Source organism: Glutamicibacter sp. BW77, assembly GCF_002332285.1.
GTDB lineage: Bacteria > Actinomycetota > Actinomycetes > Actinomycetales > Micrococcaceae > Glutamicibacter > Glutamicibacter bergerei.
On the sequence record NZ_NRGT01000090.1, the window covers coordinates 1 to 52,234 of the forward strand.

48 protein-coding genes are annotated in these 52,234 nt (G+C 55.1%); 18 read left to right on the forward strand and 30 right to left on the reverse strand.

Annotation, left to right across the window (positions count from 1 at the left end; translation table 11 throughout):
• Positions 1 to 371 precede the first annotated feature (371 nt).
• Entirely contained in the window at positions 372 to 1,772 is a 1,401-nt protein-coding gene (locus CIK74_RS18145; RefSeq protein WP_096257834.1) for an NAD(P)/FAD-dependent oxidoreductase, read from the forward strand.
• Positions 1,773 to 1,914: 142 nt separating this feature from the next.
• On the opposite strand, the gene CIK74_RS18150 is transcribed toward CIK74_RS18145, so the two are convergent.
• Both CIK74_RS18150 and CIK74_RS18155 read right to left on the reverse strand, forming a co-directional pair.
• Positions 1,915 to 2,586, reverse strand: a complete 672-nt coding sequence (locus CIK74_RS18150) for a response regulator (protein ID WP_096257835.1) — start codon at positions 2,584 to 2,586, stop codon at positions 1,915 to 1,917.
• A gap of 10 nt (positions 2,587 to 2,596) precedes the next feature.
• Complete coding sequence (locus CIK74_RS18155; RefSeq protein ID WP_240520587.1) at positions 2,597 to 4,177, reverse strand: ATP-binding protein; 1,581 nt, start codon at positions 4,175 to 4,177, stop codon at positions 2,597 to 2,599.
• A gap of 250 nt (positions 4,178 to 4,427) precedes the next feature.
• Between CIK74_RS18155 and CIK74_RS18160 the strand changes: the two genes are divergently transcribed.
• From CIK74_RS18160 to CIK74_RS18175, 4 genes are read left to right on the forward strand one after another with little or no spacing between them, the layout of a single operon-like run.
• Positions 4,428 to 5,447 (forward strand): tripartite tricarboxylate transporter substrate binding protein, encoded by a 1,020-nt coding sequence (locus CIK74_RS18160; protein WP_096257877.1) that lies wholly within the window; start codon positions 4,428 to 4,430, stop codon positions 5,445 to 5,447.
• Positions 5,444 to 5,947 carry a tripartite tricarboxylate transporter TctB family protein gene (locus CIK74_RS18165; RefSeq protein WP_096257836.1) on the forward strand — a complete coding sequence of 168 codons (504 nt, stop codon included), beginning with the start codon at positions 5,444 to 5,446 and terminating at the stop codon, positions 5,945 to 5,947. Before CIK74_RS18160 ends, CIK74_RS18165 begins: the two co-directional genes overlap by 4 nt.
• Entirely contained in the window at positions 5,948 to 7,570 is a 1,623-nt protein-coding gene (locus CIK74_RS18170; RefSeq protein WP_229677051.1) for a tripartite tricarboxylate transporter permease, read from the forward strand. It abuts the gene before it with no gap.
• Positions 7,567 to 7,968, forward strand: a complete 402-nt coding sequence (locus CIK74_RS18175) for a universal stress protein (RefSeq protein WP_096257837.1) — start codon at positions 7,567 to 7,569, stop codon at positions 7,966 to 7,968. Before CIK74_RS18170 ends, CIK74_RS18175 begins: the two co-directional genes overlap by 4 nt.
• An 82-nt stretch (positions 7,969 to 8,050) precedes the next feature.
• On the opposite strand, the gene CIK74_RS18180 is transcribed toward CIK74_RS18175, so the two are convergent.
• The 3 genes from CIK74_RS18180 to CIK74_RS18190 form a co-directional block, all read right to left on the reverse strand.
• Positions 8,051 to 8,491 carry a DUF4282 domain-containing protein gene (locus CIK74_RS18180; protein ID WP_096257838.1) on the reverse strand — a complete coding sequence of 147 codons (441 nt, stop codon included), beginning with the start codon at positions 8,489 to 8,491 and terminating at the stop codon, positions 8,051 to 8,053.
• A gap of 213 nt (positions 8,492 to 8,704) precedes the next feature.
• Positions 8,705 to 10,090, reverse strand: coding sequence for a plasmid pRiA4b ORF-3 family protein (locus tag CIK74_RS18185; protein WP_096257839.1), 1,386 nt, complete (start codon positions 10,088 to 10,090; stop codon positions 8,705 to 8,707).
• A 187-nt stretch (positions 10,091 to 10,277) separates the two neighbouring features.
• Positions 10,278 to 10,967: a GntR family transcriptional regulator gene (locus tag CIK74_RS18190; RefSeq protein WP_096257840.1), complete on the reverse strand. Its 690-nt coding sequence runs from the start codon at positions 10,965 to 10,967 to the stop codon at positions 10,278 to 10,280.
• A gap of 234 nt (positions 10,968 to 11,201) precedes the next feature.
• On the opposite strand from CIK74_RS18190, the gene CIK74_RS18195 reads away from it, so the two are divergent.
• The 4 genes from CIK74_RS18195 (at position 11,202) to CIK74_RS18210 (ending at position 15,033) form a co-directional block, all read left to right on the forward strand.
• Positions 11,202 to 12,110 (forward strand): ABC transporter substrate-binding protein, encoded by a 909-nt coding sequence (locus CIK74_RS18195; RefSeq protein WP_096257841.1) that lies wholly within the window; start codon positions 11,202 to 11,204, stop codon positions 12,108 to 12,110.
• A gap of 102 nt (positions 12,111 to 12,212) precedes the next feature.
• A complete protein-coding gene (locus CIK74_RS18200; protein WP_240520588.1) occupies positions 12,213 to 13,079 on the forward strand; it encodes an amino acid ABC transporter permease in 867 nt (288 codons plus the stop codon).
• Entirely contained in the window at positions 13,076 to 13,840 is a 765-nt protein-coding gene (locus CIK74_RS18205) for an amino acid ABC transporter ATP-binding protein (protein ID WP_096257843.1), read from the forward strand. Before CIK74_RS18200 ends, CIK74_RS18205 begins: the two co-directional genes overlap by 4 nt.
• Positions 13,841 to 13,869: 29 nt before the next feature.
• Entirely contained in the window at positions 13,870 to 15,033 is a 1,164-nt protein-coding gene (locus tag CIK74_RS18210; RefSeq protein ID WP_096257844.1) for an alpha-hydroxy acid oxidase, read from the forward strand.
• 384 nt (positions 15,034 to 15,417) lie between these two features.
• Here the strand turns inward: CIK74_RS18210 and CIK74_RS18215 are convergent, their stop codons facing one another.
• The 7 genes from CIK74_RS18215 to truB all read right to left on the reverse strand — a co-directional run bounded on the left by CIK74_RS18215 (position 15,418) and on the right by truB (position 20,813).
• The gene (locus CIK74_RS18215) at positions 15,418 to 16,515 is read right to left on the reverse strand and encodes an alanine--glyoxylate aminotransferase family protein (RefSeq protein WP_096257845.1); all 1,098 of its coding nucleotides are present in this window, start codon (positions 16,513 to 16,515) and stop codon (positions 15,418 to 15,420) included.
• A gap of 254 nt (positions 16,516 to 16,769) precedes the next feature.
• The gene (rpsO, locus tag CIK74_RS18220) at positions 16,770 to 17,039 is read right to left on the reverse strand and encodes a 30S ribosomal protein S15 (protein WP_096257846.1); all 270 of its coding nucleotides are present in this window, start codon (positions 17,037 to 17,039) and stop codon (positions 16,770 to 16,772) included.
• Positions 17,040 to 17,146: 107 nt separating this feature from the next.
• A complete protein-coding gene (locus tag CIK74_RS18225; RefSeq protein WP_096257847.1) occupies positions 17,147 to 17,935 on the reverse strand; it encodes a class I SAM-dependent methyltransferase in 789 nt (262 codons plus the stop codon).
• A gap of 3 nt (positions 17,936 to 17,938) precedes the next feature.
• A complete protein-coding gene (locus CIK74_RS18230; protein ID WP_096257848.1) occupies positions 17,939 to 18,892 on the reverse strand; it encodes a bifunctional riboflavin kinase/FAD synthetase in 954 nt (317 codons plus the stop codon).
• Positions 18,893 to 18,954: 62 nt separating this feature from the next.
• Positions 18,955 to 19,425 (reverse strand): hypothetical protein, encoded by a 471-nt coding sequence (locus tag CIK74_RS18235; protein WP_170947951.1) that lies wholly within the window; start codon positions 19,423 to 19,425, stop codon positions 18,955 to 18,957.
• Positions 19,422 to 19,799 (reverse strand): hypothetical protein, encoded by a 378-nt coding sequence (locus tag CIK74_RS18240; RefSeq protein ID WP_096257849.1) that lies wholly within the window; start codon positions 19,797 to 19,799, stop codon positions 19,422 to 19,424. Before CIK74_RS18240 ends, CIK74_RS18235 begins: the two co-directional genes overlap by 4 nt.
• Before the next feature lie 36 nt (positions 19,800 to 19,835).
• The gene (gene truB / locus CIK74_RS18245) at positions 19,836 to 20,813 is read right to left on the reverse strand and encodes a tRNA pseudouridine(55) synthase TruB (protein WP_096257879.1); all 978 of its coding nucleotides are present in this window, start codon (positions 20,811 to 20,813) and stop codon (positions 19,836 to 19,838) included.
• A gap of 269 nt (positions 20,814 to 21,082) precedes the next feature.
• On the opposite strand from truB, the gene CIK74_RS18250 reads away from it, so the two are divergent.
• Complete coding sequence (locus CIK74_RS18250) at positions 21,083 to 21,412, forward strand: hypothetical protein (protein WP_141393001.1); 330 nt, start codon at positions 21,083 to 21,085, stop codon at positions 21,410 to 21,412.
• A 100-nt stretch (positions 21,413 to 21,512) separates the two neighbouring features.
• Here CIK74_RS18250 and pip read toward each other — a convergent pair whose 3' ends face one another.
• The gene (gene pip / locus CIK74_RS18255; RefSeq protein WP_096257851.1) at positions 21,513 to 22,472 is read right to left on the reverse strand and encodes a prolyl aminopeptidase; all 960 of its coding nucleotides are present in this window, start codon (positions 22,470 to 22,472) and stop codon (positions 21,513 to 21,515) included.
• Between the two features lie 126 nt (positions 22,473 to 22,598).
• A complete protein-coding gene (locus CIK74_RS18260) occupies positions 22,599 to 23,213 on the reverse strand; it encodes a class I SAM-dependent methyltransferase (RefSeq protein WP_096257852.1) in 615 nt (204 codons plus the stop codon).
• Between the two features lie 368 nt (positions 23,214 to 23,581).
• Here CIK74_RS18260 and CIK74_RS18265 point away from each other — a divergent pair, with 368 nt between their 5' ends.
• The 3 genes from CIK74_RS18265 (at position 23,582) to CIK74_RS19115 (ending at position 27,278) form a co-directional block, all read left to right on the forward strand.
• A complete protein-coding gene (locus CIK74_RS18265) occupies positions 23,582 to 24,361 on the forward strand; it encodes an electron transfer flavoprotein subunit beta/FixA family protein (protein ID WP_096257853.1) in 780 nt (259 codons plus the stop codon).
• Positions 24,362 to 24,430: 69 nt separating this feature from the next.
• Entirely contained in the window at positions 24,431 to 25,423 is a 993-nt protein-coding gene (locus tag CIK74_RS18270) for an electron transfer flavoprotein subunit alpha/FixB family protein (RefSeq protein WP_096257854.1), read from the forward strand.
• A gap of 79 nt (positions 25,424 to 25,502) precedes the next feature.
• Positions 25,503 to 27,278: a cytochrome b/b6 domain-containing protein gene (locus CIK74_RS19115; RefSeq protein ID WP_240520589.1), complete on the forward strand. Its 1,776-nt coding sequence runs from the start codon at positions 25,503 to 25,505 to the stop codon at positions 27,276 to 27,278.
• A 70-nt stretch (positions 27,279 to 27,348) separates the two neighbouring features.
• On the opposite strand, the gene CIK74_RS18280 is transcribed toward CIK74_RS19115, so the two are convergent.
• From CIK74_RS18280 to CIK74_RS18310, 6 genes are all read right to left on the reverse strand, one after another.
• Positions 27,349 to 27,846, reverse strand: a complete 498-nt coding sequence (locus CIK74_RS18280) for a GNAT family N-acetyltransferase (RefSeq protein ID WP_170947952.1) — start codon at positions 27,844 to 27,846, stop codon at positions 27,349 to 27,351.
• Positions 27,847 to 27,874: 28 nt separating this feature from the next.
• Positions 27,875 to 28,321 carry a YdeI/OmpD-associated family protein gene (locus tag CIK74_RS18285; RefSeq protein WP_096257856.1) on the reverse strand — a complete coding sequence of 149 codons (447 nt, stop codon included), beginning with the start codon at positions 28,319 to 28,321 and terminating at the stop codon, positions 27,875 to 27,877.
• A gap of 200 nt (positions 28,322 to 28,521) precedes the next feature.
• Positions 28,522 to 28,956 carry a 30S ribosome-binding factor RbfA gene (gene rbfA / locus CIK74_RS18290; RefSeq protein WP_096257857.1) on the reverse strand — a complete coding sequence of 145 codons (435 nt, stop codon included), beginning with the start codon at positions 28,954 to 28,956 and terminating at the stop codon, positions 28,522 to 28,524.
• Between the two features lie 96 nt (positions 28,957 to 29,052).
• A complete protein-coding gene (gene infB / locus CIK74_RS18295; RefSeq protein ID WP_096257858.1) occupies positions 29,053 to 32,043 on the reverse strand; it encodes a translation initiation factor IF-2 in 2,991 nt (996 codons plus the stop codon).
• A gap of 660 nt (positions 32,044 to 32,703) precedes the next feature.
• Complete coding sequence (gene nusA / locus CIK74_RS18305) at positions 32,704 to 33,687, reverse strand: transcription termination factor NusA (protein WP_096257860.1); 984 nt, start codon at positions 33,685 to 33,687, stop codon at positions 32,704 to 32,706.
• A 2-nt stretch (positions 33,688 to 33,689) separates the two neighbouring features.
• Entirely contained in the window at positions 33,690 to 34,256 is a 567-nt protein-coding gene (locus CIK74_RS18310) for a hypothetical protein (protein WP_096257861.1), read from the reverse strand.
• Positions 34,257 to 34,420: 164 nt separating this feature from the next.
• On the opposite strand from CIK74_RS18310, the gene CIK74_RS18315 reads away from it, so the two are divergent.
• The 4 genes from CIK74_RS18315 to CIK74_RS18330 all read left to right on the forward strand — a co-directional run bounded on the left by CIK74_RS18315 (position 34,421) and on the right by CIK74_RS18330 (position 37,919).
• Positions 34,421 to 35,482 carry a hypothetical protein gene (locus CIK74_RS18315; RefSeq protein WP_141393002.1) on the forward strand — a complete coding sequence of 354 codons (1,062 nt, stop codon included), beginning with the start codon at positions 34,421 to 34,423 and terminating at the stop codon, positions 35,480 to 35,482.
• 133 nt (positions 35,483 to 35,615) lie between these two features.
• Positions 35,616 to 36,014, forward strand: a complete 399-nt coding sequence (locus CIK74_RS18320) for a hypothetical protein (RefSeq protein ID WP_096257863.1) — start codon at positions 35,616 to 35,618, stop codon at positions 36,012 to 36,014.
• Entirely contained in the window at positions 35,978 to 37,189 is a 1,212-nt protein-coding gene (locus CIK74_RS18325) for a histidine kinase (protein ID WP_096257864.1), read from the forward strand. The genes CIK74_RS18320 and CIK74_RS18325 overlap by 37 nt, the downstream gene beginning before the upstream one ends.
• A 13-nt stretch (positions 37,190 to 37,202) precedes the next feature.
• Positions 37,203 to 37,919, forward strand: coding sequence for a response regulator transcription factor (locus CIK74_RS18330; RefSeq protein WP_096257865.1), 717 nt, complete (start codon positions 37,203 to 37,205; stop codon positions 37,917 to 37,919).
• A 716-nt stretch (positions 37,920 to 38,635) separates the two neighbouring features.
• Here CIK74_RS18330 and CIK74_RS18335 read toward each other — a convergent pair.
• From CIK74_RS18335 to CIK74_RS18355, 5 genes are all read right to left on the reverse strand, one after another.
• A complete protein-coding gene (locus CIK74_RS18335; RefSeq protein ID WP_096257866.1) occupies positions 38,636 to 39,463 on the reverse strand; it encodes a TSUP family transporter in 828 nt (275 codons plus the stop codon).
• A gap of 25 nt (positions 39,464 to 39,488) precedes the next feature.
• Positions 39,489 to 41,276: a proline--tRNA ligase gene (locus CIK74_RS18340; RefSeq protein WP_096257867.1), complete on the reverse strand. Its 1,788-nt coding sequence runs from the start codon at positions 41,274 to 41,276 to the stop codon at positions 39,489 to 39,491.
• A gap of 626 nt (positions 41,277 to 41,902) precedes the next feature.
• Positions 41,903 to 43,693: an NAD(P)/FAD-dependent oxidoreductase gene (locus CIK74_RS18345; protein ID WP_096257868.1), complete on the reverse strand. Its 1,791-nt coding sequence runs from the start codon at positions 43,691 to 43,693 to the stop codon at positions 41,903 to 41,905.
• 118 nt (positions 43,694 to 43,811) lie between these two features.
• On the reverse strand, positions 43,812 to 44,984 hold the full coding sequence (locus CIK74_RS18350; protein ID WP_096257869.1) for a GAF domain-containing protein: 1,173 nt from the start codon (positions 44,982 to 44,984) through the stop codon (positions 43,812 to 43,814).
• Between the two features lie 177 nt (positions 44,985 to 45,161).
• Positions 45,162 to 45,878, reverse strand: a complete 717-nt coding sequence (locus tag CIK74_RS18355) for a hypothetical protein (RefSeq protein WP_141393003.1) — start codon at positions 45,876 to 45,878, stop codon at positions 45,162 to 45,164.
• Positions 45,879 to 45,969: 91 nt separating this feature from the next.
• On the opposite strand from CIK74_RS18355, the gene CIK74_RS18360 reads away from it, so the two are divergent.
• Entirely contained in the window at positions 45,970 to 47,406 is a 1,437-nt protein-coding gene (locus tag CIK74_RS18360) for an IS1380 family transposase (RefSeq protein WP_096257871.1), read from the forward strand.
• 531 nt (positions 47,407 to 47,937) lie between these two features.
• On the opposite strand, the gene CIK74_RS18365 is transcribed toward CIK74_RS18360, so the two are convergent.
• From CIK74_RS18365 to CIK74_RS18385, 5 genes are all read right to left on the reverse strand, one after another.
• Complete coding sequence (locus tag CIK74_RS18365; RefSeq protein WP_096257872.1) at positions 47,938 to 48,672, reverse strand: hypothetical protein; 735 nt, start codon at positions 48,670 to 48,672, stop codon at positions 47,938 to 47,940.
• A gap of 72 nt (positions 48,673 to 48,744) precedes the next feature.
• Positions 48,745 to 49,446: a VCBS domain-containing protein gene (locus CIK74_RS18370; RefSeq protein WP_141393004.1), complete on the reverse strand. Its 702-nt coding sequence runs from the start codon at positions 49,444 to 49,446 to the stop codon at positions 48,745 to 48,747.
• An 88-nt stretch (positions 49,447 to 49,534) separates the two neighbouring features.
• Positions 49,535 to 50,350: a DUF4081 domain-containing GNAT family N-acetyltransferase gene (locus CIK74_RS18375; protein ID WP_229677048.1), complete on the reverse strand. Its 816-nt coding sequence runs from the start codon at positions 50,348 to 50,350 to the stop codon at positions 49,535 to 49,537.
• A gap of 25 nt (positions 50,351 to 50,375) precedes the next feature.
• Positions 50,376 to 51,542 carry a flavodoxin-dependent (E)-4-hydroxy-3-methylbut-2-enyl-diphosphate synthase gene (ispG, locus tag CIK74_RS18380; RefSeq protein ID WP_096257874.1) on the reverse strand — a complete coding sequence of 389 codons (1,167 nt, stop codon included), beginning with the start codon at positions 51,540 to 51,542 and terminating at the stop codon, positions 50,376 to 50,378.
• A 128-nt stretch (positions 51,543 to 51,670) separates the two neighbouring features.
• Positions 51,671 to 52,204, reverse strand: coding sequence for an NAD(P)H-dependent oxidoreductase (locus CIK74_RS18385; protein WP_096257875.1), 534 nt, complete (start codon positions 52,202 to 52,204; stop codon positions 51,671 to 51,673).
• Between the last annotated feature and the right edge of the window lie 30 nt (positions 52,205 to 52,234).

The following is a 52,234-nucleotide window of genomic DNA, read 5'->3' on the forward strand; positions in this document are numbered from 1 at the left end:
ACTCTTATTCCTGAAGAGCCTGTAAAGGTTGGCAGCTCAATAGTCTCCGATTCCTCGGTACTCACTCCTAGGTGTTGGCGTTATTTGCTGTGCCTCAAGGTGAAATACCGAGCACGAATTTCTCTGAAACGACATCAAACCTCCCCCTCAATAGATGCTTTAGAATTCCAAAAAATGAATAACTGATAAACTCAAGGGTGGAGTCCCTTGAACAGGACAAGTTTTCCCTCGGCATGTGAACGTTTTCTATGCGTGACTGGTCGACTGGTTTAGAGCATTTTTGTTGAATTGCGCGACGCTGACGAACTCGATTGTTGGTTCGATTCTCGGCGCGCAACTGATATAAGGCTTAGATAGCCGGAGAGGTACGTTTGACTCAACGCGTCGCCATCATTGGAGCAGGACCCAGCGGCATTGCCCAGCTGCGGGCATTCGATTCTGCCAAGAAATCCGGGCGAGAGATCCCTGAGATCGTCTGCTTTGAAAAGCAAGACGACTGGGGAGGCCAGTGGAATTACAACTGGCGTAGCGGCATCGACAAGTACGGCGAACCAGTACATTCGAGCATGTACCGCAACCTTTGGTCTAACGGCCCCAAAGAAGCCCTAGAATTCGCCGAGTACACATTTGATGAGCATTTTGGCCGCCCAATTTCTTCCTACCCACCACGTGCAGTGCTGTGGGATTACATCAATGGTCGCGCCGAGAAGTCCGATGTTAAAAAGCACGTTCGCTTCGCTACTGTGGTGCGTTGGGTTGATTTTGACGAGAGCACCAACCTATTTACTGTCACCACCGAAGATCTCAAGACCGGGCAAACGGAAACTTCCGAATTCGATCACGTCATTGTGGGCTCCGGACACTTCAGTTTCCCTAACGTCCCAGATTTTAAGGGCATTGAAACGTTCCCTGGCGAGCTTATGCATGCCCACGATTTCCGCGGAGCTGAACGCTTAGCAGATAAAGATGTTCTGCTGATCGGAGCAAGTTATTCGGCTGAAGACATTGGTGTCCAATCATTCAAAATGGGCGCACGCTCAGTCACGTATAGCTACCGCTCAGGTCCTATGGGGTTCGACTGGCCAGAAGGCATTGAGGAACTCCCCCTCATTGACCGCTTCGAAGGTTCAACCGCGTACTTCAGCAACGGCATGTCCCGCTCATTTGATACGGTCATCCTGTGCACCGGATACTTGCACCACTATCCATTCTTGCCCTCTGACCTGGCATTGGATTCACCAAACAACGTTTACCCGGATACTTTGTACCGCGGTGTTGTTTCTGAAAACAACGACAGCCTGTACTACCTTGGTGCTCAAGATCAGTGGTTCACCTTTAATATGTTTGATGCCCAGGCTTGGTACGTTCGCGATCTAATTTTGGGTGAGCTAACCATCCCTTCGCCGAGCGAACAACGCGAAAGCATCGATGCATGGCTTGAACGTTTTAACGCTATCGAAACAGCAGAAGACGAAGTGAAATTCCAGGCCGACTACATACGGGATCTCATTGAACTGACGGACTACCCGATGTTTGATTTGGATGAGGTCACCCGAACCTTTATGGCTTGGAAAACGGATAAGAAGAAAAATATCCTGACCTACCGCGACAAGGTTTATCGTTCAGTGATGACCGGTACGATGGCAGACAAGCACCACACTCCATGGCTCAGCGAACTGGATGACAGCATGGAACGCTACGTTTCCGCTGCCCCGCGAGAAAAACTCGAAGATCTCGCCTCCAACGAGCACTCCAAGTCGAGCAAGGCATAGCTAAATCTTGACCTTGCAGCTTTAGCCTTGACCGCATAGTGGCCTTGCACCGAGTACCTAGTGCAAGGCCACAGCCATGTCTAGAACTTTATTCGCCTCAGATACACCGAGCCTGCTTTAGTCCTGATGACGTGTTTAATGGCTAGTTACTCCACGAGTACCGGCGTTCAGGCCGGCCTACTCCTCCATAACGCAGATTGACCTGTGCAAGATTTTCATCGGCCAGGTACTCCAGATACCGGCGAGCGCTCACCCGTGAGGTGCCGAGTTTTTCTGCAGTTTCTGTGGCGGAAATGGGTTGTACCGCCTCTTTGACGATGTTTTCTACCAGTGTCATAGTCTCGGCGCTGCATCCCTTGGGCAGTGGACGGCGATTTTGTCCGCTGAGTCCAAAGAGCCGATTGACGTCTGCTTGTTGCAGTTCTTGATCGGCTTGATGCAATGGCTGATATGTTTTCAGATAATGTTCGAGTCGTTCATGTAGGTCTTCGCGGGAGAACGGCTTCATCAGGTAGTGCACGATTCCGCCACGCAGCGCCCGTCGCACGGTGTCCATTTCGCGTGCCGCGCTGATGACTAGAACGTCGAGGTCTGGCTGAATGTCGCGCAAGCGTTGCAACAGGTCTAGGCCGTTCATGTCTGGCAGGTGGATATCGAGCAAGACGAGGTCCGGTGACAACGCAGTGGCTGCTATTAGTGCGTCTTTGGCCGAGTGAGCTACTCCCACCACGGAGAATCCTGGCTCGTTGTTGACGAACCCGGAGTGAACCTTGGCGACCATGAAGTCATCATCAATCACCAGTACTTTGATCACGAGTTGTTTCCTACTTCCTGAGTGTGGCGGTGAATTGCGCGCCACCAGCGTTGATGGCTTGCACGTCCCCTGCGCGCCGCCGGCAGACTAGCCTGGTTAGCGCCAGTCCAAAACCTCTTCCGCCGGATACTGTGGTGTCTTTGGTTGAGAATCCTTGAGTAAAGATCTCATTGATTGCCGCGTCATCTATCCCGGATCCATTATCGCTTACCTGAACGATTACGTGGGTTTCGGATTCTTCGATGCGTAGCTCGATGTGCGGTTGAGTCACTGCTGATACCGCATCCATCGCGTTATCTACGAGGTTGCCGATGACCGTGGTGAGGTCTCGTGCTAGTTGCTCATCATTACGTCCAAGATGTGAATTCTCGGCGACGCTTAGCTTGATCCCCCGTTCCGTCGCCACACTGGCCTTGGCGATCAATAGCGCAGCAATGGTCGGCTCGTTGATCCTGGCCGCAACATCTTCAAATAGTTTGCTTCGGCTGAAGCTCACCCCATCAATGAAACCCACTACTTCATCATATTCACCTAGCTGGATCAGCCCCGAGATGGCATGTAGCTGGTTGGCAAATTCGTGGGTCTGTGCCCGCAACATGTCCGAGGTTGCCTTACTGTCGCCTAATTCTTGTTCTAGGAGAGTTAGCTCGGTTCGGTCACGAAAGGTGGTGACCGATCCGAGGTCGCGTCCGGCGACAGCCACCGGCATTCGATTGAAGACAAGGACTTTCTCGGCCACGAGGAATTGACGATCGGGGTGATTCTGCTTGGTGGTTAGTGCACGGGTCACCTGCGGTGCGACCTTTAGCTGTTCCAGTGTTTGGCCTACACAGTCATTGGGTAGCTGCAGTAGTTCAATAGCAATGTCGTTGGCCAGCATCACTCGTTGGTCGGGGGAAACGGAGACGATTCCTTCTTTGACCCCGTGTAGCAGGGCTTCGCGGTGCTCAAAGAGTTCTGAGATTTCCCGAGGTTCCATGCCACGAGTTTGACGTTTAACTCGTCTGGAGAGAAGTACGGAGCCGACCGTTCCCAAAAGCACGGACACCAAGAGCGTAAATAGGGCGCTGGGTGCGATCTCGCGGATCACCGCTTGCGTTGAAGGATATTTTTGTCCGGCACTGACAATGCCCACCATTATCCCCTCATCGTCTAGAACCGGAACTTGTGCGATCAGCACATGATTTCCGTTGCGCCAGATATCTCCGGTCCACCCTCGACCTTCTATTACCTGAGATTGCGGATGAAGAATTGAGGTTCCTACATCGTCAGGGAAACTAGAGGTGATCACTTCGCCTTGCGGGTCAGCAACGGTGACGAATTGCAGTCCAGAGGTGCTTCGTACCGATTCCGCCATGGCTGGCAGCGCTGAGCCCATTTCTGGTTCGGCGCCCGGAAGCATGATGCGCATCAGTGGGTTAGCGGCCAGTGATTCTGCTGCTGCTGCAAGACTGCGTCTACCTTCTTCTTGCTCAAAATTATTTGTTGCTTGAGTTGTGGAAACCACTACGACACCGGTAAGTACCACGGCAATGATCAGCAGCTGTAGGACGAGGTACTGCGCTGCCAGCGAGATTCGATTGGGAAACATTTTGCCGAACCATGCCTTGATCGCCCGCACTGCCCCACCTCTTGCCTACCGTTTTGTTATCACCGAACATTTCATTGTCACGGGTGCACCCATGCAACTGGCAACTTTACCGACAATTTACATGAAGCAGATCACGTTTTTTGGTTACACAATGAACAGTATTTTCTTTGCGTACGCAAGAGTGACCTGCTTCACTCTTGCACTTAGGGTTGAACTATTCGCACCCGATGAAAGCAAAGAGGCTGAATCAATGAAAACCTTCAAATCCATGCGTGTCATGGCAGCAGTTGCCGCTGCAGCAGCGCTGGCCCTAACCGGCTGTGGCGTCACAAGCTCCGGTTCCGACTCCGATTCCAGCACTTCCCCCAGCGCCGAGAGCGGCCCGCTGAAGGATCTGCGCATCATGGTTCCTAATACTCCCGGCGGCGGTTACGACACCACCGCTCGTGTGGCGGCCAAGGTCATGGACGATGCTGACATCGCAGCAAACCTGGAAGTCTTCAACCTTGCCGGTGCTGGCGGCACCGTAGGTCTTGCACGACTGGTCAATGAAAAGGGCAATGGAGATCTGGCCATGTTGATGGGGCTTGGCGTAGTGGGCGCTAGCTACACCAATGAATCAGATGCCAAACTCACCGAGACCACCCCGATTGCCAAGCTCATCGAAGAGCCAGGCGCCATCATGGTCTCCAAGGATTCCCCATACAAGACCATTGATGACCTAGTAGCTGCCTGGAAGAAAGATCCAGGAAAGCTCTCGGTCGGTGGCGGCTCCTCACCAGGCGGTCCGGATCACCTGTTGCCAATGCAGCTAGCAGAAGCAGTGGGCATCGATCCTAAGCAGGTGAACTTCGTTTCCTACGACGGCGGTGGCGATCTTCTTCCAGCCATCTTGGGCAACAAGCTCGCATTCGCAGCCTCCGGCGCTGGCGAATACATGCAGCAGATCGAAGAGGGCTCGGTTCGCGTGCTGGCTACCAGTGGCGGCAAGCGTCTCGAAGGTGTGGATTCTCCAACTCTGAAGGAATCCAACATTGATCTAATCTTCTCCAACTGGCGCGGACTAGTAGCCCCACCGGAGATCTCAGATGCTGATAAGGCGAAGTGGACCGATGCCATCACCAAGATGCACGAGTCCGCGGAGTGGAAGGAAGCATTGAAGACCAACGGTTGGACCGATGCGTTCATGACCGGTGACGATTTCTCAGCATTCCTTACCGGGCAGGATGAGCGCGTAGCAAACGTACTCAAGACCCTGGGTCTGGCGTGAGCGAAGTAACCACAGTGAAGAAGAAGCGCGTCGAACTCCTGTTCGCCGCGTTTCTTTTTCTGGTGGGAATCATTGTGTTCGTTGATGCGTCGCAACTTCATGTGACGTACTCCCAAGCCGATGTGGTGGGCCCTAAGGCTCTGCCCTACGCGGTCTCTGGGATTCTGGTTCTGTCATCTATTGCCCTGGCCATCACCGTTCTCCGCGGAAACCTGGCGGAGGGCGAAGAAGGCGAAGACGTTGATCTGAGCCAGCCCTCAGACTGGAAGGTTCTTCTCCCACTGCTGGCAGCATTTGTGATCAATATTTTATTGATCAACACCGCCGGCTGGGTTATCTCGGGAACGATCTTGTTCTTTGGCTCAGCAGTGGCATTGGGAAGTCGCCGATATGTACTGACGGCCCTGATCTCCATAGCTATGGCTTTTGGTACGTTCTACGGCTTCTATCTAGGTTTGGGAATCAAACTTCCAGCCGGAATTCTCTCGGGGGTGCTGTAAATGGAAACTCTTAGTCTCCTCATGGATGGCTTCGCCTCAGCACTAACACCTATCAACTTGTTGTTCGCGCTCGTTGGCGTGATCCTCGGTACCGCGGTGGGTGTCTTGCCAGGTATTGGCCCGGCTATGGCAGTTGCGCTGTTGCTTCCTGTCACCTACGGCATGGAAACTTCCAGTGCCCTGATCATGTTTGCCGGTATTTACTACGGTGGCATGTACGGTGGCTCGACCACCTCGATCCTGCTCAACACTCCGGGTGAGTCTTCAACGGTGATCACCGCCATAGAGGGCCACAAGATGGCCAAGAACGGTCGCGCAGCCCAAGCGCTAGCTACCGCCGCCATTGGGTCATTCGTTGCAGGCACCATCGGCACCGCGCTGTTGGTCGGTTTCGCACCGATCGTGGTGAAGTTTGCAGTTAGCCTTGGCGCACCAAGTTACTTCGCCATCATGGTCCTCGCATTGATTACCGTGACCGCAGTGCTCGGTTCCTCAAAAATCCGTGGTTTCGCTGCCCTGGGTCTTGGTCTGGCCATTGGTTTGGTTGGCATGGATCCGGTTTCCGGACAGAGCCGTCTGACCTTCGGCTTTGCACCTTTGGTTGATGGTTTAGATATCGTAGTGGTCGCCGTAGCTATTTTTGCCATCGGCGAGGCACTCTGGATTGCCGCTCACCTACGCAGCAATCCATCACGCACCATTCCAGTGGGCCGTCCTTGGATGGGTAAGGAAGACTGGAAGCGTTCGTGGAAGCCTTGGCTGCGCGGCACCGCGTATGGATTCCCGTTCGGCGCACTTCCTGCAGGTGGCGCAGAAGTACCCACCTTCTTGTCCTATGTGACGGAAAAGAAGCTTTCAAAGCACCCTGAAGAATTCGGTCATGGTGCAATCGAAGGGGTTGCAGGTCCTGAAGCTGCCAACAATGCCTCAGCTGCCGGTACGCTCACTCCGATGCTTGCGCTTGGTCTACCAACCAACGCCACTGCTGCAGTAATGCTGGCTTTCCTGACTATGAAGGGCATTCAGCCAGGTCCACTGCTCTTTGAAAATGAGCCGGCCTTGGTTTGGACCTTGATTGCCAGCTTATTTATTGGCAACACCTTGCTGTTGCTGATCAACTTGCCGTTGGCGCCAGTCTGGGCCAAGCTGTTAAAGATCCCGCGTCCGTTCTTGTACGCAGGTATCTTGTTCTTCGCCACCTTGGGCGCGTTCTCTGTCAATATGCAGACCGCAGACCTATGGCTGTTGCTGTTGATCGGTATTCTCGGCTTTGCACTTCGCCGTTTCGGTCTGCCGATTCTTCCACTGATCCTCGGTGTGATTATTGGTCCAATGGCCGAGCAGCAACTGCGTAAATCATTCCAGCTTAGTGCCGGTGAGGTTTCAGGCCTGTGGAGCGAACCAGTAGCAGTAACGGTGTACATCATTATTGCCATTCTGTTGCTCGTCCCATTGATCCTCGCGTTCCTTCGCAAATCACGTGGTGGCTCTTCAGAGCTCACCGCGGGCCTCGCATCAGGTGGAATGATCAGTGAAGACGAACTGGACAAAGTCGAATCTCAGCAGCCATCGAGCGGACGCCATTCGACCGAAGATGATCTGGATGGAAAGGACAAGCCATGACAGTTGTTGTTGGATATCTGCCCACTCCACAAGGAGAAGCAGCGTTAGAGCAGGCAATCGTCGAAGCGCAACGTGCGAAGGTAAAGCTTGTGGTGGTGAACTCCTCCAAAGGTGATGCACTAGTTGATGATCGACTGATCGATGCCCGAGAATTTCACCTCCTCGAAGAACGGCTTACCTCGGCGGGGTTAGATTTCTGGATCGAACGCTCCGCACAAGGTCACGATGCTGCAGACGAGGTATTACGAGTTGCCCAAGCACAACGAGCCCAACTCATCGTGATTGGTTTGCGAAAACGAACCACGGTAGGAAAATTCATCATGGGTAGCACCGCGCAACGCATCCTGATGCAGGCAGGTTGTTCGGTCCTCTCAGTGAAGGCCGACGGCACCTGGTAGAGATAATGAAAACTGAAGCCGGGTGTGCAAGAGATTCTCTTGCACCCGGCTTCAGCATTTTATTGCTAAATACCGCTTACCACTATTGCTTGTAAGGGTTCTCAGGTGGGGTTTGGCCACCTTCTGGATTCTGACGATTCACCGGACGTGTCGGATCCGCCTGAGCCGCGGGGCGAACCTGTGGGTTCGTTGGTCCTGCTGGGTGTGGAGGGACTTCGCCGAATTGCTGTTCACTCGGAGGAGTGCCACCCGCCAAACGCACAAGCTCAGAGGTGTTCTCTGCAGTTCGGATCTGCGCGATAAGCGATTCCAAGCTTGCACGTGCCAACGCGAGGTAAATCAGCGTAAATAGTGGGCCAAGAATGAGTAGCACCAAGATGCCAAACATGACGCTCTCGGTGAAGGCCAAGACCGTGAAACTGATGTAGCCCACTGCCAACATGATCATGATCAGGATGTAGACAATCTTGATGATGGACGGCGTGACAAATTTGCGGAAACCAAAATCGAATAGTGCTTTCAATGTTCAATCCTCTTTCTCTTGGGGATGCGACTGATCTGTTCGAGGCTATCGTTAACCAAGGAGAATATCCTGAAACATGACAAACTATTTTCAGTTGAACCGAAAGAACGGAAATTTAACTACAAGGTTCAATCAACTACTGGAATGATCCTCTACATATCTCAGTACCCAAGTAAACTTGCCGCAACATGAAAGCATTGCATACAAGAGGAATTAGGCTTCCAGAATGAATCGCGAAATTTCCTGACGCTTGTCGTAAATCGCCTGACGATTATCGGCGTTCGAGTACTTGAAGTCCATGATTCGTCCGATCACATGCCACAGTTCCGTTGTAGGGATATAGCTGTCTGTGGAAATAGGGGCTCGAAGGTTTGGGTCCCAGTAGCCAAAGTTTTTAAGAACCTCAGATACATGAACGAACTCTTTCGCCTCCGTTGTAGCTTTCGTATATCTGTCCAAGTTATAGCCACCGGCGCAGAGTACCCACTCCGAAAATGTCGCATCAACTTCTACGTCCTTCGTTACCACAGAGCGCAGTTCATTGAGGATATAGCGAACCATCGCCAGTGGATCTTGGAGCAGCGAAGAGCCAAGCTTTGTAGCGATGAGTTTACCCTTGTACTTTCGGATCAATCGAAGCTTAATAACTACGTCGCGCATGATTGAAATGGTGGGCAGATCAACTTCCCGTTTCACCTTGCCTCGTTCGTAATCGATCCCGTTCAATTCGCAATGAGTCATCAACTCGGCAATCATTGCTGGGGGCATCCAACCGGCTTTGGTCAGGGTGATACCTTGATCCGTGCACATTTCAACCAGGGCAGTAAAAGGCTGGAGAAGCTCAACAAACCATTCCGGAATTTGTTCGCCGGTAGGCTCGAGTCCAATGTGGCAATGCGCGAATACTAAGGACAAATACTGCCGAATTCCCTCGTGAAATCGGGCGGTCCATTGCCCGGCCGCGTTAGCGCCGGTGAAACCGTTAGCAAGAAGTTCCAGGCGCGCGTTAGCAAAATCGATGTCGAAGGTATCTGGATCAAACGCTTTCCAAGGTCCCCCTCTCCACTCCATCCAATCCACGGTGTCTTCGTCTTCGTCGCTACGTTCTGTGGAGCGATATATCTCTAGCTTGTTAGACCAGCCGCCAAGTCCCCCGCTGTCTTCCAAAGGAGCGCGCAACTGACCTTCCAGAACTTTATATTTAGAGTCTTCAGGCTTCGTCTCGCGTCGAGACTCAACAGTGATTCGATGGATCCAGCCATCACCAAAATCGTATTCAAAATAGAGTTCGTCATTTGCGACCCGCAGAGCCTGACCTAGTGTGGTGTCTTCTAAAGACTCTCCGTCGCCGCTCTCAGCGCGCATCTGTTCGTCATACCATTTGATGGCCGACTTCGAACCGAGTTCAGTGTAAGGACTGAGGTTCGTAAAAGCCTGCAGATGAGCATGCTCCCACCCCATAGCAATTTGCACCGCTAACCCGACTTCGTCAAGTGCAACGCTGTCTTCGATCTCAAGTCTGCGCCAAATTACTGGTTCTGAGCCGACCAACTCAATTCGAAGGGTCAATATTTTGTGAAGGGTAAGAACATTACTCATGAAACGAGTCTAGAGGCCGTGGCGGCCTAATACATAGGTGCGAGTCATGGCCTCGAGAAACCGCTGACGTGCTAGGCAAAGCTCTGTAGCTGGCAGCCCTCGAACAATTGAGAATTAGGGACGGCACCGGTAAGTGTCCAGACAGCGCCACCTACCCGAACGCTTAGCGACCAATCAAATTCGTTGCTTACTGCGAATAGTTTTGTGCCGCACGTTGTGCAATGCCCGAAATGTGCTCTTCCATCGCAATACGCGCTGCCGAAGAATCGTTCAGCTTAATCGCTTCAATAATTCGGTCGTGTTCAGTGATAGTTGACTCGCCGCTCATAGATTTCTGAACCACTAGCCGGAATCTTTGGATGTGTCCTTCTATCGCGGAATAGGCTCGGAGAAGAAACTCATTATCTGCTGCTTCGGCGATTTTCCTGTGGAATTGTTCGTCCATCTTCAGATAAGCACGATAGTCCACGAAGCTCTCGCCACCGCGAGCAAGATTCAACGCTGTGTTACATGCCTCAAGTTCACTGACTAACGCGGCACTCTGATTCTCGCAGGCCAGTGCGGCAAGCCCCGGCTCAAGCATTGTGCGAGCTTCATTTATTTTTTCCACGTCAGTTGCTGAGGGTTCCGGCGCCACCCGATATCCACGCAAGGCCTCACGCCGCACCATTCCGGTGCTTTCCAAACGGGCTAATGCTTCCCGCACCGGCGTGGACGATACTTGGAACTTTTTAGCCAGCCCGTCGATATTCAGTTGCGACCCAGTAGAGATTTTATCGTCAAGCAGAAGCGCCAGTATGGCATCAAATACCTGGTCCGCGAGCATATGGCGGGCGGCGATCAGTGGCGTCGTCTCTTCCGACGGCAATGCATTCATGACGAAATCCTATCTAACCTACGTTTTCTCGTTACGCTCTGTTGCCAATGCTCCACAGCGATTTATAAGACACCTCGCTATTGATTCAGAATCGTGCACGATGTACGGTACAGGATATCGGACAATTAGGTGATTAAGGTCACTTACGGTTTTCCTGGATGGATTCTCATGATCATCTCCATCCTCCGCACTTCCTCGCACGCGTCCCCGTTTCATAACAGATAAGGCACGAACATGCGCTCGCAATTCAAGATCACATCTTTGGCACTAACTGGCCTGCTTGCTCTCGCCCTGACAAGCTGCTCAAATCCAGAAGTGCCGTCGGGACAGTCAGCCGAATCACCGGCCGCCGATGAGGCAATTCAAGTCGAGGTAAACCAAGCCGCACACGATGCACTTCCGACCAAGTTCAAGGACAATGGCAAGCTTGTCGTGACGATGAGCGAAAGTTCCCCACCGCTGCATTTCATCGCAGATGATGGAAGCACCGTTGTTGGTGTTGATGCCGATTTAGCTCAATCCCTTGGTGAAGCCATGGGCGTTGATCTAACCATTGAAAGTGGCACGTTCGATGCAATCATCCCCGGGGTTTCGGCAGGAAAATTCGATCTCGTCGTTTCACAAATGTCTCCATCAAAAGATCGCATGAAGGTACTGGACTTCGTGGATTACTACCAGTCCGGTAGCGGTATCGGAGTAAGCCCGGGAAACCCCAAAGATCTGAACGTTGACGAATTGTGCGGTGTCAAGGTCGGCGTGCTCAAGGGGTCTTTCCAAGATCTCAAACGCGTGCCTGAAGCGTCCGAAAAGTGCGTTGCAGATTCCAAGCCAGCTATTGACGTGATGACTTACCCGGACATGCAGGCACCAATACTCGCCTTAACCTCCGGACGCATTGAAGCCGTCTATGTTGACGGCCCCACCCTTGGTTATGCCATCCAGCAGGGAGGCGAAGTTGAGCTCTTGGGCGAGAAGAACGTTTCACCGGTCAGCATAGCTTTCGCCAAGGGCTCCGGCCTTGAAGAATCCGTGCAGCTAGGCCTTAAATCGTTGGAGGAAAGCGGACGTTACCAGCAGATTCTCGATGGATGGGGCGTAGGCAACGGCGCAATCAGTGACTTCGCGTTCAATAAGGCCCAGTAGGTTTTCATGACCAGTATTTCGAGAAAATCCGATTCCACTGGGCCAGCAGCCGATAGCACACACCACGAACTACTGATGACCAGGCCGCGAGAAAGCCACAAAATGATGTGGCTTACCGCAGCGGTGGTGCTTGTCGCGGTAGCGCTGGTGGCCTACTCCCTCATTACCAACCCACGGTATGAATGGGATGTCGTCTTCAGCTGGTTCCTCTCCGAGCGGCTCTTTTCAGGACTAATCAACACACTGATCCTGACTGCCATCTCCATGGTTGTTGGTATTGTGACCGGCGTGCTCCTGGCGTTGGCGCGATTGGCACCGAATTATGTCGTAGCCTCAGTCGCAGCATTCATGATTTGGTTCTTCCGCGGCGTTCCAGTCTTCGTCCAGCTGTTGTTTTGGGGATTCATAGCAGCGATCTATCCTCGGATCGAGATGGGAATTCCCTTCGGTCCGGAGTTCTTCTCCATTGACGCCAACACTCTAATCACTCCGTTCCTCGCAGCAATTCTCGGACTTGGCCTCAACGAAGGCGCCTACATGTCCGAAATCGTTCGCGCTGGGCTGCTCAGCGTACACAAGGGACAGACGGAAGCAGCCAAGGCACTGGGTATGAAGCGCGGACTCATCCTATGGCGCGTTGTATTGCCCCAAGCAATGAAGATCATCATCCCGCCCACGGGAAACCAGACGATTTCCATGCTCAAAACAACTTCATTAGTCAGCGTCTTGGCTTTCCCAGAACTGTTGTATTCAGCGCAGATGGTCTATAGCTCGAATTACAAAACTATCCCATTGCTCATCGCCGCCAGTCTTTGGTACCTAGCAGTGACCAGCATCCTCAGCCTAGGTCAGTTCTATATTGAGCGGCATTTCAATCGAGGCTCGGGCAATAGGGCACCGCAGAAACTGTCTACCCTGTTCAACCCGCTGAAACGATCGCAGCCACCTGTTCAGAAAGCTCAGTTATGAATGACGTTATCGCCGAGGCCTTCGAAGTCCAGAAGCATTTTGGGCAGCTAGAGGTACTCAAAGGAATCAGTCTCACCGTAAAACGTGGCGAGGTCACGTGCATCCTGGGACCTTCCGGCTCGGGAAAATCCACGTTCTTGCGTTGCATCAACCAGTTGGAAACCCTAGATGGTGGCTACATCATGGTTGAAGGCCAGCCCATCGGGGTAAAGATCAAGAACGGTAATTTGCACAAGCAAAACGAAAAAGAAATTGCCAAGTCACGCGAAAACATTGGCATGGTATTCCAGAGTTTTAATCTCTTCCCCCATATGACCGTTCTCGAAAATATCTGTGAAGCGCCGCTCCGAGTCAAAAGAGAGAGCCGCAAGGTGGTTCTGGATAGGGCCAACGAACTTCTGGCACGTGTCGGGTTATCCGAGAAGGCCGACGTTTATCCGGTCGCGCTTTCAGGCGGACAGCAACAGCGTGTAGCCATAGCACGTGCTCTGGCGATGGAACCGAAGCTCATGCTGTTTGACGAGCCAACGTCCGCATTGGACCCAGAACTCGTTGGCGAAGTCCTCGACGTCATGCGTGATCTCGCTAAAGCCGGCATGACCATGATCGTGGTGACCCACGAGATCGGGTTCGCCCGCGAAGTTGGTGACAACCTCGTTTTCATGGACGGCGGTTACGTACTCGAGCAGGGTGCCCCTCGCGAAGTCTTGAGCAATCCTCAGCATGAACGCACGCAGCAATTCCTCGCCAAAGTCCTCTAACTACAGCCCCCTATCGGAGTATTCACACCATGCGCAATAAATGGATCGTCAGCATCGATGACTACCGCAAAGCGTCACGTTGGCACCTCCCAAAAATGATCACCGATTATCTGGACGGCGGCGCCTTGGACGAGATCACCATGCGCGCCAATCGAGACAGCCTGGATGCACTCAAGCTCAGGCAACGCTCGATGGTTGACTTGAGTAATTTAGCCACTGACACCACAGTCCTAGGCCAATCTGTCGCATTGCCCTTGATCGTGGCACCCATGGGTATGTTGACCATCTTCCACCCAGGTTCAGACCCCGCGGTGGCTCGTGCCGCGGTTGCTGCGGGGTCCATCTTCATTCACAGCGCCTGGGCCGGATGCTCCCTGGAAGAAGTTGCTCCATTTGCTGGAGACAAGCTCTGGGCACAAGTTGCTTTCTGGAAAGACCCTGCCGAAACAGAAAGCTACATCCAACGGGCTAGAAAGGTCGGAGTCAAAACACTCGTTGTGGCCGGCGACGTCGGTTCCGCGAGCAAACGTGAACGAGATTTGCACCATGGGCTGTCTATGCCACCTAAGCCACCGGTCATTGATTACTTCACGACAGCGATGCGCCCTCAGTGGATTTATCGGTGGCTGACCGGGCGAAAAATGACCTATGGAAACTACGCCATCGGCGGCAAAGCGCTACGCATGAATCAGATGAATCAATGGATGGCTAACAACAAGAATTCGAGTGCTAGCTGGGACGACTTCGCAAAGCTACGTCAGCAGTGGGATGGCAAGCTGGTCATCAAGGGCATCATGGATGCCGAAGATGCCGCAAGAGCAGTAGCCGAAGGCGCCGATGGTGTGTTTATCTCAAATCATGGTGGCCGTCAGTTCGATGCCCAGCCGGCCACCATTGACGTCTTACCTTCAATCGTCGAGGCTGTTGACGGAAAAGCCGAGGTATATCTTGATGGTGGGATCCGCCGCGGACACGATATCGTCAAGGCCGTCGGATTGGGTGCCACCGCGGTGATGGCTGGGCGCCCCTTTGCCTACGCGCTGGCTACTGGTGGTGAGCCTGCTGTCGCGAAGGCATTCAAGATCCTGCACGACGAGTTCAAGGGGGCGATGGGCTTCGTTGGAAAAACCAACGTAGCTTCAATTGACGAGTCGGTCTTCGCCTTGCCCAGTCGAGTCAACGACTACGTTTAGCCGTCGTTGTAATAACACCTCAGCAGTGGCTCAATGACGAAGTCATGGATTGGCTGTGCGAGTGGGGTCTCGGAGTCGAGCCGTATGCCAGCATTGTGCTCGATGATAATGCGCTGTGCAATCTTTTGAAGCGCAAAGCTATCTCACCTGCGTTGCATTGGCTGCAATAGTAGATATCGAACCGTTGCCAGCTCAGCGGCTGCATGCCTACTAGTTGGAGGTGAAGGATCAACAAAGTTGAGCAGATTCGGATCGCTGTTGATATCGATTCTAGAAGTTGCCACAAGGCGTCCCGTAGGCATACCGAGCCCCGTACTCAGTTACTCGGGCAAACGAACGGTTTCTGTTGTTGCAGCAACCTCTAGAAACTACTTCCTTGCCTGCCTAGGCCTTGTTAATAGCTTCCTTCAGCGAAGCAAGGATCAGCGCCACCGAGGAAGGGTTAGCGTTTGGTCCCATCAGACCGATACGCCATACGGTGTTCGCATACTGTCCAACGCCACCACCGATTTCGATGTTGAAACGCTCCAGCAAGTAAGCGCGGACCTTCGCCGAGTCCACACCTTCGGGAACCTTCACTGTAGTCAGCTGTGGCAGGCGGTAACCCTCGGCTGCAAACAGCTCCAAGCCCATCGCTTCGATACCGTCCTGCAATGATTTGCCCGCTTCTTGGTGCCGCTTGGTAACCGCATCCAATCCTTCGGCGAGAATTCGATCGATACCGGCTTCAAGCGAAGCCACCATGGCCACTGGTGCAGTGTGGTGATAGGTTCGTCCACCACCGGTAGTACCGGTGGTGTAACCGCCGAGTAGTCCAAGATCTAAGTACCAGGATTGTGGTTTCTGCACACGACGTTCGAAGGCACGGTCCGAAATGGTGAATGGTGCAAGCCCCGGGGCCACACCAATGCATTTCTGTGTTCCGGCATAACCAATGTCGATGCCCCACTCGTCGGCCAACACTGGCATACCACCAATGGAAGTCACAGCGTCAGTGATCAGCAGCGCGTCACCCTTGATGGCTCCCAGCGCCGCAATGTCTGAAACTACGCCCGTGCTGGTTTCGGCGTGCACGCCGGCAATAACGGTTGGGTTCGGGTGCGCCGCGGCAACGCGCTCGGCGTCGATTGGAGTTCCGTATTCGTGATCCACCCGAACGATTTCTGCACCGACTCGCGAGGCAACCTCGCACATGCGCTCGCCGAACAGTCCGTTGATCGCAATAACCGCGACGTCGCCTGGGTTGATGGTGTTAACGAAGGCGGCTTCCATGCCTGCCGAACCGGTAGCACTGAGCGGCAGGGTGCGGGAGTTCTTGGTTCCCCACAAGGTGCGTAGTCCATCGCCCACACGATCCATGCGTGCGATGAATTCAGGGTCCAAGTGTCCCAGCAATGGCAAACCCAGTGCGGCAGTTGCTTCTGGGTAAGGGTTACATGGACCAGGGCCGAACAAATGACGTTGCAGAACAGTCGCGCTCATGACTACTCGCTCTCCTTGTAGGTACTGAAATCTCCTTCAGCCTAACCTCAATTCAGATAAAAACGAAAGTAGAATTTCACACAGCAGAATTATTTGTCATTCGAGGAAGGCAGATAATATTTGCGCCCGCTTCCAGAATCTGCGTAATGCGCAGTTCCTATGCCCATAGCGTTGCACCAGTTTTGTCCATTAGACCCAAAAAATCCCCGTCTCCCAATGAAGGGAAACGGGGATTTTCACACCGAAGCGTGAGACTACTTGCGTAGGCCCAAACGCTCGATCAGCGCACGGTAGCGCTCGATGTCGGTGTTCTTGAGGTAGCCGAGCATACGACGACGACGACCAACCAGAGCCATCAGGCCACGGCGGGTGTGGTGGTCATGCTTGTGCTCTTTCAGGTGCTCGGTCAGGTCCTTGATACGACGGGACATGACTGCAACCTGAACCTCAGGCGAACCGGTGTCACCCTCGTGGGTGGCGTAAGCCTTGATGATTTCATTCTTTACTGCGGCATCTAATGCCATAACAAACTCCTGGAGTTGGACCGCGTTAATAAGTCAGTGTGTACGCCGGAGCGTTCACGGTGGTTCTTCGCAACCGCGGACTGCAGCGTGAACCATCGCCAATCATATCACCGACGTACCCGTCGGCGCGCCCTCCAAGCATGGGTGAGATAGGGCACTTCAACAATTTGTTCGGCCGCGTAGCCCAAGTGTTCACACCAATACCAGCGAAGATTGTTTTCCACCTTGGTCCGGGTTTCTTCTTTAGAACGCCGATAGTAGCTTCGCGAACGAGTCAGCTCCAAGATTCCGTGAAGGTCTAATTTCATGAACCAATGCCAAACCCCGGATTCTGGGGTGCTGAAGTCTTTGCCTAGCGGCGGAGCCAGCTCCGGGCGGTGCACATCGCCGGCATGCATGATGCGTGCTAGCCGGTGAACCCAAGGGACCTGAACGTCTAATTGATTCCAGAGCAACACCAACGAGCCCTCATCATGAAGCAAACGTGCGGCCTCGGCGCTAGCAAGCGGCGGATCCACCCAGTGCCAAGCTTGAGCGTAGGTAAGTAGATCTGCACTATCTTCGGGTAACCCGGTCGACTCCCCCGAAGCGCATACGGTGTGCACTTGGGGAGTGCGTTCTTTGAGTACGCTCAACATATCGGCTGATGGGTCCACTGCCCAAACCACAAGCCCTGCTTCGATTAGTTGGGCGGTGAAAATCCCCGAGCCGCAGCCTATATCGATGGCCAGTTTGGCCGTACGTCCGGCCAAAGAGAACTCGAGTGCTTCGCGCGGGTAAGCGGGACGAATGCTGTCGTAGTCTTTGGCTCCTGCTTCATACGCGGAAGCTAGATCAGTGCGACGCTCGGCCTTCATGGTGAATGCACGCTTAGGTAGTGCAGGAATTTCTGGCATAACCTAGTGTGACTCGGTGGCCAATACGCTTCGCGCCTGCACCACGTCATCATTCATCTGCTCAATCAGTGCTTCGATACCGCGGTAGGCAACCATCGGGCGCAGGTGCGCGGTGAACTCCACGACGATCTGCTGACCGTAAAGGTCAAAGTCTTCAAAACCTTCTTCGGGGCGGTCAATGACGTGGGATTCAACCACGCGAGATACACCCTCGAATGTTGGGTTGGAGCCGACGGAGATTGCAGCTGGCCAGCGCACGCCGGCCTCGTCAATAACCCATCCGGCGTAGACCCCATCGGCAGGGATAATCCCGGCTGCGTCCGGAGCAAGGTTAGCGGTAGGGAAACCGAGCTCGCGTCCCCGTGCAGCGCCGTGCACGACTTCGCCACGCATCCGATGCGGACGACCAAGAATTGCCGCGGCGGCTTCTACGTTGCCGGCAGCGAGTTCTTCACGAACCCAGGTGGAAGACAAGCGTCGTTTGTCACCCACATCTTGTACACCGATCACTTCAAAACCGTATCTGGTTCCAAGCTCACACATGTAGTCAAAATCGCCGGAGTTGTCTTTGCCGAAACGTACGTCGTGGCCAACCACCACGGCTACGGCATTGAGCTTCTCCACGATGATTGAACGCACGAATTCTTCGGCGCTCTGGTCCGCAAATTCAAGTGTGTAGTGAATCATCAGTGTGGCGTCTAAGCCAACACTGGCCAGTGTGTCGACGCGGTCTTCGATCCCCATGATGAGTTCAGGTGCAGAACCCGGGCGGTGCACCTGCGCCGGGTGTGGATCGAAGGAGATGGCAACCGATTTAGCCGAACGTTTTTTAGCCTGCGTGACTGCCGAGTCTAGGACTTCGCAGTGCCCCAGATGGACGCCGTCGAAGTTGCCGATGGTGACAACAGTGGGAGCCATGTCCGCGGGGACTGAGTCGAGGCCCTTCCAATAGTGCACTTTGCTCCTTTTGACTCTGCAACGAAAGTTAAATTGTTTACCGAGGTAATTCTTGCACGTCTTTAGGCGTGACGCTCATTACGATTACGGAAGAGCCACCACAGGCCGACTATCGGTAGCAACAACGGAATGTAACCGTAGCCCTTGCCAAAGTAGCTCCATACGGAGTCGTGACCAAAATGAGCTGGCATGGTGAAAGACAGCAAGCCGACTACGAGTACACCAAGAAGTTCAAAGCTGACGGCAAATACCGAAACCTTCCATGCCCCCGGCTTCTTCGAAGCCAGGGTGAACGTGGCCAAGATATAAACCAGCCCAGATAACAATGACAGTGTGTACGCTAGCGGTGCTTCAGAGAAGTCACGAAAGAACATTTGATACAGCGCTCGGACGGTCGCCGATAGCGCCAGCACCCCGTAAACCGCAATAATAATGCGACCTAACCCGGAGGTACGCCCGGGGCGGGGAGCCTTATTTACGCCGCGAGCCTGTGCGGCTTGAACGATACGTGAATTGCGTGGTTTTTCGCTCATGCGATGACTCCTACATGCCAGATTTGTTCCATACGGAACAGCATCACAAAGGTGATGGCTCCCGAAACAGCTAAGACGGTATTGGCCCAACGGCTCTTGTCGCTAACCGCCCAGAAGAAAGCAATGGGTGGCATGATCAATGCGGTCAGTAGATAACCCCAGAATTCCCAAGGCTCACCGAGGACCATTTCTCCCCCGGCCTGACGTATGCCGGCGGCTACCGCATAGACAATCAGGAATAACTCGGTACCAGCGGTGGCTACTAACGCCCAATCATCCGGGTATCGCCGAATGACGGTAGCGATAAGGCCAAGCAGTACGGCGAGCGCACAAATAATTGTGCCGGCAATGAAAAAGCCGTTAAGGACGAACAAGGCTGAGCCTTTCTGAAAGTCTCAAATAAAAGTGAGTTACTGCTTTCCGGTGAAGACTATTTGCCCTCGGGCTTTTTCGCCCTTATCGGCGATGAGGGCAACCAATGCACCATCTGGCGCGAAAGCCGCGACGAGGTCATCTGCCGGTTCATCCATAACGTTCTTAGATGCGGTGATGGTTCGCCCGAAGGACAGCTCTGATGCTTCTTCTTCGGTCAGCTGGCGGTTAGCAAAAAGTGCTCCGGCTGCTTTTTCCAAGGGAAGTACCTCGAACTCTTCGGCGAGCTCTTCAAGTCGCTTAGATTTTTCGATGGAGTATGGACCCACTTCGGTGCGGCGCAATGCAGTGAGGTGCCCACCGACGTGGAGCGCTTCGCCGAGGTCTCGGGCCAGAGCACGAATGTAGGTTCCTGAGGTGCAAGAAACTGTTACGTCAACATCTAGCACCTTGCCACCAACTTCGCGGCGGATCTTGTGGATGTCAAAGCGTGAAATGGTCACCGGGCGTGCCTTCAGCTCTACCTGCTCACCAGCGCGAACGCGGGCGTAGGAACGCTTACCGTCTACCTTGATGGCGGAAACCTGGCTCGGGATTTGTTCGATATCTCCGCGAAGCTTCGAGATCTCGCGTTCAATATCTTCATCTGTTACCGCAGCGGCGATGCGCTCAGAGATGATGTCGCCTTCGGCGTCGTCGGTGACGGTGTTCTGTCCCAGACGGATGGTGGCGGTGTAAGTCTTGTCGTGTCCCACGATATAGGTGAGTAAGCGTGTGGCTTTGTTAACCCCGATCACCAGCACACCGGTGGCCATCGGATCAAGGGTGCCAGCATGGCCCACCTTGCGGGTTCCCGCGAGACGGCGGATGCGACCCACCACATCATGGGAGGTCATTCCCTGATCTTTGTCGACTAATACGAGGCCTGAGGCCTGCTCTTCAGTATTCTGCCCGGCTTTACTCACGCCTACCAGTATAGGCGTTATATAGACGGTGCCTGCGGTGATGCGTGTCATGCAGTTGTCGCGTTGATTTTGAAAGCATCCCATTACCCGATCCCCCAGAAAGCATCCAGTAATTTCGAAGTAAGCTCTGTTCACTGACTATTTAGGCTCCGCCTTGACCAGAGTTTCTCAAGTAGATAGGTTCGGATAACCCGATTTCCCCGACAACTTCCTAGGACAATTTGCAAGACAACAAACCAAAACCACACGAATTGCTCATCTTCGTTCTTTTCTTGTTGGGATGTGTGTTGTTTGCGGGTCTGCCCGTAGCACTTGGTTTCTTGACTCCACTGGCACTGCCCGTGCTAGGTGAACTCAAAGCTGGGCTGTGGGGTTGGGTTCCGATACTAACTATTGGATTCACACTGGTTGTAATGCTCTCCGGTGAGATTACCGACCGAATTGTTCTTCACTCTTTTAAGGGCGCGGGCAAATGGGGAATCGAGACTCTGCAGTCCCTACTGACTTTTGCAGTGCTGGTATTGCTTTTCAATTTGGTGATGGACACCTACACTTTGGCCCTGACGAGTGCAGTCGTGGCGGTCGTGCTGTATCTACTTTTTGCACCATTGATCAGCAAGATGTACAAGAAAGTGCCACACGGTTCTTGAGAATCTCATCTACTCTTTCTTGACAGTCCGTGCAAGACCTATTTTTGTAGATAGGCACCCACCATTCAGCAAACTGTCGATTCGCCGAGAGGGCAGCAACCTAGCTTTCGGTGCTAAGCCTGGCGTTCGCTGCAGTCCAGTGCTCAACCATGCTTGCGCCTCCATGCCCGTCACCTTCATCAATAATGAGTGTGCTGTTCGGCCATAACCGGTGCAGTTTCCACGCAGTTGCAGCTGGGCTAGAAATATCTCGGCGTCCGTGAATCAAAGTTGCCGGTATGTGCTGAATCCGATTCATGCGTTTAAGGATCTCGGACTCGTCTGTAGCAACTATTGACCAGTAGTGCGTGGTTAGCCGGACAAAGGCAAGTCGAAATGCCTCGTTGTCCCACCGAGCGTCGCGAACGAATCCATCAGTCCCTATGGAGACGTGAGTATCTTCCCACAAGGCCCATTCCTTAGAAGCTTCATTACGGATTTTCATATCTTCAGAGTTCATCAGTTGCCTGTATGCCTCGATTAAGCGCCTCGACCCACGCTTATATCCGGTGACATTATTTTCCGCATATGAGGCAAGTCGTTCCCACGCTTCAGGAAAAATCTTCCCCACGCCCTCGGTAATCCATCGAATTTCGTCCTGGCTGGTTGTAGTCACCGCAAATAAGACGATGCCACGCACCCGCTCGGGGTGAGCCTGGGCGTAGGCAAGAGCTAGCGTGGAACCCCACGAGACACCATTGAGGATCCACGTATCAATCCTCATCGATTCGCGCAGCCGTTCGATGTCGTCAATGAGCCGCTCTAGCGTATTTGAGCTCAGGGAAGTATCAGCTACCGAAGCGTGCGGCTTTGAACGGCCGCAACCACGTTGTTCAAAGCCAATAACTCTTGTTCTGTCCAAGTCGAAACGATGACGATAGCCACTTTTGCCCAGCGTTCCACCAGGACCTCCATGAATAAACAAGGCGGGCAAGCCGTCGGGGTTTCCCCATTGTTCCCAATAGATACTCTGCTCGTCACTCACATCGAGTATCCCGTGCACTGGCTCAAAATCGGTCATTGGTGCGCTTTACCTTTCAGTTACTAGTACTTGCTACGATCACGAGCGCACATGGTGCTGAGAAACCAATAATTGCCAATGTAAGACGTCACAGGTTCCGAACGAACCTCGTCGGCACAACCGCTTTCACCTATTGATATTGGAACATCGAGTCGCCAACAACGCGCCATGAGTACGCGTAGGGCTAATGGCGCGTTGCACTGTATCGCTCACCGCGAAGCCTGCGTCCTCGACCCGGGAAACAAATAGTTCCATAGGCCAGCTATAGGCAGTAGTAACAGCATGATCAAACGAGACTAGCTCGGGGCCAGTAAAAAACCCGAGGGCCAAACCACCGCCTGGCCGAATACACCGCGCAAATTCAGCCAGTGGCGTCTTGAGCTGTTCGGGATCGGTATGAATCAGCGAATACCAAGCCAACACCCCGCCTAAGCTTTGCGCTGGCACCTCCAGCGCTTCGGCTCGACCTGGCCGAAACTTCACGTCCGGGTAAGTTTGCTTGGCGATTGACAGGAATTCCGGCACCGGTTCAATGCCTTCGATATCATTTCCGAATCCCGTAAGAAACTGTGTCCATTGCCCCGGGCCACTTCCCACATCAAGTATTTTTCCCTTGACCTTGCTGGCCCATCCCTCAATCAGACTTAGATCTTCATCCGCGATATGCTCTAGCCCGCCAACCGCGTCAGCGTATTCCAAAGCTCTGGCACCGTAGGCCGATCTGACAGCTTCAAAAGTCATGGCCTCACTCTAATCGCTCAGAGAAATGTGGCGGAGTCTGGACTTTCTCGATGCTTCGCCTGATTTTCAGGCCCCGGGGGTGAAGTTCGTCCACAGATCACAGGATGTGTTGATCTGACTAGATTAAGAAAAGGTACGTCTAAACCTGACAAATGTCGTGTAACCTGCGTGTTTGCTACTGAAATTCATCTTCTATGTGAGCCCCACCCCACGAGAGCCAAATAGACATGTAGAGTTTTTCCTAGTCGGTGACGTTGCTTAATTGCACCCACCATTCGAGAAAATTTCATTTGAAGCGTTGCGCCAGAACAACGGATAATCTCCGAATTGTTTGGCAATCACCAGAACCCCCTCAGAAGGAGACCAGCGTGAAAATCGCCGTCCTGACCAAACAGGTACCCGATACGTGGTCGAGCCGTCGCTTGGACCTGCAAACCGGAATGCTCGATCGCGAAGCAGCGGATCTCGTTGCCGACGAGATCTGTGAGCGTGCCTGCGAGGTGGCTTTGCAAGCCGAAAAAGCACTTGGCGAGGTCGAGGTGATTGCGGTAGCCATGGGCGGGGACAAAGCAGCCCTTGCACTACGTCGGTTACTGTCCATGGGGGCACATTCAGCGGTGCACATCTCTGACCCGGCGCTCGCCGGCTCAGACATGATCTCTACCGCCCGAGTTTTAGCCGCTGCCCTTGAAAAACTCGACGTTGATCTTGTCCTGGCTGGAAATGAATCCACCGACGGCAAGGGTGGCATGGTTCCGGCGATGATCGCCGAACTAATGGACCGCCCGTTCCTGCCCTACGCAGATGAGCTTGAGATCAGCGCAACCGAGGTGACAGGTTCAAGCCAGCTTTCCGAGGCAACCATGAAGCTCAGCGTGGCTTATCCTGCGGTAGTTTCCGTTACCGAGAAATCGGCCGAACCTCGCTTCCCGAACTTTAAGGGCATCCGCGCAGCGAAAACCAAGCCGTTGGAAACCTGGACTCTGGCAGATCTAGGCATCGAAGCGGGACCAGAGTCCGCCTACTACCGTTCGGTGATGGTGTCCGCAGAAGATCGTCCAGAGCGCGTGGCTGGTCCAAAGATTACCGATGACGGAACGGCAGCAAAGCAGCTGGCCGATTTCTTGGCTGAGAAGCACTTTATCTAAGTCCCCCCTCTCAGTTTTCCGTAATCTTTAGTCCCCTACGACTTATCCTTGCTCAGGAGAATTCACCTCATGTCAGTAAATAATCAGCCGGTTGTTGTCCACGTTCAGGTCGCAACCGATGGAACACCTCAAAACACCACCGCAGGCCTGCTTGGCACGGCAGCTCAGTTCGGCAGTCCGGTAGCGGTTGCTGTCTGTGCCACCGGTCAAGAACAGCAACTAGCGACCAAGCTCGGCGAACTGGGTGCAGCCGAAGTACAGGTTCTGCCCATCGATTTAGATGCGCTCGCGCTCGGCTCCGCAGACGTCGCCGCTTTGGCTTCAGTCATCAAGACGACTTCACCGGCCGCCGTTCTCATCTCCAATACCGCCATTGGACGCACCATTGCAGGTCGTTTGGCGATCCGTGTTGAAGGCGCAGTAAGCGTTGATGCAGTATCGGTGCGTTGGGCAGATGATGAGCCGATCGCTTTGCACTCAATCTTTGGCGGCGACGTCACCTCGGAGTCCACCGTTGAAGGCGGGCCGCGAATTATTACCATCCGTCCAGGTGCCTCCGATCTCAAGGCGGAAGCAGTTGCTTCTCCGAAGATCACCGTCATTGAGCCTTCGGCACTACCTAAGGTTTCTAAAGGTGCGCAGATCCGCTCGGTTGAGTCGGTACAAACCGATGCCAGCCGCCCAGACTTGCGTAGCGCCAAGATTGTCGTTTCCGGTGGACGCGGCGTGGGCTCGGCCGAGAAGTTCGAGATTGTCGAACAGCTCGCAGATCACTTCGGCGCGGCGGTTGGCGCCTCGCGTGCGGCCGTCGATTCGGGCTATGTTTCCCCGAAGTTGCAGGTTGGCCAGACCGGCGTCATTGTCTCTCCCGAGCTGTACATTTCCTTGGGTATCTCCGGAGCTATTCAGCACCGTGCAGGCATGCAGACCGCCAAGACTATTGTTGCCATTGATAAGGACGAAAACGCCCCAATCTTTGACCACGCCGACTTTGGCGTAGTGGGCGACTTGTTCACCATAGTTCCGCAGTTGCTCGAAGAAATTCGTACCCGCAAAGGATAATCGTGGGCATTGTCCACTCAGGTAGGTTCCGGCCCCGCAAGATCCGCCGGATACGACGACGCGATGAGGTTCAACGATCATGACCAAGCAACGGATGGCAGGCTACACCCCCCTGCGTTCCAAGGGCGGTGTGCAACCCGAAGCACCTGCCAATGCCAAAGAAATACACACGACGCAACCGGTGACTGCCGAGCCAATTGAGGCTCCCGTACCAATGCAGGCCACGCCAGCTGCGGTGACCCCACCAGAACAGAAAGCTGTGCCAGCTGAAGCACCTGTGCCAGTAGTTCCAGCGGTAACCCCAGCGGAAGCTAGCCCCGCCGCAGCGGCGAGCGAAGTTTCATGCCCGGAGACTACGTCAACACGTCAGCGTATGGCCGGTTACACCCCCTTGCGGTTGCGCGACGGGGTTGCAGCCAGCGTAGCGGCAACGACGCCATTCGGCGCGGCTACCGCCTCTCCAACAGCGGTTCCAACCGATGAGCCACCCACTGATGTGGCTCCGGACGCCGTTCAGGCGCAGGTGGCCCCATCCGTTGAATCGGAAAGCACACCAGTCACCGCTGTGGCTGCAACGCCCGTTGCCGAGGCACCTGCAATCCCAGCTTCCGTACCGTCGACGATTCCAGCAAACCGGATGAAGGGCTACACGCCGTTGCGTCCACGCGATGGCTCAACCGGATCTGAGGCTGTCTCAGCAGACCTTGCAGCCGAGGAATCCTTCAAGGGACATCCTGTCGCAGAACCGGTATCCGAACCGGTAGCCGTTGCGTCGGCAGCCACCGACCAGCCCGAGGCTTCGCAAGAAGCCGTGGCAAGCAAACCGGTGGCAGAAGAAGTTCTTGCGCCCCAGACACCCGCCGCGGCTGCAAAAATCACGCCTCCAGTGACGGACTCCGAGTCCCAGGCCCCAGCGACGGCGGCAAAGCAGGATGCTTCGTCGATCAAGATGAAGCCTTGGGTCAAGCCGGCAGTCATCATCCTTGGCGCAGTAGTACTGGCCCTGCTAGTAGTACTGGCGGCCCGTGGCCTGCGCCTGCTTAGCCCGGTCCAGGATTTCATTGGCACCTATGACGGTCACTCGACCATGCCTGACTCGGCGCCCACGGGTATTCCTGGATGGCTCGGTTGGCAGCACTTCCTGAATATGTTCTTTATAGTGCTGATCATCCGCACAGGCTTGCAGGTGCGTCATGAAAAACGTCCGGCGGCTATGTGGACTCCGAAGCCGAACTCGTGGTTCTCCCCGAAGGGTAATAGTCCAAAGAAATACTCGCTGAGCATCTGGACCCACCAGGTTTTGGATGTGTTGTGGGTAGTGAACGGCGTGATCTTCGTGATTCTTTTGGCCGTCACCGGTCAGTGGATGCGCGTGGTTCCAACCAGTTGGGATATTTTCCCGAATATGCTCTCTGGTGCGCTGCAGTACGCTTCGCTCAATTGGCCTGTGGAGAACGGCTGGATCCACTACAACGCCTTGCAGCTGGTCTCCTACTTCTTGGTGATCTACATTGCCGCACCGCTCGCAATCCTGACCGGCGTGCGCATGTCCAGTTGGTGGCCAACACAGCCGAAGGCACTGAATAAGTTCTACCCGGTTGAAGTGGCACGCAAGATTCACTTCCCGGTCATGCTCTTCTTCTCGGCATTCATCGTGGTTCACGTGTTCTTGGTACTGACCACCGGTGCATTAAAGAATCTGAACCACATGTATAGCTCTCGTGATGCGACCGATGCATGGGGACTAGTGATCTTCTTAGCTTCCGTAGCGGTTATTGCCGCTGCTTGGATCTTCATGAAGCCAATGTTCTTGCTACCGGTAGCCTCAGCGACGGGCAAGATTTCCAAAAACTAGGTTCCACTTCACAAGGCGCCTGCCAAACTTTCCCTTGAAAGTTCGGCAGGCGCCTTGTGTTTTTCGCTAGCTAACCAAGTTCCGCCTCGAACAGCAACAGCTTGGAAGCCCCGTCATCTGCGCGCACTGAATGGATTTCTTCGGCTTCTGCGAGCCGTTCAAACCCGAGGTTCGCGTGTAGCGCTCTGGAGGCCTGATTCTGTTCGTTGGTGAAGTAGTACGCGTACTTGGCGCGTTGGCCTATCCACCGAAGCCGTGCGGCCGTGAGCTCCGCCCCTATCCCCTGCCGTCGCCAGCCCGGATGCACGATGATGCCTCCAAGATAGTGTCCTGCCGGAGCAATCCCGTCGGCTTGTGCATGCCAATGAGTCTTGGCTAATCCAACAATCTGTGAATTGTGCACGGCCACTTGGACGGTCTTGGTTTCACCGGACGCTAATGATGCTGGCGCCCAGGGAAGCAGTCCGCCGGCCCGGCATAGTTCGGCAATCGGCTCAAAATCTGCCTCTTCTGCCTGGCGTAGTTCAAACCATCGCTGGTCATTGCTTGCCGCATTGATTGCACTCACCTCCAGACTTGTACGTGACTAAAGGAAATTATTCGCTGCGTAGCGCCTTGATGACTTTTTCTACCCTACGGGTCCGGGTATCTTCGCCGCGCGCCGTGATGATCGGATCAACGTGGCCGCGTTGCTTGCTGTAGGAGAGCTTGTTCCAGGCATCGGCGAGCTCTGGTTCAGCCGATAGCAGCACGGCCAGCGGTTCGGGTACCTCAACGGTGCGTGGTTCTTCGTCAAGCTCCAACTGCACCGTAATCTCATCTCCCGCACCTTTGCCAGTAGCTTCGCGAGTCTCCGAATTGAAAGAGATGAGAAACTGCCCTGCCATCGAGGCAATGGTATTTCGGTAGGTATAGTCCCCATTGATTTGCACCGTCACCGGGACGCGTTTTCCGCGGCCAAATCCAAACACGATGTCATCGGGCACAACGATTCCCACGTTGTTACCGCTAGCTGCTACGAGGGTCGTGGTGAATTCTGGCATGAGTTTTACCTTTGATCGGAGCCTACGGTGTGAGCCCACGCTATCCCAGGACCTCCGAGCTGACTAGTCTTAAACAACAAATTCAGCTTCGCTGTGAGGGTAATTCGTACGCCGACTGAAACCAACAAACGCCCCGGGTAGCACGCACACTGTGCGCACCGCCCGAGGCGTTGGTGTTCAGACTAAACGTTCACAAGCCTTTAGGCTTCTTCTTCGTCTTCGTCCTTCTTGTATGGATCTGCGTCACCGGCGAAGGACTTGCCTTCACGCAGCGAGGCGACCTCGGCGTCCTTTTCCCGGGCCACGGCCAGCAGTTCATCCAGCTGCGAAGCATTCTCTGGAATCTCATCTGCCACGAAGGTCAGGGTGGGGGTCAACCGGATGGTCAGGTTACGTCCAAGTTCCTTGCGCAGTGCGCCGGTTCGCTTAGCCAAGATCTCGGCAATTTCAGCCTTGATCTCACCCTCGCCGAACACCGTGTAGTACACGGTGGCGTGCTGCAGGTCGTTGGTGACGCGTGCGTCGGTCACGGTCACGTTGTCGATGCGCTCATCTTTGATGACGGTGCGCAGCGACTGGGCTATGAGGACCTGCACGCGCTTGGCCAGGCGGGCCGCGCGGGCTGAATCAGCCATGGTTCTCTCCTAATGAAAAATTGTGGTGAAACTGAGCAACGTGGGCGCCAGCCGGTCAGCTGACCGGCAAGCGCCCACGTGGTACTTAGTTAAGGATTAAGCTCGTGGCTTTTCGCGCATCTCGAAGGTTTCGATGATGTCGCCTTCCTTGACGTCGTTGAACGAGCCCAGGCCGATACCACATTCGAAGCCCTCGCGGACTTCGGTGACGTCGTCCTTTTCGCGGCGCAGCGAATCGATATTCAGGTTGTCTCCCACGACCTTGCCATCGCGAACCAGGCGTGCCTTGGTGTTTCGCTTGATGGTGCCGGAGCGGATGATCGAACCTGCGATGTTGCCGAACTTCGAGGAGCGGAAGACCATACGAATCTCGGCGCTGCCCAGGGCAACTTCCTCGTATTCTGGCTTCAGCATACCGGTGAGGGCTGCCTCGATGTCGTCGATTGCGGAGTAGATGACCGAGTAGAAGCGCATGTCGACGCCTTCCTTGTCGGCCAGGTCTGCCACGCGCTCTGCCGGACGCACGTTGAAGCCAATGATGATGGCGTTATCAACGGTTGCCAGGTTGACGTCGTTCTGGGTGATCGCGCCGACGCCGCGGTGGATCACGCGCAGCTGCACGTCATCGCCCACGTCAATCTTCATCAACGAGTCTTCCAGTGCTTCAACAGCACCGGAGGCATCGCCCTTGAGGATCAGGTTCAGCGTATCGATCTTGCCGTCTGCCACAGCCTGGTCGAAGTCTTCCAGGGTGATGCGCTTACGACGCTTGGCCAGCATTGCGTTACGCTCTGCGGTCTCGCGCTTGTCAGCGATCTGGCGGGCGGTACGCTCGTCATCGGTGATCAAGAAGCCGTCACCGGCGCGAGGCACCGAGGACATGCCCAAGACCTGGACCGGGCGCGAAGGCAAGGCCACGTCGAGGTTCTCGCCGTTTTCGTTGAACATTGCACGCACACGGCCGTGGGCGGTGCCCACCACCATGGTGTCGCCAACTGCCAAGGTACCGGACTGAACCAGCACGGTGACAACCGAACCGCGACCCTTATCAAGGTTCGCTTCAATGGCCACACCGCGGGCTGACTTGTCAGGGTTTGCCTGCAGTTCGAGCACGTCAGAGGTCAACAGCACCGCGTCAAGCAGTTCGTTGATACCTTCACGCTGCAGCGCGGAGACGTGGATGAACATGGTGTCGCCACCGTATTCTTCGGGAACCAGACCGTATTCGGCGAGCTGGCCCTTGACCTTGTCAGGGTTTGCAGCTGGCTTATCGATCTTGTTGACCGCGACGATGATTGGCACGCCAGCGGACTGTGCGTGGTTCAGCGCCTCAACGGTCTGTGGCATGACGCCGTCATCTGCTGCGACAACCAGTACGGCAACGTCGGTGACCTTGGCACCACGAGCACGCATGGCGGTGAACGCCTCGTGACCCGGGGTGTCAATGAAGGTCATCGCGCGCTCGCGGTCCTCGTGCTCGTGGACGATCTGGTATGCACCGATGTGCTGGGTGATACCACCGTGCTCGCCTTCGATAACGTTTGACTGGCGGATCGCGTCAAGCAGACGGGTCTTACCGTGGTCAACGTGACCCATGATGGTGATGACCGGAGCGCGCTCTTCGAGCTCGTCCTCGCCTTCAGCCTCAAGTTCGGCGTCAAGGTCAAGGCCGAAGCCTTCGAGCAGTTCCTTGTCTTCGTCCTCTGGGGAGACCACTGCAACCTTGTAGCCCAGCTCTGCGCCGAGGACCTCAAAGGTTGCCTCGTCCAGGGACTGGGTGGCGGTAGCCATTTCACCAAGGTGGAACAGTACGGTGACAAGCGCTGCCGGGTTGGCACCAATCTTGTCTGCGAAGTCGGTGATCGATGCGCCACGGCGCATACGGATCTCGGTTGCCCCGTTGCCGCGTGGAACGTTTACGCCGCCCAGCGACGGAGCACTCATCTGCTCCAATTCCTGGCGCTTAGCGCGCTTGGACTTGCGCTGCTTGCCGCGTCCTGCGCCGCCCTTACCGAAGGCACCGCCAACGCCGCCACGGCCACGTGGTGCGCCTGGACGGAATCCGCCACCGGCACCTGGTGCGCCACCGGTACCGCCTGGACCGCCGCCGCCTGGGCGACCGCGTCCGCCGGCACCCGGACGACCGCCGGCTGCTGGAGCCGGACGATCGGTGCGGTTAGGCATCATGCGTGGGGTTGCGCCGCCTGCTGCGGCACCCGGACGTGGGCCACCTGCGCCAGCGCCTGCTGGACGAGGTGCTCCTGCGCCTGCTGGGCGTGGACCGCCCGCGCCGGCACCGGCTGGACGCTGTCCGCCGGCACCCTGTGGGCGTGGTCCGCGACCTGGTGCGCCACCTTCACGTGGTGGGCGTGGACCGCCGGTACCCTGACCGCCTGCGCCCTGTGGGCGTGGGCCGCGACCTGGCGCGCCACCATCGCGTGGTGGGCGTGGTCCGCCAGTTCCGCCTTCGCCGCGCATGCCCTGCTGAGCAGAGAATGGCGAGTTGCCCGGACGTGGACCGCCTGGACGTGGGCCACCGGCTCCGGCGCCCTGTGGGCGTGGTGCACGGTTGCCGCCTTCGCGGTTTCCACGGCGTTCGTCGCCGGCTGAGCGCATTCCCTGCTGTGAGGAGAATGGGCTGTTGCCCGGACGTGGGGTGCCTGCTGGCTTAGGTGCTGGCTTTGGACCGGGGCGTGGACCGCCTGGAGCCGGAGCCGAAGGAGCCTTAGCTGCGGGGGCTTCAGGGGCTGCTGCCTCTGGAGCCTTAGCTGCTGGGGTCGCTGGAGCGGCCGGAGCAGCTGGCGCAGCCGGGGCAACTGGTGCCTTAGCAGCAGGTGCTTCGGCGGCCTTCGGAGCTGGCTTCATACCTGGCTTTGGGCCACCGGTACGTGGTGCTGGCGTTGCGCCTGCTGGCTTTGCAGCCGGTGCCGAACCTGGGAAGGCTTCGCGCAGTTTGCGCGCTACCGGAGGCTCGACTGTTGAGGATGCCGAACGAACGAATTCGCCCATATCCTGCAATTTAGTCAATGCTTCTTTTGAAGTAATTCCGAGCTCTTTAGCGAGCTCGTGAACGCGGGGTTTAGCCACATCTCTCCTGTATCGATGTGATCGGCTAGAACCCCGGGTTCAATAAGACTTGGGTGTTCTGGCTGATCAACGTTGTAATTCGTGAAATTCTTCCGTCGCACGGTTAATCACGCAAAACTGATTGTTCATCGTTGTGCGCTCAACTTAGCGGACTCATCGGGTTGCCATCAGATTTCTGACCCGCTTTCATCATGATTGCCAGATAGCCGGCCTTTTGCCGACTGATCTTCGTATGCAGCGAACTGCTGTGCCACGCAAGAATCATTCACCGAGCTTCTAAAAGCTCGAGAAAACGCCTTGCGTCGCACAGCATGCTGCACACACTTTTCTGTTCCATGGGTCCAGGCTCCCCGCCCTGAGGCGGCGGCCGAAAGATCCAGTTGCACACCGCGTAGCGGCGCTTCCTGGTTTAATACCCAACGGAGTAGCTCATCTTGAGATGTGATGGTTCGACAGCCAATGCACGTACGTTGCTGATGCAGTTTCATGCGAGCGCCATCCTCACCTTCCACAACTTGTCAACGAGCCAACTACTAGTCTAGCGCGTTTGAGCCTCGGTGCGTGCGTGAGGTTCAGATCACAGGCACACCGAGGCTGAAAAACGTGCTAGGCAAATCTTTCTTCCAAGCAGCGTTCTTTGCTGTCCGGAAGAGTAGCTATTTAAAGCTGCGGTTCCTTGCCACCGGAGACGGCAATGATGTCAATACGCCAGCCGGTGAGCTTGGCGGCCAGACGCGCGTTCTGACCTTCCTTGCCAATGGCCAGAGACAACTGGCTATCCGGAACCACAACACGAGCCCGACGCTCATCTTCATCGAGGATCTCTACCGAGACAACCTTCGATGGGGACAATGCAGCCGCGATGAATCTCGCTGGATCTTCGTTGTAGTCAACGATGTCGATCTTTTCGTCATTAAGTTCGTTCATCACCGAGCGCACGCGGGTACCCATTTCACCGATGCAAGCGCCCTTGGCGTTCACTCCGGCCTGAGTGGCATGCACCGCGATCTTGGTGCGGTGCCCGGCTTCGCGAGCCAGCGCCTCAACCACGACGGTGCCGTCTGCGATTTCTGGAACTTCCATTTCGAAGAGCAGACGAACCAGATTTGGGTGTGAACGGGACAAGGTGATAGCCGGACCCTTGGTACCGCGCTCGGCGGACACCACGTAGGAACGCAGTCGCGCACCGTGGACGTAACGCTCGCCAGGAGCTTGTTCAACCGGTGGCAACAGTGCTTCGACGTCACCGATTTTGACCTGCACCATGTGCGAGGAATGACCCTGCTGGATCACACCGGAAATCAGGGTACCCACACGTGAGGAGTATTCCCCGACAACTACTGCGTCTTCGGCTTCGCGCAGACGCTGCATGATGACCTGGCGTGCGGTCGAGGCAGCAATGCGGCCAAAACCGTGCGGGGTGTCATCAAATTCGCCCAACAGCACGCCGGCATTGTCGCGGTCCTCTACGAGGATCGCTACGTGTCCGGTGCTTGGCTCGATGTGAGCGCGAGCACCTGGCATAGCGCCTTCGGTCTTGTTGTAAGCCAGCAACAGTGCCGACTCAATGGTAGGGATCAGCACATCCATAGGGATGTCGCGGTCTTTTTCCAGGATGCGCAGCGCATCGAGATCTATATCCACGCTTAGCCCTCCAAATCTTCGTTATTAATATTTTCAAACAGCGCATCGTCGAAATTGATTTCCGGGTCTACGACTGCCTTGCGGATGTCAGACAGGGCAAAGGTCTTAGGATCATCAATCTTGACCTTCATACCCTTCTTAGCAGGCTCGTGGTGTACGGAAATCACGACTTCGGTGTCTGTTACCTCAGTCAGTCGGCCGCGCAGCTTGGTGCCATCGCTCAGGGTGAATTTCACCATCCGGTTCTTCGCGCGAACCCAGTGACGGTTCAGGCTCAGCGGACGGGAAAGACCTGGGGAGCTTACTTCGAGTTCATAAGGATCTGCAGACGCAAATTTGGCGTCCTTGTCCAGTGCATTTGAAATGGTGGTGGTAACTTCGCCCAGTTCGTCCAAGATCACCGATTCGGTGCCTTCGGCTTTGTCGACGAGGACTTGGACAAGTAGCTGCTTGCCCGAGGGGCGCACAGAGACCTCTTCCAGGACCAGCCCGTGGGATTCCACTTCCTTCTGAAGCACAGTCGTCAACCGTAGCGCTTCTTGTTCGGTATCGGCCGGCTTAGCGGTCATGGATATCCTCCCACATTATTCGATGTTGTTCTTTAAGGGTATATGCACCCGCGCAAGATGAGAACTGCTTAATGGCCTCAGGTGAAAGAACTCACGCCCAATTCGCACCGATGGCGAGTTTGAGCCGGGTTCTGCACCGTGTTTCGTGGCATGATCGATACGCCATGACTGAGAATTCCACACCGCCAGCATCTAACCGCAGTACACGAGTCAAACGTGCGCCGGGGTGGATTGCGCCGGTTATTGCCGCAGTGCTCTGCATAGGACTCACCTGGGGCATAGGGATGAGCCTATTTCGCGGAAGTCTAGAAAATCGTGGACTGCCCGAAGAGATCCGTGACAGTTCTGCCGAACAACGGCAGTTATGGCAGTACGGCTCGACGCTGGCGAATCTCGGCTCTCAAGCTAAAGCCCTGGCCGCGGTGGCCGATAAGAAGACCGCCCCGGCACTCAACGATCTAAGTTCCACCCTGAGTTATGGTGCGCAACTGACCGGACAACTGAGCTTTGATGACCAACCCGAGGTTGAATTGGCGCAAGCTTTCACTCCGGCAGCGCTCTCCGAGCTCACAGCGAAGGTCACACAACTCAGTACCGTGCTCCCAACTCTGCCTGCGGACCAAAGTCACTTGGGCGGAGCACTAACCGAATTGGCATACCAATCAAATCTTCAGGCGCGCAGCGCGCTGCGCACGGTGCAGTCGCAAAAGAAGGTTAATCAGCTTCCCACCCCACTGGTTGTCGGCGCCGGTGATACCGAAGGAGAGCCAGTTGGCTGCCTGTCAGATCTGACACTGTTACCCATTACTTCCGAGATTACCGATCCTGCTTTAACCGATGACGTGTTGGTGGCCCGGGCGTTAGATCGTGGTTATGCCTTGGACTACGCCTTGCAGCTGCAGGCGGCACGCGGCTCCAGGGAACAAGCACCCGAAATTGAAGAGCGCCGCACCAAACTCAGCGCGGAACTTCGCGCGGTACGCTCCGTGCTGCCTGCTGACTGCGCGGACCTGAGGCAACCAGCTTACGTCTTGCCTCAAGAAGGTCTTAAGGATTTGGCAGCCGTTGCAGAGGGCGCCGAAGAAGACTTCGCCGGCGCACTGGCGCTGGCCTCCGGTGCAGCCAGCGAGCGGGCACAGGACACCTTGGCGAATACCACCTGGCAGGTCCTGCTGGGTCAGCGTCAACGCGGGCTGGACCCGCAGCTTATTAAACCCGGCGCCTAGGATCCCAAATCCCCTCAGGATTTCCGCTCCTGGTTTTCCTCTGGACGAACACAAGTACCGTCCCAGCATGATGTATCTGGGCAATGACTCGTGAGACGATACAGTCAGTTTTAAAGATCCCGAGGAGCACACCGTGCCAGATTCACCCGACGACGAACGCGGCAGCGATTCATCAAGTCAGCCCGCGGGCCAGCGCAACGCCCCCGAGGCCAAACCATATCCTTTGCTTCTCGAGTCTGGCCTGCTTCTCACCGCATGGGGCATCCGTAGCGATACAGTGCTGGTTTTTGCCGGAGGGCTCAGCCCACGGCAGATCACCGAGTTCAATGGGCAGCCAGTGCAGATCCTGGCGTGCTATGAGAACACCACAGCCATCGATCAGTGGCAACCGCTGACCGCATTGGTGCTCCCCGACGGAACCCTTCCGGTCACAGCTCAGGCCTACCCGCCAGGCTTCCACCAGCTTCTTGGGGACGGAGAAGTCGCACTTCCCCCATGGTGCGTCCTCTTTCCTTTCCTGCCCGGATGTTAAACAAATACTTTTACCGGCGTCTGCTCATCGCCCTGGTGGCTTTGGGCATCGACATGATGATCTGGGCCGGAGAAAACGCTACGGTCTTTGAAGGCTACGTTCCGCATTGGATTATCATCACCATCGGGGTATTAGGTTACTCGTCCTTGGTCATCACGCGTTCCCCCATTCCTGGTTATCTGGTCCTGCTGGTACTCAGTGTGGGATGCCTCTACGTTCCGGCAGCGCCGACCATGGTGGGGTTTTGCGTCGCATTGTTTAATATGGCTCGACTCCTTCCGCGCCGTCAGGCGGCATATGCGCTGCTTGGCGCGGTGGTTCCCATCCTTGCGTGCTCGTCCGCCGCGGCGAAGCTGGAACTGATGAAGAACCAGCACCTCTTCCTCTACGGTGTGTTGTTTTGGACGGTTCTCATGCTGGCCACGTGGGCCGCCGGTGTGGCAATGTACCGCTACGAGCACCGCATCCGCACCGAACGGGTATGGGCTAAAAGTGCGCGCGAGGAAGCCACCGCCATGGAGCGCCTGCGCATCAGCCGCGACCTGCACGACAGCGTCGCCCATTCGCTGACAGCCATCGTGCTGCAAACCGCCGGGGTACGCGCCGTGCAACGCACCGGGTCACGCGACATCGATATCGATGCCGTCCTTGGAGACATCCAATCCACGGCCGAGCAGAGCGTGCGCGAACTGCATCGCCTCTTAGGGATTCTTCGCAGCGAAAACGACGAAGCCAAAATGCGGCCCCAAGGCGTGGAAGACATTCAGGAGCTGATAGACCCGGTCCGCGCAGCGGGATTTGAGGTACGTTTACGCAGCACCGGATCACAGCGCCCGCTGGACCCAAGTATCGCTCACGCGGCGTACCGGGTAGTGCAGGAAGGACTATCAAATGTGATGCGCCATGCTGGCCAAGGAGCGCGTGCTGCGGTGGAGTTGGATTGGAGCGAGCAAAAACTCACCGTCGAGGTTTGTTCGGTCTCAGGTATCGCCCAGGAGCCTGCAGAGTCGGGCGGATTCGGGCTTCTGGGATTGCGCGAACGAATCACCGTAAGCGGTGGCATCTTGCAAAGCGGCCCGACGAAGAATGGCTTCCTGCTCAAGGCGGTCCTGCCGGTGAGCAATGACAGCAGCATGAACGTGAACCGTCCAGCAGTTGAATTCGAAGAGGAGTAGATTCACCGTGAGCATGCTCGCCGAATCCGCCGCGTCCGCTGGCGACCCCCTGCGCAAGACCCGGGTTTTGATTGTCGATGATCAGCCCATGGTTCGCGCGGGAATTTCCATGCTGCTCGCTTCCGAAGCAGATCTTGAGATTATCGGCGATGCCGGCTCGGGAGACGAAGCCATCAAGCTGAGCCGGCGTTACAGCCCGGATGTGGTCCTGATGGACGTCCGGATGCCGGGAATGGACGGAGTCACCGCGACCAAGAGACTGATTGCTGAGACCCGTGAGAACGAGGACCGGCTGGTACGCGTGCTGATCATGACGACCTTTGACGACGAGGACATTGTGATCCGAGCGCTCCAGGCCGGCGCCAGCGGATACTTACTCAAGCATGCATCCCCTACCGAGATCGCCGTGGCGATCCGTCGGGTCTCCGCGGGAGAGACCTGGCTTGATGCCACGGCTGCCACCAGGCTCGTCCAGCGTCTGCACGCCGTCAGCACGGACCTTCCCAACCCGGCGCTCATGCTTACTCCTCGTGAGCAGGAAGTGCTTCGTTTGGTAGCGACCGGCATGTCCAACCAAGAGATCCGAGATTATCTGGTGCTCAGCGAAGCCACGGTGAAGACCCATGTGGCGCGGATACTATTCAAGACCGGTTCCCGCGATCGAGCGGCCGCGGTGGCGATGGCCTACCGTTCGGGTTTCGCCAAGCCTGACGACCGCATCCCAGGATGAACCTGCGAGGTTGCTTCGGAAACATACCATCCTGGTATGACGACGGTCCGGCAGTTACTTGAGAGGCTTAATCCAACACCACATCAATTCATTTTTCCTGAAGAGATATGGTGGCGTGGATACGAAAGTTGCCACCACAACGTCCTAGAAGACGTTCGCCTCTAAGCAAACCAAGTCGGCGGGAACAGCCCATTGCGGCAATGCGATGGGTTCGGACTTCTGTACTCTTCTGGCCTATGGGGATGGGTCAAGGTTGATTAGTAGCAATTCTAGGTAAGGCAGCATGGGGACGCTGCCTCCACATTTTGCCGGTTCGCCCACTGCGCGAACCGGCAATTTTTGGTTAACCAACAAAGTCGATTGCGCTTCTGCAATACTGCCGGACAAACATCCAGGCCATCGTGAATATCCATGCCATTCGGATACCACAGGACGACAACAATTCACGTTTCGGGCAATTCAGAGCGGTACCGGTCTCAAGGACCGTTCACAGCCTCCGCGCCGGTCACGCAGCGCTTACTCACTGGATGTCAGGCGAGCCGCAGAAGTGCAGAGAGGTGTCGAGCCTCGCGCGCCGAGTCCCAGAAGAATTGACTCACCGGGGTTACCGGCAGAACTAGGTAAACCACGAATACCAGCTGATCAGGCGCTGAGCAGTGGGTAAACTCGTACACGGTCACATACCAGGTTCAGGTCTTGCGCCGTAGACGCCGATCCTAGGCGAAGATCATGTCGGAGCCCAATTTGAGAATTAATGCGGACACCACGATCACGAAGATGATTCGGATGAATTTACTGCCCTTAGAAATCGCCATCCGCGCACCGAGGTAACCGCCGGCCATATTCATCACGCCCAGTGCCAAGCCGAGTCCGAAAACGACATGCCCCGCCGGAATGAACAACACCAAGGCGCCGAAGTTGGTGGCTAGATTGACGATTTTTGCTTTGGCGGAAGACTGCAAGAAGTTGTAGCCGAGCACCGTAACCATGGCAATGATCAAGAAGGAACCGGTTCCCGGGCCAACCATGCCGTCATAACCGCCAATAATCAAGCCGATCAGAATAGCTCGCAAATAGTGTCCGCTGCCGCGGTATCGCAGCTTACTCAGCTCGCCGGCCGCGGGTTTGAAGATAGTGAAGGCCAACACCGCGACGAGGGCGGCAATAATAATCGGCTGGATCCACTGTTCCGGAAGGACCGTTGCAATGGCTGCTCCCCCGAAAGCACCAAGCATCGCCATCAACGCCATGGGGATAGCGGTCTTTAGATCAGGACTAGTTCGCCGGTAATACGTAATGGCGCTGGTTGTTGTGCCAAAAATTGAGCCCAACTTATTCGTAGCTAAGGCCTGTACCGGGCTCATTCCGGGAAAAAGCAGCAGCGCGGGCAACTGGATCAACCCACCACCACCGACAACCGCATCAATCCAACCGGCCGCAAATCCCGCTAGCAAAAGCAGGATCAGCGACGTCCAGTTGAATTCAAGACCGTCAAGTGACAAAAAGGAAAGAATCTCCGGCACCGCGCTGCTACCTCTATTCATTTATTGCTGATGAAACGCACCGGTGTTAAGCGGTCAATTCCTCCACGACATCGGTCACTGCCACGTCGCGGCGTTCGCCGGTCGCACGGTCCTTGACCTCAACAACTCCGTCGGCAAGTCCGCGGCCAACCACCACGATGGTTGGCACACCGATGAGCTCTGCATCAGAGAACTTCACACCAGCGGAGACCTTCGGACGGTCATCAAAGATGACCTCCATACCCTTAGCTTCGAATTCCTTGGCGAGCTTGTCGGCTGCTGCCAAAAGCTCTTCGCCCTTACCTGTCACCACAATATGGATGTCAGCCGGAGCAACCTGCTTAGGCCATGCCAGACCATTCTCATCATGATAAGCCTCTGCCAGCGCCGCCACCGCACGGGTGACACCGATTCCGTAGGAACCCATGGTGACTACGGAAAGCTTGCCATTCTTGTCCAGGACCTTCAGGTCCAGGGATGCAGCGTACTTACGGCCGAGCTGGAAGATATGTCCCATTTCGATACCGCGTTCGGTACGTAGCGGTCCAGAACCGTCCGGCGCTGGGTCGCCTTCGCGGACCTTGACTGACTCGATGGTGCCGTCAAAGGAGAAGTCACGTTCAGCCACAAGCCCGAAGACATGCTTGCCCTTTTCATTGGCGCCGGTAATCCAGGTGGTTCCGGAAACAACGCGTGGATCTACTAGGTAGATGATGCCACTGGAAGCTTCGGTACCAAGTACCTGCTGATCTAGTCCGTTGCCTGGGCCAATGTAGCCTGCGATCAGTTCCGGGTGCTTCGCAAGGTCTTCGGCGTTAGCCGCTTCGACAGCTACTTCTCCGTTGATCTCCAACGCAAGGCCGATGGTTGCTTCGGCACGCTTAAAGTCGACCTGACGGTCACCTGGTATACCGATAACAACCACGTGACGGTTGCCTTCTGGATCAATGACAGCGACAACAACGTTTTTCAGGGTGTCAGCTGCGGTCCATTGGCCTTCGGCGCGCGGGCGCAGCTGGTTAGCCACCTCAACCAAGGTCTCGATGGTTGGAGTATCTGGGGTGTCCAGCACTTCGAAGGCCGCTGCATCGCTGAAATCAATTGCTTCTGGAACCACGGTGGTCACTGCCTCGACGTTCGCGGCATAACCGCCTGGCGAACGCACGAAGGTATCTTCGCCAACAGCTGTTGGGTGCAAGAATTCTTCAGACTTGGACCCACCCATGGCACCGGCCTGCGCGAAGACAGGAACAACTTCAAGGCCCAAACGTTCGAAGATTCGGACGTAGGCGCCTCGGTGCGCAACATAAGCTTCGTCTAGGCCCTCATCATCAATGTTGAAGGAGTAAGAATCCTTCATGATGAATTCGCGACCACGCAACAGACCGGCACGTGGACGAGCTTCGTCACGGTACTTATTCTGAATCTGGTACAGGTACGCCGGAAGGTCCTTGTAGGAGGAGTACAAGTCCTTGACCAACAAGGTGAACATTTCCTCGTGGGTTGGAGCCAGTAGGTAATCGGCTCCCTTACGGTCCTTCAGACGGAACAGGCCTTCGCCGTATTCGGTCCAGCGACCGGTCTGCTCATAAGGTTCACGCGGTAACAATGCCGGGAAGTGAACTTCTTGAGCGCCAATGGCGTTCATTTCTTCACGAACAATGGCCTCTACCCGAGCAAGCACCTTCAAGCCCAGTGGCAGCCAGGTGTAAATGCCCGGTGCTGCGCGGCGAATATACCCGGCACGAACTAGCAGCTTATGGCTGTCTACTTCTGCTTCAACGGGATCTTCGCGCAAGGTGCGCAGGAACAGGGTGGAAAGCTTCAAAACCACGCGGGGGCGTCCTTTTCCGTCCGTCGACTCCCGAGGCGTTTTCGGGTGCCGACCAGCTATGCAAAATCAAATGGGTTTCGGCCACAATCTCGACCATCTTCAATCCTACCGCTTCCCGCCACTTGCCAATAAATTCAAGGGATATGCGAGATCGGGTTTCGCCGACAACGGCCTATAAATGACCTCGGCGGAGCCGTTTTCTACATGCTAATAACCTCGTTCTTCGGTTCCATCTTATTGATCCTTGCTACTAGAACCTGTTTTAGCGTTTCTTCGGTCACTTTTTGGTGTGAGTTTGAAAAGACTTTGATGCTCGGATGACAAAATCCCGGAGTCATTGGGTGAGAGGAACCCAACAGCCCTAATTCTCTGGAAAACGACTTGCGGCCATTTTAAGTTGCCTAAGCTCTCACTACCTTGAAGAGGACGTCTGCCCGTCCAGTTAGCACTTCTTTGACGACATATTCATTGATTCTGAAAATAGTATTCAGCCCACTCTATTTCAAATGAAATTCAGGATAAAGACCCTCAGCACGAATTCAGCGCATGCACAGCGGGCCCGGAGAAAGTACACAGTGCGTAATTTCTCCGGGCCCGCCTTAACCGAGGTTCAGAAGGAGCAGAACTCAGGATCGGTGATACGTCTCGGCGAGCGCATATACCGGGGTGGAAATGCCCTCGTATCTAGCCTTGAGTTGCAAGCCCAAATATTTGGAGTAGTGCCGTGACTGGTGCAGATTCCCACCGTGGAACCACAGGTTTTTGACCTTGGTGGGTTTCCACATATTGCGCAATTCTCCCTGCCATGGTCCGGGATCTTTAGCAGTGTCTGAGCCAAGTCCCCAGCATTTGCCGACTTCGTCAGCAACTTCTTGCGAGATCAGTCGAGCTGCCCAACCGTTCATCGAACCGTAACCGGTGGCGTAGACGACAGCGTCAGCTGGCAGTTCAGTTCCATCGACCAGCGCTACACTGTTTTCCGTCAGGTGAGACACTTCCCCTTTGGCCAGTGCAATAGAGCCGTCGGCAACCAGCTCGCTGGCACCGATGTTGATGTAATAGCCAGAGCCACGACGCAAGTACTTCAAAAACAGTCCCGAGTCGTCATCTCCGAAGTCGAGGTCAAACCCTGCGTCCTCTAGGGATTGGTAGAAATCTGCGTCTTGCTCGCGAATCTGGGCGAAGGCCGGCTTATGGAACTCGGGAAGAACCTTATATGGGATAGAGGCAAAGATCAGGTCTGCTTGATTATGGTCAATTCCCGCAGCTAAAGCTTCCTCAGAATATAGTGGGCCGAGTACGTTGTTCATCAGCGACTCCGATCGAACAATGTGCGTGCTCGAACGCTGCACCATGGTGGGGTGCGCACCGTTTTGAACTAGATCCGCGCAGATGTCATGCGCGGAATTATTAGCACCAATCACCACCACGTTCTTACCTGCAAATCGTTCACCGCCGGCATGTTGTGATGAGTGGTTCTGCTCGCCGGTAAATACTTCAGTTCCAGGATATTGCGGGACATTAGGAATACCCGACATTCCCGTGGCGATTACCAACTGCGTGGGGCGTAAAGTCAGAGGCACGCCATCACGTTCAACCTCTACGATCCACCCTTCCCCTTCTGGATCTTGCCTGGCGCTGGTTGCTTCGGTCAGTGACCAATAATTCAGTTCCATGAGCTTTGTGTAGCTTTCCAACCAGTCGCCCATTTTGTCTTTGGGAGTGAATACTGGCCAGTGATCGGGGAACTGGATGTAAGGCATATGGTCATACCAGACTGGGTCATGCAGGGCCAGTGAATGGTACCGCGAACGCCATTGGTCACCTGGTCGCGCCAGCTTGTCGATAACCAGTGCTGGCACGCCCATCCGTTTGAGCCGGGCGGCCAAACCAATGCCTCCTTGTCCCCCACCGATAATGAGCGTGTAGGGCTGCTCGGTGATTCCTAGCGATTGCTGTTCAGCGATACGGCGGTCCAACCAATTTTCTTTGCTCATGCTCGAACCGTGCTCCGCCCCCAGTTCACGGCGGGCGCCGGCAGGTTCGGGATGTTCGCGCAGTGACTGCGCGGTACTGAGCAAGGTCCAGCAACGACCATCACGTAAGCGAAGGAGCCCAAGACCTTCAAAGGCATCGTTGTGAAAGGTAAACCAAGCTTCTATGACCCCGTCAGCATCCGCAGCACTGGTGATCTCCAGATTTCGCGGCCAGGCACCGCGTTCGACTCCCAGTAGCATCTTCGCAATGTCTTCCCGCCCTTCGCTGGTGTGCAGGTTCCAAGTCAGGGAGGTGAGGTCTCGCCAGTAGCATTCGTCATCGAACAATTGCACGGCTTCTTGAACATCCCCTGCGTCAAGTGTTCGCTGCAGGTCTTGGCACCACTGTTGAGCCTGCGTTAGCGGATCGTTGTTCGCCATTCTCATCACTTCAATTCTTCGGGAGTCCGGGAAATGATGCGGCAATATTGCCGCGCTGAAGCAAGGCTATGAGCTGGATCACAAAGAGAAAGTGTTGCAATAGGTTGCAACCATCAAATTAGACCCCCCGAATTACTGGAACTACCAACCGATAAGGTCTGGAGGCGATCAGCCCAGGCAGCTTAGCGCGCAACCGTGAGAGTTCCGCACGAATCGTGACGCTAGCAGTGCCTGCCGGCCATAGATTCTGCAACGTCACGGAACTTACACCCGTTGGACAGGCCGCCAGAAGTTGCACAATTTGCCAATGCTTGGCACTGAGCCCAATACGCGTTGGTCCGCTGGTGCTATGCACAACCGCCTGGTGAATCAGCGAATCGTTGAGTTCCAGAGTGATCTCTTCATGTGCGCGCTGCAACAGCCAACCACCCAAGATACGTTGCACGTCCACGGCACCAACACCAGCAACCCATTGTCGTCCTTCCTCCATTCCGGCGGGGATCGAGATCCTTCCGTCAACGTCATAGCCCCGAGACGTGGCCACTGAGCCCTGAGTATCCACTAACAGATATTCAGTTTCTGGCAGTGAAGTTGTTAATTCGAGACGTTGCATCCGTAACAGATGCTCGGTACGTAGGACCGATTGCGCTTCACGCGCCACCGAGGAAACCAGTGCCAAAGAGTGTGGGTGTGCTGTCCGATATGACCCGGCCAAGGTCACCGCACCGACTAGAGAAGAGTTTCCTGGATTGCTCAGTGGCGCCGAGGTGCACACCCAGGAATGTTGTTCTTCACGGGCATGCTCTGGCCCAAAGATTTGCACTGGCGCCCGCTCAGCCATAGCGGCCCCAATACCGTTGGTTCCCACATCGCTTTCACGCCACCTTGCACCGGCGACAAATCCGATTCCGTCGCTGCGTCGACGAACCATCGAGGGACCAAGTACCCAGAGCACGTATCCTTGGCTGTCGGAAATCACGAGTTGATTGCCAGCCTGCGTAGCAAGCGGAAGGAGCCGATCTTTAAAAAGACCCACTAGCGAACTCAATTCGTCGTTTGATTCCCTCCGCTCCTGCAAGGCAACTGCCGCCAAAGGAACAATGTCGTTTACCTGCGCCCCGGCCCGCCCCCAAGAACGTGCGACCACCGGACGAACCACTGAGGGAATCTGTGTTCCTTCTGCCCACCGCTGATGCAGGGCTTTGAGATCTCTCGCCTTGATCATAGGATCTTCACCGGCAGTTAGCGCTGCTTGATATGTCGCTTCGGAGTGGCGGCGGTTCACAGTCATTTATTGAGAATGTCACGCAGCGCATTGGATGAGAAGGATTTTCTCTAAATTACGTTCTGTAGCCCGGATTCTGTGTGGCAACCGGTGCTATCAGCTATTTAGTTAGTTCTCCGCAGACCAAAAATGCCGCCTGAACCCTTCAGCGGGCACAAGCGGCATTCATGAGAACTTTTGTAACTACTGAGCTTTGTTCAGCTCGGCAACAGCCACATTCAATTCTTTTGTTAGTTCATCTAGCTTGGTTTTCTCGTCTTCGACCTCGCCAGAGTAGGCGACAGAAACCATGTTCGGGCCAACGAAGCCCTGAAGCGTCAGGCTGCCCATGGGAACCTCCTTGCCATCCATCGAAATATTCGACTTGGTGGCGACAGTCAGGTCCGCATCCGAAGTAGCATCGAGAATTTCGGCAGTAGCGTTCAGCTTCATGCCCTGCATCTCCATGGAGAACTTATCGCACCCCTGTAGATCCTTAGTTTCCGCAGCCTTCTTGGCCGTCGCCAGCTTAGCGTCATCCTCGTAGGATGCAACGCTGTAGCTGGTTGATTCGCCAGTCTTTTCACCGGCAACGATGGCCGTAGCCATGTTAATGCCCGTGATATCTAGCGAGCTTTGCTGAACAACTAGATCGGCACATTCAGCTGGTTCGATCTTCATGCTCTCGACCAGTTTTTTGGCCTGAGGCAGGGACTCAGCGATCGCGGCACTATCGATGACCTGTGCGCCGGATTCATCAGCCACAAGCTTTTCGACAATCGTCTTGACTGCAGCCGCGTCCAAAGGTTCTGCCGCTACGGCTTCCTGTGTAGCCTGGGCGTCCCCCGAGGCTGCGGGAGCATCCGTGCCCGCATCGGCACAACCCGTTAGCCCGGGTATTTCATGAAGGCCGGTAGTCATTAACTGACTTAAAAGATGAAAAGGTGACCTGAACTGGGAAAATGGGAGTGTCTAAGCTTCCAAAATACCCGTTCGAAGGATCACCTTTTCTGTGAACTATTCTACCCACGTTTTCCCTGCCATCTCGACCCAACTCACCGGCCAAACCTTGGTCTCCCATGCAGGGTTGTCGGTGCTGACCAGTTTCCTGAATGCGGTGGACTTCCGCCGCGTTTGCGAAGACAGGTTCAGCCAGTTCGTGCCAACCACCGCGACCCACCGGCCGGGAAAGATCCTCGGCGCCCTAGCTCTGTCCTTGGCGGCTGGCGGCGAGCAAGCCACAGATATTGACCAGCTACGAGCCGCACCAGAGCTCTTTGGCTCCGTGGCGTCGGATGCCACGGTCAGCCGGTTCATGGGCCGGATCAAAGATCAGCCAGAAGCTTTCTCCTACGGGTTCGCCACCATGACCCGCAGCCTGCGCACCAAAGTCTGGAATGCTGCCGGGCCGCGGAATCCTGCCCGGCAGGCCACGGCAAAGAACCCTTTAACCATCGACATTGATGCCTCGTTGGTGCACGTTCATTCCGAGAAACAAAATAGTGCTGGCACCTACAAAGGCGGATACGGGTTCTCACCGATGATCGCCATGGCAGACTATGGCAAAGCCAACGGCACCGGCGAAGTCCTCGCCGTGCAGTTGCGCCCAGGCAACCGGGGCGCGAATTCCGCCGCCTCGCATATCGAGGTGCTCAGCCAAGCCCTAGCCCAACTGCCTGAAAATTTCTATGACGAGGACGGGAACCTTCGTGGTGAGAAGATCTTGGTCCGTACCGACAGTGCCGGCTCTTCCCGCGAGTTCTTGCACCATCTGGATTCATTGGGGGTCCAATTCTCCACCTCGTATTCTTTGCCGGTGCTCAAGGAGCGGTTTATCCGGTGGATCGATGAGAAGAAGTACTGGGAACCAGCGCTGGACGCTGATGGTGGTCAACGAGATAACGCGTGGGTGATTGATGCAACGAAGGTCTTGGAGTTGAGGCAATACCCGCCTGGAACTCGGATTTACCTACGTGCTGAGCCGTTGCATCCCGGGGCGAAAGCGAACCTGTTCGATACGGACGGCAACCGGGTGACCGCGTTCTTGACCAACAGCCCACGGTTCAACGTGGCGTTCCTCGATGCCCGGCATCGGGCGCGTGGCAGGTGCGAAAATCGGATCAAAACGTTGAAGAATACGGGGTTGGGCAAGCTGCCGTATTGGTCTTTTGCGGCGAATCAGGCATGGGCGGACCTGGCGATGTTCGCGGTCAATTTGGTGTCTTGGCTGCAGCTGGCGGTGCTGCCTGGTGGTCATGAGGCTTCGGTGTGGGATTTGAAGCGGTGGCGGTACCGGTTGTTCTCGATGGCAGGGAAAATCGTTTCAGGTGGTCGGCAACGCCGGCTGTTGATCCCGGCGAGAGCGCCAGAAGCACAGTTGCTATGCCAGTTGCAGGAGGGTATCGGCAAGCTGTTCCAGCGGTGGCGGCACGGATTGCTGACTGCCTGAACGGGAAGTAGCTGTTCCCCTTGTTTCTTAGGTTTTGAAAGGCTATTTTGGTCCGGGTGCGTGGAGCCTGGCATTCAGCGTCGGTGGTTCAGGCGCCCTTTGGCGCGGACTGAATCAGGAACGGCCACCGGGAATCCATTGGTAGAGGATTTCGGCAGCCGTTGGATAACTGATGAAAGATCTGGGTTAGAGCGAGCGCGCCAGCAAGTGGAAGTAACCACAGTGAGCGTTTTTTCATGATTCAATCCTCACGTCGAGTAGCTGTCGCTTCCACTGTATTTGAATATTGGTTAGAAATAAAAGACATTCGTGGGTTTATTGCACCGATTTGATTTCGTCAAACGCTTCACTTCACCGATAGTGACAACTCTTCACGCAAAAAGGCTCTGGAACTTGCTTGAGGAATCCGAAAATTCACACTGGGCAAGTAGGAGTACCCAAAGTAATTTTTCAGGCTCCACACCGCATCCCGAGTTACTGTCTCAATTTCCGCATTTGGACATAGGTTAGAAATAAAGAAGCACTTCGCATTTATTGCAGTTCTTTGATTTCCTCAAATGCTTGATCCGCTAGCTGCATTGCTTCACCGGCAAGTAATGGCGCTTCCACAGTACCGCTAGAAAAAGTCACCAGTACGAAGTTGTTTCCTTCAAGGGCTTGAACCGCGACGGAATTCAAGTGCTGATCTGCCCCGACTTTCATCTGCGTAGCCATGGTCAGTGACTGATTCGCAGTGGAATCAAGCTTCAGGATCTGTCTGTCCGCGTTGACATCCTGCCCAGAAACACTCACCGTGATGGTTTCGCAGCCATCTATATTAGGTAACTTTAAGGCCTCTGAGATCTTTGTGCGCGTGGCGTCATCCGTAATCGAGAAAATTTGGATTACTTTACCGGTAGCGTCACCTTGGACTGTGGCTGAAGCCGCTACAGTCCCCGTCAGGTCGGTGACGCTATATTTTTCCTGCTCTTTGGCACATTTTTCAGGTTTGATTCCGCTCGCACCAGACATGCTCTTAGCCTGTTCCAACTGGGGTTTCATTACCTCGTTGTCCAAGATCTGGGCTGAAGAGTCATCCCCCACCAACTTAGTGACCACGTTCTTAACCTGGTCTGCTGACAGCGTCTTACCTGACTTCGGCTCTTGTTGCTGCGACGGCTGGGAGCTCGGTGCGGAGGATGCCGCATCGTCCCCACCGCTTGAGGAACAACCGCTCAGGGCCAGCATCGCGGCCAGGGGAAGTATCCATAGGGAACGTTTAGTCATTGGTCATCCTTAGAATGTGCCACGGGCTACAGCCGGGCTGGAAGTACAAGATTTTGTGAAGCCAACAAAAGGCTATTCGAGTTCCTCAAACAGCGCGTCTATACGTTCTGCGCCATGTTGAAGTTGTTCTTGAGTCTGTTTCGCCGAGGTTTGCTGCTGGAAACTAATCATGACGTTGCCACGAGCGGCACGGATTACCAGCTGCTGTTGCGTCGTCGATCCGTCACTGCTGGTAACCACATATGCGTCGTTTAGCTCGGCTTTGGTCTTCAAAGACTGTTTCGCCAAATGATAAGCACGTGTTTTTCCATCAATGGTCACCGAGTATCTAGCGCATTCACCACTAGCTTTCGATTCGCTTTCCCACTGGTTTTTTAGTGCTTGGACTTCTTGGTAGACGGCTACCGTTAGATAACGGTCATCAAACTGTACCGCTGCCATTTTTGAATTTGCTAGCTGTTCGGTAACCGGGGCAGCAAAGGTAACACCGCACTTACTCGGCGATACGCTCAGCCCTTCAATCCATGCTTGGGCTTCTGGGATGCTCTTCCGCAATTTCGCGTCAGAAATGACCTCTGCCTTGGAATCATCTTTGACGAATTCCTTCAAATGATTTTCAAGTTCGTCTGCGTTAATTTGCAAAGCGGTGCCGGAAGTTTCTTCGGTCGGTTCAGCCGGTGTGCTGCATCCGCTAAGCAACAGTCCGGCGAGGCAAAGCCCCGAGACAAAGTAGAGTTTGGTGCGTCTGGCTAGAGCCACAGAATTTCCCGTCACGATAGTTACTGTCCTCGAGTCTAGAAGACGGGAGCCTACTCATCGTGGATTGTGACCATAGAAGGTGACAGAAGGCCGTATTTAGGGGCTAGAAGAGGATAGTTGCAAAAGTTCCAACCTGCTCAAAACCAACGCGTTCGTAGGACCTGATAGCAGCTTGGTTGAAGTCGTTGACATAGAGACTGACAGTTGGAGCAAATCGTAGGGCGTAAGCAACCGTGGCCGCCATATATCCAGCGGACATGCCCTGACCTCGATATCGGGGACTGATCCACACTCCCTGAATCTGCACTGCAGCAGTGGTGACCGTGCCCAGATCCGCTTTGAAGATGATCTCACCGTATTCATCAGTGTCGATGAGCGTATGGCCTTCACGAATCAACTGGCGTACCCGGCTGCGGTAGTACCCTCCGCCATTTTCTAACGGGGAATATCCGAGCTCCTCTTCAAACATGGCAGCACTGGCCGGTAAGACGAGGTCAAAGTCCTGCAAAGTAGCCACACGCAGCGAACGTATCGCCACCGCTTCAGAACGGCGGCGGATACTCATCATTGGTTGATTTTCTCGTACGTCAAAAAAATCTTGCGGACCGGTAGCAAGCACTTCACGCATAGCCAAGACGGTTTGCGCTGGTCCGAACACCGAAGCGAAGCGTTGTCTGGTGTCTAACGCATATTGGGCGTAGGCACGAGCATGTTCATTGCTCATGGCGGTAGGCGCAATATTTGCACCCACCCAGCAGGCTGATTCCAACCCGTCCTCGCCGTTAATGCCCAGCAAGTGCGCGAACCCATCTGGGACGGCAGAACGGTGCAGAGCAAGCTGGGAACGAGTAAAGATATTGGCGACAGGGTCTTGATCAAGCAATGCGAGTAGGGCCGCAGTGTCCCTGCGGCCCAACACTCGAACTTCCCCCGGTGGGCTCTGTCTAGCTGACGGAGACCACGGGAGAACCCGAGGTAGGATTCTCGTCATTGTCCAGATCCATCTGTTCAGCTAAACGATTAGCCTCTTCAATGAGAGTTTCGACAATCTGGTCTTCGGGGACGGTCTTGATGACCTCGCCCTTGACGAAGATCTGTCCCTTACCGTTACCGGAAGCAACTCCAAGGTCAGCGTCACGAGCCTCGCCTGGGCCGTTGACAACACAACCCATCACTGCAACGCGCAATGGAGCCTTCATACCCTCTAGGCCAGCGGTGACCTTTTCAGCCAACGTGTAAACGTCGACCTGTGCACGACCACACGATGGGCAGGAAACAATGTCGAGCTTACGGGGACGCAAGTTCAACGATTCAAGAATTTGGTTGCCCACCTTGACCTCTTCGACCGGAGGGGCCGAGAGCGAGACACGAATAGTGTCACCAATGCCACGCGAGAGCAAGGAACCGAAGGCCACAGACGACTTGATAGTTCCTTGGAAGGTAGGACCTGCTTCGGTCACACCTAGGTGCAAGGGCCAATCTCCAGATTCAGCCAAAAGCTCGTAGGCACGAACCATGATGACCGGATCGCTGTGCTTGACCGAAATCTTAAAGTCGTGGAACCCATGCTCTTCAAAGAGGGAAGCTTCCCAAATGGCTGATTCGACCAATGCTTCTGGGGTCGCCTTGCCATACTTTTTCAGCAGTTTCGGGTGCAGCGATCCACCGTTGACACCGATACGGATCGAGGTACCGTGATCTTTCGCAGCAGCTGCGATTTCTTTGACCTGGTCATCAAACTTGCGAATGTTGCCTGGGTTTACACGAACAGCTCCGCAGCCAGCCTCGATCGCAGCAAAAACATACTTCGGCTGGAAGTGGATGTCAGCAATGACCGGGATCTGCGATTTCATCGCAATAATCGGCAACGCCTCAGCATCTTTATCGGTCGGGCATGCGATGCGCACGATATCGCAACCGGCGGCCGTCACCTCGGCGATCTGCTGCAAAGTTGCGTTGATGTCATAAGTCTTGGTGGTAGTCATCGTCTGTACGCTGATGGGCGAGTTCGAACCAATGCCCACACTGCCGACATTAAACTGACGAGTCTTACGACGTGGAGTAATTACCGGCGGTGGTGCCGCCGGCATGCCGAGTTTGACCGACGTCAATGGATGCCTCCGAAGTGATTGTAGGTTTTTCTATACCAAGTATCGCACCGTCTGGCGTGCTAGTGGTAAGGATGCGAGAAAAGCCACGACGAGGCCGTGGCTTTTCTCGCAAATTCACGAATAAAAACTTAGTTAGCTTCGGCTACGGTGCGAATGTTTGCCAGTACTTCGGCAACCTGCCCAACAACTTCGGCGTCATCCTTCGGGTGAAGTTCAGCAAAACGAACAACAGAGTTAGGGATGGAAAGTTTTACGTCTTCCAAAACGTTTGCTCCGGCGATGGTCAGTGCCTTGCGAGCCTCATCCTGAGCCCATACGCCGCCGTACTGGCCGAAAGCGGTACCAATGACCGCAGATGGCTTGTCCTTCACAGCACCAGTGCCGAAGGGACGGGACAGCCAATCGATGGCGTTCTTTAGTACCGCTGGCATGGTGCCGTTGTATTCAGGGGAAATCAGCAAGAGCGCGTCTGCTTCACCGGCTGCAGCGCGAAGCGCCTGGGCAGATGCTGGCACAGCACCCTCAACATCGTGGTCTTCGTTGTAAAACGGAAGGCTTTCAAGGCCCGAGTAAACGCTGACTTCAACGCCTTCTGGTGAGTTCAACACGGTTGCTTCGGCAAGCTGCTGATTTGTTGAACCTGCACGAAGGGAACCGACCAGGGTAAGGACCTTAGCCCAGGTATTTCATGA

Excerpts from the sequence above, each read along its gene's own strand:
- CIK74_RS18155 (WP_240520587.1), bottom strand. The coding sequence starts at position 4,177 with ATGTTTCCCAATCGAATCTCGCTGGCAGCGCAGTACCTCGTCCTACAG.
- CIK74_RS18160 (WP_096257877.1), top strand. The coding sequence starts at position 4,428 with ATGAAAACCTTCAAATCCATGCGTGTCATGGCAGCAGTTGCCGCTGCA.
- CIK74_RS18170 (WP_229677051.1), top strand. The coding sequence starts at position 5,948 with ATGGAAACTCTTAGTCTCCTCATGGATGGCTTCGCCTCAGCACTAACA.
- CIK74_RS18175 (WP_096257837.1), top strand. The coding sequence starts at position 7,567 with ATGACAGTTGTTGTTGGATATCTGCCCACTCCACAAGGAGAAGCAGCG.
- CIK74_RS18185 (WP_096257839.1), bottom strand. The coding sequence starts at position 10,090 with ATGAGTAATGTTCTTACCCTTCACAAAATATTGACCCTTCGAATTGAG.
- CIK74_RS18190 (WP_096257840.1), bottom strand. The coding sequence starts at position 10,967 with ATGAATGCATTGCCGTCGGAAGAGACGACGCCACTGATCGCCGCCCGC.
- CIK74_RS18195 (WP_096257841.1), top strand. The coding sequence starts at position 11,202 with ATGCGCTCGCAATTCAAGATCACATCTTTGGCACTAACTGGCCTGCTT.
- CIK74_RS18200 (WP_240520588.1), top strand. The coding sequence starts at position 12,213 with ATGATGTGGCTTACCGCAGCGGTGGTGCTTGTCGCGGTAGCGCTGGTG.
- CIK74_RS18205 (WP_096257843.1), top strand. The coding sequence starts at position 13,076 with ATGAATGACGTTATCGCCGAGGCCTTCGAAGTCCAGAAGCATTTTGGG.
- CIK74_RS18210 (WP_096257844.1), top strand. The coding sequence starts at position 13,870 with ATGCGCAATAAATGGATCGTCAGCATCGATGACTACCGCAAAGCGTCA.
- CIK74_RS18215 (WP_096257845.1), bottom strand. The coding sequence starts at position 16,515 with ATGAGCGCGACTGTTCTGCAACGTCATTTGTTCGGCCCTGGTCCATGT.
- rpsO (WP_096257846.1), bottom strand. The coding sequence starts at position 17,039 with ATGGCATTAGATGCCGCAGTAAAGAATGAAATCATCAAGGCTTACGCC.
- CIK74_RS18225 (WP_096257847.1), bottom strand. The coding sequence starts at position 17,935 with ATGCCAGAAATTCCTGCACTACCTAAGCGTGCATTCACCATGAAGGCC.
- CIK74_RS18235 (WP_170947951.1), bottom strand. The coding sequence starts at position 19,425 with ATGAGCGAAAAACCACGCAATTCACGTATCGTTCAAGCCGCACAGGCT.
- truB (WP_096257879.1), bottom strand. The coding sequence starts at position 20,813 with ATGACACGCATCACCGCAGGCACCGTCTATATAACGCCTATACTGGTA.
- pip (WP_096257851.1), bottom strand. The coding sequence starts at position 22,472 with ATGACCGATTTTGAGCCAGTGCACGGGATACTCGATGTGAGTGACGAG.
- CIK74_RS18260 (WP_096257852.1), bottom strand. The coding sequence starts at position 23,213 with ATGACTTTTGAAGCTGTCAGATCGGCCTACGGTGCCAGAGCTTTGGAA.
- CIK74_RS18270 (WP_096257854.1), top strand. The coding sequence starts at position 24,431 with ATGTCAGTAAATAATCAGCCGGTTGTTGTCCACGTTCAGGTCGCAACC.
- CIK74_RS19115 (WP_240520589.1), top strand. The coding sequence starts at position 25,503 with ATGACCAAGCAACGGATGGCAGGCTACACCCCCCTGCGTTCCAAGGGC.
- CIK74_RS18285 (WP_096257856.1), bottom strand. The coding sequence starts at position 28,321 with ATGCCAGAATTCACCACGACCCTCGTAGCAGCTAGCGGTAACAACGTG.
- rbfA (WP_096257857.1), bottom strand. The coding sequence starts at position 28,956 with ATGGCTGATTCAGCCCGCGCGGCCCGCCTGGCCAAGCGCGTGCAGGTC.
- CIK74_RS18310 (WP_096257861.1), bottom strand. The coding sequence starts at position 34,256 with ATGACCGCTAAGCCGGCCGATACCGAACAAGAAGCGCTACGGTTGACG.
- CIK74_RS18315 (WP_141393002.1), top strand. The coding sequence starts at position 34,421 with ATGACTGAGAATTCCACACCGCCAGCATCTAACCGCAGTACACGAGTC.
- CIK74_RS18325 (WP_096257864.1), top strand. The coding sequence starts at position 35,978 with ATGGTGCGTCCTCTTTCCTTTCCTGCCCGGATGTTAAACAAATACTTT.
- CIK74_RS18330 (WP_096257865.1), top strand. The coding sequence starts at position 37,203 with ATGCTCGCCGAATCCGCCGCGTCCGCTGGCGACCCCCTGCGCAAGACC.
- CIK74_RS18335 (WP_096257866.1), bottom strand. The coding sequence starts at position 39,463 with ATGAATAGAGGTAGCAGCGCGGTGCCGGAGATTCTTTCCTTTTTGTCA.
- CIK74_RS18345 (WP_096257868.1), bottom strand. The coding sequence starts at position 43,693 with ATGGCGAACAACGATCCGCTAACGCAGGCTCAACAGTGGTGCCAAGAC.
- CIK74_RS18350 (WP_096257869.1), bottom strand. The coding sequence starts at position 44,984 with ATGACTGTGAACCGCCGCCACTCCGAAGCGACATATCAAGCAGCGCTA.
- CIK74_RS18355 (WP_141393003.1), bottom strand. The coding sequence starts at position 45,878 with ATGACTACCGGCCTTCATGAAATACCCGGGCTAACGGGTTGTGCCGAT.
- CIK74_RS18365 (WP_096257872.1), bottom strand. The coding sequence starts at position 48,672 with ATGACTAAACGTTCCCTATGGATACTTCCCCTGGCCGCGATGCTGGCC.